39 protein-coding genes (2 of these 39 cut by a window edge) are annotated in these 57,671 nt (G+C 71.7%); 22 read left to right on the top strand and 17 right to left on the bottom strand.

Translation table 11 applies throughout. The features are described 5' to 3' along the window. The 3 genes in view from ACY34M_RS22485 to ACY34M_RS22475 are tightly spaced (at most 13 nt apart) and all read left to right on the top strand, a layout consistent with a single transcriptional unit that may run on beyond the window. Positions 1–820 carry the 3' portion of an ABC transporter permease gene (locus ACY34M_RS22485; protein WP_462719810.1) on the top strand. The gene continues 206 nt to the left of window position 1, outside the view, so only the last 820 of its 1,026 coding nucleotides appear in the window; the start codon falls outside the window, past its left edge; the stop codon is at positions 818–820. A gap of 13 nt (positions 821–833) precedes the next feature. Beyond that, the gene (locus tag ACY34M_RS22480) at positions 834–1,769 is read left to right on the top strand and encodes a carbohydrate ABC transporter permease (protein WP_462719809.1); all 936 of its coding nucleotides are present in this window, start codon (positions 834–836) and stop codon (positions 1,767–1,769) included. Positions 1,770–1,776: 7 nt separating this feature from the next. Beyond that, positions 1,777–3,996, top strand: coding sequence for a glycosyl hydrolase family 95 catalytic domain-containing protein (locus tag ACY34M_RS22475; RefSeq protein WP_462719808.1), 2,220 nt, complete (start codon positions 1,777–1,779; stop codon positions 3,994–3,996). Positions 3,997–4,057: 61 nt separating this feature from the next. On the opposite strand, the gene ACY34M_RS22470 is transcribed toward ACY34M_RS22475, so the two are convergent. Then, a complete protein-coding gene (locus ACY34M_RS22470; protein WP_462719966.1) occupies positions 4,058–4,924 on the bottom strand; it encodes an alpha/beta hydrolase in 867 nt (288 codons plus the stop codon). 44 nt (positions 4,925–4,968) lie between these two features. Then, a complete protein-coding gene (locus tag ACY34M_RS22465) occupies positions 4,969–5,985 on the bottom strand; it encodes a LacI family DNA-binding transcriptional regulator (protein ID WP_462719807.1) in 1,017 nt (338 codons plus the stop codon). A 170-nt stretch (positions 5,986–6,155) separates the two neighbouring features. Between ACY34M_RS22465 and ACY34M_RS22460 the strand changes: the two genes are divergently transcribed. The 6 genes from ACY34M_RS22460 to ACY34M_RS22435 all read left to right on the top strand — a co-directional run bounded on the left by ACY34M_RS22460 (position 6,156) and on the right by ACY34M_RS22435 (position 15,000). After that, positions 6,156–7,688 carry a carboxylesterase/lipase family protein gene (locus ACY34M_RS22460; RefSeq protein ID WP_462719806.1) on the top strand — a complete coding sequence of 511 codons (1,533 nt, stop codon included), beginning with the start codon at positions 6,156–6,158 and terminating at the stop codon, positions 7,686–7,688. A 79-nt stretch (positions 7,689–7,767) separates the two neighbouring features. Further along, positions 7,768–8,493: a YoaK family protein gene (locus ACY34M_RS22455; protein WP_462719805.1), complete on the top strand. Its 726-nt coding sequence runs from the start codon at positions 7,768–7,770 to the stop codon at positions 8,491–8,493. 283 nt (positions 8,494–8,776) lie between these two features. Continuing rightward, positions 8,777–8,998, top strand: coding sequence for a type A2 lantipeptide (locus ACY34M_RS22450; RefSeq protein ID WP_462719804.1), 222 nt, complete (start codon positions 8,777–8,779; stop codon positions 8,996–8,998). Between the two features lie 152 nt (positions 8,999–9,150). Then, positions 9,151–9,948: a DUF2118 domain-containing protein gene (locus tag ACY34M_RS22445; protein ID WP_462719803.1), complete on the top strand. Its 798-nt coding sequence runs from the start codon at positions 9,151–9,153 to the stop codon at positions 9,946–9,948. Then, entirely contained in the window at positions 9,945–12,176 is a 2,232-nt protein-coding gene (locus tag ACY34M_RS22440) for an NHLP family bacteriocin export ABC transporter peptidase/permease/ATPase subunit (RefSeq protein WP_462719802.1), read from the top strand. The genes ACY34M_RS22445 and ACY34M_RS22440 overlap by 4 nt, the downstream gene beginning before the upstream one ends. Before the next feature lies 1 nt (position 12,177). Beyond that, positions 12,178–15,000, top strand: coding sequence for an NHLP bacteriocin export ABC transporter permease/ATPase subunit (locus ACY34M_RS22435; protein ID WP_462719801.1), 2,823 nt, complete (start codon positions 12,178–12,180; stop codon positions 14,998–15,000). 31 nt (positions 15,001–15,031) lie between these two features. On the opposite strand, the gene ACY34M_RS22430 is transcribed toward ACY34M_RS22435, so the two are convergent. Beyond that, on the bottom strand, positions 15,032–15,730 hold the full coding sequence (locus ACY34M_RS22430) for a GntR family transcriptional regulator (protein WP_462719800.1): 699 nt from the start codon (positions 15,728–15,730) through the stop codon (positions 15,032–15,034). 194 nt (positions 15,731–15,924) lie between these two features. On the opposite strand from ACY34M_RS22430, the gene ACY34M_RS22425 reads away from it, so the two are divergent. The 5 genes from ACY34M_RS22425 (at position 15,925) to ACY34M_RS22405 (ending at position 22,245) form a co-directional block, all read left to right on the top strand. After that, a complete protein-coding gene (locus tag ACY34M_RS22425; RefSeq protein WP_462719799.1) occupies positions 15,925–17,259 on the top strand; it encodes an MFS transporter in 1,335 nt (444 codons plus the stop codon). Further along, positions 17,256–18,431 carry a maleate cis-trans isomerase family protein gene (locus tag ACY34M_RS22420; protein WP_462719798.1) on the top strand — a complete coding sequence of 392 codons (1,176 nt, stop codon included), beginning with the start codon at positions 17,256–17,258 and terminating at the stop codon, positions 18,429–18,431. The genes ACY34M_RS22425 and ACY34M_RS22420 overlap by 4 nt, the downstream gene beginning before the upstream one ends. 16 nt (positions 18,432–18,447) lie before the next feature. Next, positions 18,448–19,353, top strand: a complete 906-nt coding sequence (locus ACY34M_RS22415) for a polysaccharide deacetylase family protein (protein WP_462719797.1) — start codon at positions 18,448–18,450, stop codon at positions 19,351–19,353. A gap of 131 nt (positions 19,354–19,484) precedes the next feature. Continuing rightward, a complete protein-coding gene (locus ACY34M_RS22410; RefSeq protein ID WP_462719796.1) occupies positions 19,485–20,804 on the top strand; it encodes a purine-cytosine permease family protein in 1,320 nt (439 codons plus the stop codon). 1 nt (position 20,805) lies between these two features. Further along, a complete protein-coding gene (locus tag ACY34M_RS22405) occupies positions 20,806–22,245 on the top strand; it encodes an amidase (protein WP_462719795.1) in 1,440 nt (479 codons plus the stop codon). Between the two features lie 19 nt (positions 22,246–22,264). On the opposite strand, the gene ACY34M_RS22400 is transcribed toward ACY34M_RS22405, so the two are convergent. Further along, on the bottom strand, positions 22,265–23,521 hold the full coding sequence (locus tag ACY34M_RS22400; RefSeq protein WP_462719794.1) for a lipase family protein: 1,257 nt from the start codon (positions 23,519–23,521) through the stop codon (positions 22,265–22,267). A gap of 299 nt (positions 23,522–23,820) precedes the next feature. Here ACY34M_RS22400 and ACY34M_RS22395 point away from each other — a divergent pair, with 299 nt between their 5' ends. The 3 genes from ACY34M_RS22395 (at position 23,821) to ACY34M_RS22385 (ending at position 29,285) form a co-directional block, all read left to right on the top strand. Then, positions 23,821–26,691: a peroxidase family protein gene (locus ACY34M_RS22395; protein ID WP_462719793.1), complete on the top strand. Its 2,871-nt coding sequence runs from the start codon at positions 23,821–23,823 to the stop codon at positions 26,689–26,691. Further along, positions 26,684–28,072 carry a hypothetical protein gene (locus ACY34M_RS22390; protein ID WP_462719792.1) on the top strand — a complete coding sequence of 463 codons (1,389 nt, stop codon included), beginning with the start codon at positions 26,684–26,686 and terminating at the stop codon, positions 28,070–28,072. Before ACY34M_RS22395 ends, ACY34M_RS22390 begins: the two co-directional genes overlap by 8 nt. Before the next feature lie 76 nt (positions 28,073–28,148). Then, positions 28,149–29,285 carry a serine hydrolase domain-containing protein gene (locus ACY34M_RS22385; RefSeq protein ID WP_462719791.1) on the top strand — a complete coding sequence of 379 codons (1,137 nt, stop codon included), beginning with the start codon at positions 28,149–28,151 and terminating at the stop codon, positions 29,283–29,285. Between the two features lie 19 nt (positions 29,286–29,304). Here ACY34M_RS22385 and ACY34M_RS22380 read toward each other — a convergent pair whose 3' ends face one another. Then, positions 29,305–31,494, bottom strand: a complete 2,190-nt coding sequence (locus tag ACY34M_RS22380; protein ID WP_462719790.1) for an MGH1-like glycoside hydrolase domain-containing protein — start codon at positions 31,492–31,494, stop codon at positions 29,305–29,307. A gap of 137 nt (positions 31,495–31,631) precedes the next feature. On the opposite strand from ACY34M_RS22380, the gene ACY34M_RS22375 reads away from it, so the two are divergent. After that, on the top strand, positions 31,632–34,289 hold the full coding sequence (locus ACY34M_RS22375) for a glycoside hydrolase family 31 protein (protein ID WP_462719789.1): 2,658 nt from the start codon (positions 31,632–31,634) through the stop codon (positions 34,287–34,289). Between the two features lie 39 nt (positions 34,290–34,328). Here ACY34M_RS22375 and qcrB read toward each other — a convergent pair whose 3' ends face one another. Together qcrB and ACY34M_RS22365 are read right to left on the bottom strand one after the other, a co-directional pair. Next, a complete protein-coding gene (gene qcrB / locus ACY34M_RS22370) occupies positions 34,329–35,987 on the bottom strand; it encodes a cytochrome bc1 complex cytochrome b subunit (protein WP_462719788.1) in 1,659 nt (552 codons plus the stop codon). A 90-nt stretch (positions 35,988–36,077) separates the two neighbouring features. Further along, the gene (locus ACY34M_RS22365) at positions 36,078–36,773 is read right to left on the bottom strand and encodes a FadR/GntR family transcriptional regulator (RefSeq protein ID WP_462719787.1); all 696 of its coding nucleotides are present in this window, start codon (positions 36,771–36,773) and stop codon (positions 36,078–36,080) included. A 159-nt stretch (positions 36,774–36,932) separates the two neighbouring features. Between ACY34M_RS22365 and ACY34M_RS22360 the strand changes: the two genes are divergently transcribed. Continuing rightward, a complete protein-coding gene (locus ACY34M_RS22360; RefSeq protein ID WP_462719786.1) occupies positions 36,933–38,189 on the top strand; it encodes a CynX/NimT family MFS transporter in 1,257 nt (418 codons plus the stop codon). A 121-nt stretch (positions 38,190–38,310) separates the two neighbouring features. Next, positions 38,311–39,777: an MFS transporter gene (locus ACY34M_RS22355; RefSeq protein ID WP_462719785.1), complete on the top strand. Its 1,467-nt coding sequence runs from the start codon at positions 38,311–38,313 to the stop codon at positions 39,775–39,777. A 12-nt stretch (positions 39,778–39,789) separates the two neighbouring features. Here the strand turns inward: ACY34M_RS22355 and ACY34M_RS22350 are convergent, their stop codons facing one another. Then, positions 39,790–40,308, bottom strand: coding sequence for a hypothetical protein (locus tag ACY34M_RS22350; RefSeq protein WP_462719784.1), 519 nt, complete (start codon positions 40,306–40,308; stop codon positions 39,790–39,792). 192 nt (positions 40,309–40,500) lie between these two features. Between ACY34M_RS22350 and ACY34M_RS22345 the strand changes: the two genes are divergently transcribed. Both ACY34M_RS22345 and ACY34M_RS22340 read left to right on the top strand, forming a co-directional pair. Continuing rightward, positions 40,501–42,327 carry an AMP-dependent synthetase/ligase gene (locus ACY34M_RS22345; protein ID WP_462719783.1) on the top strand — a complete coding sequence of 609 codons (1,827 nt, stop codon included), beginning with the start codon at positions 40,501–40,503 and terminating at the stop codon, positions 42,325–42,327. A 136-nt stretch (positions 42,328–42,463) separates the two neighbouring features. After that, positions 42,464–44,626 carry a DEAD/DEAH box helicase gene (locus ACY34M_RS22340; RefSeq protein WP_462719782.1) on the top strand — a complete coding sequence of 721 codons (2,163 nt, stop codon included), beginning with the start codon at positions 42,464–42,466 and terminating at the stop codon, positions 44,624–44,626. A gap of 34 nt (positions 44,627–44,660) precedes the next feature. Here the strand turns inward: ACY34M_RS22340 and ACY34M_RS22335 are convergent, their stop codons facing one another. From ACY34M_RS22335 to ACY34M_RS22295, 9 genes are all read right to left on the bottom strand, one after another. Next, positions 44,661–45,731, bottom strand: a complete 1,071-nt coding sequence (locus ACY34M_RS22335) for an endo-1,4-beta-xylanase (protein ID WP_462719781.1) — start codon at positions 45,729–45,731, stop codon at positions 44,661–44,663. 45 nt (positions 45,732–45,776) lie between these two features. Continuing rightward, positions 45,777–48,014, bottom strand: coding sequence for a glycoside hydrolase family 3 N-terminal domain-containing protein (locus ACY34M_RS22330; protein WP_462719780.1), 2,238 nt, complete (start codon positions 48,012–48,014; stop codon positions 45,777–45,779). 52 nt (positions 48,015–48,066) lie between these two features. Then, positions 48,067–48,912, bottom strand: coding sequence for a carbohydrate ABC transporter permease (locus ACY34M_RS22325; protein ID WP_462719779.1), 846 nt, complete (start codon positions 48,910–48,912; stop codon positions 48,067–48,069). Continuing rightward, positions 48,909–49,898 carry a carbohydrate ABC transporter permease gene (locus tag ACY34M_RS22320; RefSeq protein WP_462719778.1) on the bottom strand — a complete coding sequence of 330 codons (990 nt, stop codon included), beginning with the start codon at positions 49,896–49,898 and terminating at the stop codon, positions 48,909–48,911. Before ACY34M_RS22320 ends, ACY34M_RS22325 begins: the two co-directional genes overlap by 4 nt. Before the next feature lie 6 nt (positions 49,899–49,904). Further along, entirely contained in the window at positions 49,905–51,236 is a 1,332-nt protein-coding gene (locus ACY34M_RS22315) for an extracellular solute-binding protein (protein WP_462719777.1), read from the bottom strand. 127 nt (positions 51,237–51,363) lie between these two features. Further along, complete coding sequence (locus ACY34M_RS22310; RefSeq protein WP_462719776.1) at positions 51,364–52,362, bottom strand: LacI family DNA-binding transcriptional regulator; 999 nt, start codon at positions 52,360–52,362, stop codon at positions 51,364–51,366. Between the two features lie 217 nt (positions 52,363–52,579). Beyond that, positions 52,580–55,714, bottom strand: a complete 3,135-nt coding sequence (locus ACY34M_RS22305) for a glycoside hydrolase family 2 TIM barrel-domain containing protein (protein WP_462719775.1) — start codon at positions 55,712–55,714, stop codon at positions 52,580–52,582. 119 nt (positions 55,715–55,833) lie between these two features. Next, the gene (locus ACY34M_RS22300) at positions 55,834–56,640 is read right to left on the bottom strand and encodes an SDR family NAD(P)-dependent oxidoreductase (protein ID WP_462719774.1); all 807 of its coding nucleotides are present in this window, start codon (positions 56,638–56,640) and stop codon (positions 55,834–55,836) included. Further along, on the bottom strand, positions 56,637–57,671 hold the 3' portion of the coding sequence (locus tag ACY34M_RS22295) for an LLM class flavin-dependent oxidoreductase (RefSeq protein ID WP_462719773.1). Its footprint extends 81 nt past the window's final position; the window shows 1,035 of its 1,116 coding nt (coding positions 82–1,116); the start codon falls outside the window, past its right edge; the stop codon is at positions 56,637–56,639. The genes ACY34M_RS22300 and ACY34M_RS22295 overlap by 4 nt, the downstream gene beginning before the upstream one ends.

Raw genomic sequence — 57,671 nt, 5'->3', positions numbered from 1 at the left:
CGTCGTCGCGTTCCAGGACTACAACCCGTACGTCTCCACCAACGGCGTCACGGCGATCCTGCACTCGCCGATGGTCGGCCTCGAACAGTTCCAGAAGATGGTCGAGGACTCCGACTTCTGGAACGCGCTGCAGAACACCCTCGTCCTCTTCGTCATCCAGCTGCTGCTGTTCTTCCCGGTGCCCATCGCGCTCGCCCTGCTCATCAACAGCGTGATCAGGCCTCGGGTGCGGGCCCTGTCGCAGGCGATCCTCTACCTGCCGCACTTCTTCTCGTGGGTGCTCGTCGTCACCGTCTTCCAGCAGATGTTCGGCGGGGCCGGGCTGATCGCGCAGCTCCTCCAGGACCACGGCGTCGACGGCTTCGACCTGATGACGGACGCCGGGATCTTCAAGTACCTGCTCACCGCGCAGATGGTCTGGAAGGACGCAGGCTGGGGCATCATCGTCTTCCTCGCCGCGCTCGCCTCCGTCAGCCCCGAGCTGTACGAGGCGGCGGCGATGGACGGCGCGAACCGGTGGCGCCGCCTGTGGCACGTCACGCTGCCCGCGCTGCGCCCGGTGATCGCGCTGCTGCTCGTGCTCCGCGTCGGCGACGCGCTCACCGTGGGCTTCGAACAGATCCTGCTCCAGCGCAAGGCGGTGGGCGCGGGCGCCTCCGAAGTGCTCGACACGTACGTGTGGAGCACCGGCATCCAGAACGGCGACTTCAGCTACGCGGCGGCCGTCGGCCTCGTGAAGGGCGTGGTCGGGATCTGCCTGGTCCTGGCGGCCAACAAGTTCGCCCATCTGCTCGGCGAGCAAGGCGTGTACAAGAAGTGAGGGTGGACAAGAAATGAGCGTCACCGTCGAACGTCCGCGCCCCCGCGCGCGCTGGCGGGCGCCCGAGCGCCCAGTGTGGGAGGAGCCCCCGACGCGGGCCGGGCTCGGCGCCAAGGCGCTGCTCCTGGCCGTGTGCTGCGTCGCCGTGCTTGGACCGCTGTGGGTGGTGGTCGTCACGAGCCTGTCGCCCCGGCACGTCATCGACTCGGCGGGCGGTCTGGTGCTGTGGCCGAAGGCCGTCACCTTCGTCAACTATCAGGAGCTGCTGAGCGGCGGCCAGGTCAGCCGGGCGATGCTGGTCTCGCTCGGGGTGACCGGGGTCGGCACGGTGTTCTCCATGGCCGTGTCGGTCCTCGCCGCGTACGGCCTGTCCCGGCCGGGCTCGTTCGCGCACCGGGCCCTGCTCATGGCGCTGATGACAACGATGTTCTTCAGCGCCGGGCTCATCCCGACGTATCTGCTGGTGCAGACGCTGGGCCTGACCGACAGCTATCTGGCGCTGATCCTGCCGAGCGCGGTGAGCGTCTTCAACATCCTGGTGCTGCGCGGCTTCTTCATGAACATCTCGCAGGAGCTGACGGACAGCGCCCGTATCGACGGGGCGGGCGACCTGAGGATCCTGTGGACGATCGTCATGCCGCTGTCCCGCGCGGTGATCGCCGTGATCTCGCTGTTCTACGCGGTGGCGTACTGGAGCGCCTGGTTCAACGCGATGATCTACATCGACGATCCGGCGAAACTGCCGCTGCAGAACGTCCTGATGCAGCTCGTGCAGAAGAACTCGGCACTGCCGACGGGGCTGAGCCAGGCGGTCAACGCCGGTGAGCTCTCCGCGCTCGGGCTTCAAATGGCGATGATGGTGCTGGCCCTCGCGCCGGTGGCGGTGGCGTCCCCGTTCGTCCAGCGCCACTTCAAGAAGGGGATGCTCATCGGGGCGGTGAAGGGGTGAGCCACCGATGATCCCCGGGCATCCGCACGGCACATGGGAGACCGCGCCCGCCGCCCGCTGGGAGGACGCCTACCTCAGTGGCAACGGCCGGCACGGCGCCCTCGTCTTCGGCGATCCGCTCGACGACCGGGTGATCGTCACCCACCACCACCTGGTCCGCCCGGACGGCGGCCCGCAGCCGGGCCCGCCCGAGCTCGCCGGGCAACTGCCACTGCTCCAAGACCAGTTGCTCGCGGGGGACGTGGCGGCGGCCGAGCGGTTCACGGACGGACGGCCGCTGCGGTGGGTGCGCGCGTTCCACCCGGCTTTCCAGGTGCGCTTCGCGCGGGACGACACGGCGGGGCGCGGCTACCGGCGCGCGGTCGACTTCGCGACGGGGGTGGCGCAGGCGCGGTGCGGCGGCTGGGGTTCGCGGGTGTTCGTGTCGCGGGCGGACGACGTGGTCGTGCAGCACGTGACCGGTGCCGGGCTCACCGGAGAGGTGTCGCTCGACCCGCGGCTGAGCGGCGCCCCCGACGGGCTCGGCGTCGGCCGCGGCGTCGTCCTCACCCCGTACGGCGCCCGGCTCACGCTGCGCTGCCGCTACCCGGAGCCGGACAACGACCAGGGCTGCACCGGGGTGACGCTCGTCCTGGTGCAGGGTGGGCGCACGTCCGTGGGCGGCACCGGCCTGCGCGTCGAGGACGCGAGCGGTCTGCTGCTGCTGACGCGGGTGCGCCGGCACGCCGGGGAGCTGGACACGGCGCGCGAGGCGGGCGCGCTGGCGGAGCTGATGGACCCGGGCCGCTCCCCCGACGCCACGTACGAGACTCTGCTCGCCCGGCACGAGGCACTGCACCGCCCCGCCTACGAACGGGTCACCTTCGACCTGGACGCCCCCCGCGGCCAACGGGGCCTGACCGGCAGCGATCTGCTTGCTCTCCCGCAGAGCCCGGCCCTTCTCGAGCGGCTGTTCGCGGCGGGCCGCTACCACCTGCTCAGCTCGTCGGGCGCGCTGCCGCCCCGGCTGACCGGGCTGTGGACCGGTGAGTGGGGCACGGCGTGGTCGGGCGCGTTCACCACGGACGCGAACCTGAACCTCCAGACGGCGTCCGCGGTCGCCTGCGCCCTGCCGGAGACGACCGACGCCCTGGCCGCGCTCGTCCGGGGCCAGTTGGACCACTGGCGGGACAACGCGCGGCTCGTCTTCGGCGCCCGCGGCATCGTCGCCCCCGCCCACACCGACGGCGAGTCCGGGCACGCGTACCACTACCAGCGGGCCTATCCGATGCACCTGTGGACGGCGGGCGCCGACTGGCTGCTCACGCCGCTGCTCGAACAGGCCGAGGCGACCGGCGAGCGGCCCGCCTGGCTGTCGGCCGCCGTCACCGAACTCGCCGTGTTCTACGAGGACTTCCTCACCCGGACCGGGCCGGACGGGCGGATCGTGATCGTGCCGTCCTACTCGCCGGAGAACCGGCCCGCGAACGCGAGCTGGGGCACGGTCAACGCCACCATGGACATCGCGGCGGCCCGGCACGCGCTGCGCACCGCCGCCGCCTGGCATCCGGGTCCGGACGGCGACCGCTGGACCGCGCTGGCCGACCGGCTCCCCGGCCACCGGGTCAACGACGACGGGGCGCTCGCCGAGTGGGCGTGGCCGGGCCTCGACGACGCCTACGACCACCGGCACCTCAGCCACCTGTATCCGGTGTGGCCGCACCACGACATCACCCCGTACGACACCCCGGAGGAGGCGAAGGCGGCGCGGCGGGCGCTCGAACTGCGCGGCGCCGAGAACGACTCGGCGCACGGGCATCTGCACCACGCCCTGATCGCGGCCCGGCTCGCCGACGCGCCGCGGGTCGCCGACTGCCTGCGGCAGGTGCTGTCCGGCGACTACTTCCACGCGTCCCTGATGAGCGCGCACTATCCGCACCGAGACGTGTACAACGCGGACGCCGCGCACACCCTGCCCGCGCTGCTCACGGAGGCTCTCCTGCAGTCCACGCCCGAGCGCCTCGTGCTGCTGCCCGCGCTCCCCGCGCACTGGCGGCGGGGAGCGGTGCGGGGGCTGCGCACGCGGTTCGGGGCACGGGTGGATCTGCGGTGGAGCGCAGGAACGTGCACGGCGCTCGTCCGGCCGGACCGGGACGCGGACATCGGCCTCAGGACCCCCGCGGGCGGCGGCGCCCGACTTCGCCTGACCGCGGGCGAGGAGCACGAACTGACCTTCCGGATCGGCTAGTTCGTCCCGCACGACGAGATCACCTCGTCGTGCGGCGGGCTCGGCTTCCGGACGGACAGCTTCAGCGGGTCGAGCGGCTGACCTCGTCCGCGACCTCCGCGAGGACACGCGCCGCCGGCGCCGGGTCGACCAGCCACTTCAGGTGGGAGCTGTCGAGGGTGCGGACGCGGAACGGGTTGTCCGGGGTCAGCGCGTCGCCCTCACGGATCAGCCGGTCCTGGAGGGCGGGCGGCAGGCTGGCGTCGCGCCCGAGACGGACGTACGTCTTCGGGATGCGGCCCCACGTGTCGGCCTGCGCGCGGTCGTCCCCGGTGCCGACGTCGAGGTTCTCGTCGGGCTGGAAGGTGTTGAGGAAGGTGCGGAACTCGTCCTCGGTGCCGTCGTCGAAGAAGGCCGACCTGAACGCGTCGAGCGCCTTGGCGTCGGCGGTGCGGAAGTTGACGCGCAGCAGCCCGAGTTCGGCCGGGTCGCCCGCCATCGCGAGCCCCAGCGCGGCGACGTCGACCGAGGCCATCTCCGGTTCGGCGTGGTAGTCGCCCACGCTGAGGTCGACCGGGCACCAGGACCCGACGTAGACGATGTGGTCGATCAGGTCGGGGCGCCGGTTCGCGGCGGCCGTGGCGGTGACGCCGCCGCGGCTGTGCGAGACGAGCACGACGGGCCCGTTCGCCTTGGCCCGCTCCAGGACGCCGATCACGTGCGCGGCGTTGTCGGCGAGGGTGATCCCTCTGATGGCGCCCGGGGTCGAGGCGAGGCCTTCCGGGTCCTGCGGGGCCTGGTACGCGGCCGGGTAGGTCGCCGCGAAACCGTGGCCCGGCAGGTCGACGGCGACGGAGCGGTGACCGAGCAGGCCGAGTTCCGCCTGGAGCGGCGCGAAGGAGAAGGAGTTGGCGAACGCTCCATGGACGAGGACGTACGTCGGGTGCACAGGCACGCTCGCTTTCTGACGCTTCGGGACCGGATACGGTGATCCTAAGCCGCTGTCGGCGCCCGTCCAGCGCTTTCTCGAAGCGTCAACTCGGGGGCGAGGAGGACGACTTCCTCGGCCGCGCCGCGGCCCTCGATCTGCGCGACGACCTGCTCCACCGCCCGCCTGCCCATCTCCTGCGCGGGCACCGCGACCGAGGTGAGCGGCACGGACGCGTGCCGGGCGACCTGGTCGGGGCAGACCGCGACGACGGAGACGTCCTCGGGGACCGCGCGGCCCGACTGGCGCAGCAGGGCGAGCAGCGGGTCGGTGGCCGCCTCGTTCTGGACGATGAACGCGCTGGTGCCGGGGCGCTCGTCGTAGATCCGCGCCAGGGTCGCCGACACGGAGGCGTAGCTGCCCTCGCAGGGGCGGTGCAGGAGCCGCAGCCCGAGTTCGGCGCTGCGCTCGCGCAGGCCCGTCAGGGTGCGCTCGGCGAAGCCGGTGCGGCGCTCGTAGACGGCGGCGGCCTCGCCGATGACCGCGATCTCGCGGTGCCCGAGCTCCGCCAGGTGCTCGGCGCAGAGGGCGCCCGCGGCGGCGAAGTCCAGGTCCACGCAGTTGAGTCCGGCGGTGTCGGCGGGCAGGCCGATGAGGACCGCGGGGCGGCTCGCGGTGCGCAGCAGCGGCAGCCGCTCGTCGTCCAGCTCGACGTCCATGACGATGACGGCGTCGGCGAGGGCGCTGCCCTCGATGCGGCGCACCGCCTCGGCGCCCTCCTCGCCGGTGAGCAGCAGGATGTCGTAGCCGTGGGTGCGGGCGGCGGTGGCGACCGCCGTGGCGATCTCCATGAGCACGGGCACGTACATGTCGGTGCGCAGCGGCACCATCAGCGCGATGATGTTGGACTTGCTGCTGGCGAGGGCGCGGGCGCCCGCGTTCGGGTGGTAGCCGAGCTGGCGGACGCTGGTCTCGACGCGCTCGCGGGTGGCCGCAGAGATGGACCGCTTGCCGCTGAGGACGTAGCTGACGGTGCTGGCGGAGACTCCGGCGTGCCTGGCGACCTCTGCGAGGGTGACCATGTCGTTCTCCTGAGCCGTGTCCGAAGGGAGGGAGCGCGCCGGCGCCGGCGGGAGCCGCCCCGTCGTTCGGCACGCCGACCCTATGATTCGCCCAGGGTGCCTGTCCAGAAGCGTGTCGAAGCGCTTCGACGCCGCGTCTGGCACCAGCCGAGCCGCCAGGGAGGACCCCCATGACCGACGCCACCCCCACCGCTCCCATACGCACCGCGGCGGGCCAGGTCCGCGGGCTCACGCAGGGGGCGTTGAGCGTCTTTCGCGGCATCCCCTACGCCAAGGCCCCGGTCGGCCCGCTGCACCTGGCGGCGCCCGAGCCCGCGCTGCCGTGGGACGGGGTGCGGGACGCGTTCGCCTTCGGGCCGCCGCCCCCGCAGTCCCTCGCCGGCGGGCTGATGGGACGCCCGGTCCCCGAGGGCGAGGACTGGCTGACCGTCAACGTGTGGTCCCCCGACCTCGGCGCGGCGGGACTGCCGGTGCTCGTCTACATATACGGAGGGGCGTACATCACCGGCTCCACGGACGGGCCGCACTACGACGGCTCCGTGCTCGCGGCCCGCGGCGCGGTCGTCGTGACCCTCAACTACCGGGTCGGCGCCGAGGGGTTCGCCCTCTTCGACGGCCTGCCCGCGAACCGGGGGCTGCTCGACCAGGTCGCGGCGCTGCGCTGGGTGCGGGAGAACATCGCGGCGTTCGGCGGCGATCCGGAGCGGGTGACCGTGTTCGGGGAGTCGGCGGGCGCGGGCTCGGTGGCGGCGCTGCTCTCGATGCCGTCGGCGGCGGGCCTGTTCCGGCGCGCGGTGGCGCAGAGCGTGCCGGGCACGTTCTTCGCGCCGGACCTCGCCCGGGACATCGGCGCGCGGATCGCCGAGCGGTTGGGGCTGCCGGGCACGGGCACCGCCGACATCGCCGGGTGCGCTCCGAAGGCGCTGCGCGACGCGACGGACGACCTCATCCGCGAGCTGCCCTCGTACGCGGACCGCTGGGGCCGCGTCGCCCACACGCTCACCCCGTTCTCCCCGGTGGTCGACGGCGAGGTGCTGCCGACCACTCCGTGGGAGGCGCTGGCGGGCGGCGCCGCGCGCGGCGTCGAACTGCTCGCCGGGCACAACCGCGACGAGTACCGCCTGTTCAGCGTCATGGCGGGCCGGTACGGGACGACGACCGACGAGGAGGCGACCGAGGCGCTGCGCCGCTTCGGCCCCGGGCCGGACGCCGAGGCCGGCTACCGGGCCGCTTACCCGTCCGCGAGCCCCACCCTGCTGCACGAACTGGTCATGTCCGACTGGCTGTTCCGGATCCCGTCACTGCGGCTCGCCGAGGCGCACGCGGCGGGCGGCGGGACCGCGTACGCGTACGAGTTGTGCTGGGAGGCGCCCGGGGCGGACGGTTCCCTCGGCGCCTGTCACGCCCTGGACGTGCCACTGGTGTTCGGCACGCTCGACACCGACTTCGGCCGCCTCTTCCTCGGCATCGAAGGCACCGAACCCCCGCCCGCGGCCGTGGCGCTGTCCGCGGAGATGGGCGCGGCGTGGACCGCGTTCGCGACGGACGGGAATCCCGGCTGGGCGCCGTTCACCGCCGCCGAGCGGGCGACCCGCGTCCTCGACTCCCCGTCGCGCACGGAGCCGTATCCGGAGGAGGCCTCCCGGCAGCTGTGGGAGGGCGTCGGCTTCGCGCCACTGGGCCTGGAGCGCGATCCGGCGTAGCGGCCCGTCAGGGGCACGCTCGCCCGACGCGCCGACGGCCAGGCGTTCGACGGCCGCCCCCGCGCCTACCGTCTCAGGCATGGAGACACGCCCACACATCTCGATCGTCCTGCTCGCCGCGGCCTCCGGGGCCGTGGACGCGCTCGCGTTCACGGCGCTCGGCCATGTCTTCGCGGGCGTGATGACCGGCAATCTGGTGCTGCTCGGCATCTCGGCGGGGCAGGGATCGGGGCACGAGGTGGCCGGTCCGCTGTACGCGCTCGCCGGGTACGCCGTGGGTGCCGCGGCAACCGCGCTCGTGTGCCGGGGCGTGCGCGCGGACCGCACCGAGCTGTGGCCGGGCCGCGTCGTCGCCTGCCTCGCCGCGCAGTGCGCGCTGCTCGGCTTCCTCGCCGTCGCGGGCGGGCTGCTCGACGGGGAGCCGGGCGGGGTGTGGCGGACCGTGCTGCTCGTCGTCGCCGCCGCGGCGATGGGCGCGCAGTCCGCGGCGATGGTGGCGGCGGGGGCCGGCGGCGCGCCCACCACCTATTTCACGGGGACGCTGACGACGCTCGTGACCGGGCTGGTGGACGGGTCGGGCCGGGGCCGGGTGCAACTGTGGGTAACCGGTCGGTTGTTGGGCGTGTTCGGCGGCGCGACCTGCGCCGTAGCGGTTCGGGAGGCTTTCGCTCCGTGGGGTTTCGCGCTACCGGTGGTCCTGGCCGCCGCGGCCGTCGCGTGCCAGAAACCTGCACACCGAATGCGCAGGGCGGTCACGGCCCTTCGCGGAAAACCATTGGCCGATACAGACACCGCGCGCCATTGATGGGCGAGTGTCCCCCTTTGCTGACACCGGACACAGCGCGTTCACATTCCACTCCGTGAAGAATGTGAAGGACATGCCAGCCGCCTGTGAACACCCCGGCACATGGCGGTAATTGACCTCGTGGATCCCCTATGAATGGACCCCGTCCGATTAGCTGTGCGGCGCGTCAACATGCTTTGATCCTCCGCATCGCATGACGGCCGCAGGGATTCGCAGCCACCGATTTCCAGCGCGCCCCGCGAATTTCGAAATACCCGGACATACCTAAGAAGGGCGGCTCATTATGAGCAAGCACATCGAGACCGTTGAGATCGCCGACGCCGACCTGGACAACGTCTCCGGCGGTCTCGTCGGTGGCCTCGTCGGCCAGGTCCAGGGCACCGTCGACGGCATCGCCCCGGTTTCGGGCACCGTCTCCTCCGTGACCAACACGGTCGAGGGCCTCACCGGCCTGAACACCGGCGCCGTGACCGGCCTCGTCGGCGGCGTGACGGCCGGCCTCTGAGTCGGATCCGATCCCTCGGGATCGCCGCGCCGCCTCCTGACGGGTGGCGCACCCCAAGCCTCGGGACCCCGTGTCCCGGGGCTTTCGGGGCGTCCGGGGTCCGGGGTTTTTCGGCCCGGCCCGGCATGGAAGCTACGTAAGGGAAAGACCCCGTGCAGTTCCGCCAACAGGCCCTGTCCAAACTGCAGTCGCCGGAGGAGCTCGATCTGCCGGTCCGTCTCGCGCGGCCGCAGGGACTGCTCGTACTCGCCGTCACCGTCGTCGTGATGGCCGCCGCCTGCGTCTGGGCCGTCACCGGTTCGGTGTCCTCGACGCTCAAGGCGGACGGCATCCTCACGTACGCGCAGGGCAGCTACGTCCTGCAGACCCCCGTCACCGGGCAGGTCACCGGCCTGTACGTGAAGGAGGGCCAGCGGGTGCGCGCGGGCGCGCCGGTCCTCAAGGTGCAGACCGCACAGGGCAACCGGGCCGTGCGGGCCATCGACGCGGGCCGGGTCACGGCGCTCGTCGCACGGATCGGCTCGGTCGTCACGACGGGCTCCGACGTGGCGACGGTGGAGAAGACCGGTTCGGCCCGTGATCCGCTGCTCGCGATGCTGTACGTGCCCGCGACCAGCTCGGGGAACGTGTCCGCGGGCTCCGACGTCGACCTGACCGTGCCGCAGGCGCAGCAGTACGGCGTGCTGCGCGGGACCGTCAAGGCGGTCGGGCGGGCCGCCGAGACGAAGCGGCAGGTCGCCGACTTCATCGGGGACGACTCGCTGGCGGGCCAGTTCACGAAGGGCGGGGCGCGGGTCCCGGTCCTGGTAAAGCTCACCAAGGCGTCGACGAAGTCCGGATACGCCTGGTCCACCGACGGCGGGCCGCCCTATCCGCTGGCCTCCATGACGCTCGCCTCCGGATCCGTGCACCTCGCCGATCAGCGCCCGATGGATTGGCTGAAGCCGTGACCCAGACCTCGCTGCCGCCCGCGGGCCACCGCCCCGACCGCCGCCGCGCACGGCCCGCTCCCCCGCCCGCCAAGCGCCGCCGCAAGGTGCGCACACCCACGGTGCTCCAGATGGAGGCCGTCGAGTGCGGCGCCGCCGCGCTCGCGATGATCCTCGCGCACCACGGCCGGCACATCCCGCTGGAGGAGCTGCGCATCGCGTGCGGCGTCTCGCGGGACGGCTCGCGCGCCTCGAACCTGCTGAAGGCGGCCCGCAGTTACGGCATGACCGCCAAGGGCATGCAGATGGAACCGGCGGCGCTCGCCGACGTGCAGGGCCCGGCGATCCTGTTCTGGGAGTTCAACCACTACGTCGTCTACGAGCGTCTGGGCCGCCGCTTCGGGCGGCGCGGCGTGCACATCAACGACCCCGACAAGGGCCGCCGTTTCGTGCCGATGGAGGACTTCGACACGAGCTTCACGGGTGTCGTCCTCGTCATGGAGCCGGGCGACGACTTCCGCACGGGCGGGCGCAAGCCGGGCGTCCTGAAGGCGATGCCCGCACGGCTTCGCGGCACCACGGGCACGATGCTCGTCGCGCTGCTCGCGAGCCTGCTGCTCGTCGGGGTGGGCGCGGCGGTGCCCGCGCTCAGCAAGACGTACATCGACCTGTTCCTCATCGGCGACCAGACCTCGCTGCTCGGCGCGCTGTTCGCGTCGATGGGCGCGATGGTGGCGCTGACCGCCGTCCTCACGTGGCTGCAGCAGGCGAACCTGCTGCGCGGGCGCATCATCTCGTCGACGCTGAGCAGCGCCCGCTTCTTCGGGCATCTGCTGCGCCTGCCCGTGACGTTCTTCGCGCAGCGCAGCCCGGCCGACCTGGTGCAGCGCCTCCAGTCGAACGACGCGGTCGCCGAGACCCTGGCCCGCGACCTGACGGCGGCAGGCGTCGACGGGGTCGTGGTGCTGCTGTACGCGGCGCTGCTCTACACGTACGACCCGCAGCTGACGGGGGTCGGCGTCGGCATCGCGCTGCTCAACGTCGTGGCGATGCGCGTCGTCGTGAAGCTGCGGGCGACGCGCACGCAGAAGCTGCGCGCGGACACGGCGCGGCTCACCAACACCTCGTACACCGGGCTCCAGCTCATCGAGACGATGAAGGCGACCGGCGGCGAGAACGGCTACTTCCGGCGGTGGGCGGGCCAGCACGCGACGACCCTGGAGGAGCAGCAGAAACTCGGGGTGCCGAGCGCGTGGCTCGGCATCGTCGCGCCCACCCTCGCGACGCTGAACAGCGCGCTGATCCTCTGGATCGGCGGCATGCGGGCCGTCGAGGGCCACCTGTCGGTGGGTCTCCTCGTCGCCTTCCAGGCACTGGTCACCCGGTTCACGGCGCCGCTGACCCGGCTGAACGGCGTCGCGGGCCGCATCCAGGACTTCGCCGCCGACGTGGCGCGTCTGAAGGACGTGGAGAACTTCCCCGTCGACCAGCTGTACGCGCGGCCCGAGCAGGTGCAGAGCACGCGCCGCCTGCGCGGTCACATCGAGCTGGACGACATCACGTTCGGCTACAGCCCGCTCGACAAGCCGCTCCTGTCCGGCTTCTCGCTGACGGTGGGCCCGGGCCAACAGGTCGCCCTCGTCGGCGGCTCCGGCAGCGGCAAGTCCACCGTCTCCCGCCTCATCTCCGGCCTGTACGCGCCGTGGGAGGGCGTCATCCGGATCGACGACCGGCGCCTCGACGACATCCCGCGCGGCGCGCTCGCGGCGTCCGTCTCCTTCGTCGACCAGGACGTGTTCCTCTTCGAGGGCACGGTCCGCGACAACGTCGCGCTGTGGGACCCGTCGATCACCGACGAGGCCGTCGAGGAGGCGCTGCGCGACGCGTGCCTGTACGACGTGGTGGCGCGGCGGCCCGGCGGCGTGCGCGGCCGGGTCGAGCAGGACGGCCGGAACTTCTCCGGCGGCCAGCGCCAGCGCCTGGAGATCGCGCGGGCCCTGGTGCGCCGACCCAGCATCCTCGTGCTCGACGAGGTGACCAGCGCGCTCGACGCGGAGACCGAGCAGACGGTCATGGACAACATCCGGCGGCGCGGCTGCGCCTGCGTCGTCATCGCGCACCGCCTCAGCACCGTGCGGGACAGCGACGAGATCGTGGTCCTCGACCACGGACAGGTCGTCGAGCGCGGCCGCCACGAGCATCTGGTGCGGGCCGGCGGGCCGTACGCAGAGCTGGTCAAGGAGCACTGACATGACCGACCTGCAAGCGGAGTTCACCTCCTCCGACCAAGTGGTGGCGGCCTTCGGCGGCCTCGGCGCCCCCGTCGACTGCACCGATCTGCGCAGCCTGCCCCTGGAGGGCCCGCACGTGCTGTGGCTCGTCGCGGGCGGCGCGCTCGACCTGTTCGCGGTCGACGTGCAGAGCCAGGGCCACTGGCACTTCCTGGGCCGCCTGGAGCCGGGCACGCTGCTGCTCGGCCCCGTCGAGGGCACCCAGCACACCCTCGTGGGACGGCCGCTCGGCGGCTGCCAGGTCCGCCGCATCCCGCTGCGCGAACTGCCGTACGCGCCGCCGACCACCTATGACGCAGACGGCTCGTACGGCTGGAGCCTGCTGGAGGAGGCCTTCGCGCTCGGTGTGGGCCGCGGGCAGCGGATCCTGTTCGAGGCGCCGCTCGACGGGCGGACCGTCGACGCGCAGGAGGACTCCCTCGTCGGCGACGACGACGTGCTGTGGCCGCAACTGGCGCCCGGAAGCGTGCAGTACGGCTCCGCCTACGCGGCGGACGCGGCGTCCGACCTGCTGGTCGACACCGGCCTGTGGCAGAGCATGGTCAACCAGCAGTGGCGGCTGCTCTCCACCCTGGACCGCTGGATCGAGCGACTGGAGAGCGCCCACGAGGACCGCGCCGCCGCCGGTATCCGCGCGGGCGAGGCCGTCCGCGAACAGGCCGACCGCACGCTGCTCGCGTCCATGGGCACCAAGCGCGGCCGGCAGCGCTCCGCCGAGGCGGGCGCCGACGCCACGTACGAGGCCTGCAAGGTGGTCGCCGACGCGGCGGGCATCCGGCTCGTCGACCCCGACCACGTCGGCGCGGTCAGCGACCGCCTCGACCCGGTGGAGCAGTTGGCGACGGCGTCCCGGCTGCGCACCCGTCCGGTGCGGCTCGCCGGCGACTGGTGGCGCCACGACGCGGGCCCGCTCGTCGGCTACCGGGCCGCGTCCGGGGCGCCGGTCGCGCTGCTGTGGCGGCGCGGGCGCTACGAGTCGGTGCACGCCGGCGGCGAGCGGCGCACGCGGATCGACGAGGACAACGCGGAGGACTTCGAGGAGCGCGCGGTCATGCTCTACCGCCCGCTCCCCGACGGCAGCCTGACCCCGCTGAAGCTGATGCGCTTCAGCCTCAAGGCGATGACCGGCGACGTGCGCAGGCTGCTCCTGGCGGGCCTGGTCACGGTGGGCCTCGGCGCCCTCGTGCCCATCGCGACGGGCCAGGTCCTCGGCACGTACGTGCCCAACGCGCAGACCAGCCTCATCGCGCAGGTCTCCCTCGCGGTGGTGGTCACCAGCGTGGTGTCGGCGGCGTTCATGCTGCTGCAGAACCTCACGGTGCTGCGCATCGAGGGCCGGGTGGAGAGCGTCCTGCAACCGGCCGTCTGGGACCGGCTGCTGCGGCTGCCGACGCGGTTCTTCGCGGCCCGCTCGACGGGCGAGCTGGCGAGCGCCGCGATGGGCATCAGCTCGATCAGACGGCTGCTGTCAGGCGTCGGACCGATCGTGGTCCAGTCGACGACGGTCGGCGCGATGAACCTGGTCATGCTCCTCCTCTACAGCGTCCCGCTGGCGATGGCGGCGCTCGGCATGCTGGCGCTCGTCGCGGGCATCTTCTTCACCCTCGGCCTCATGGAGCTGCGCTGGCAGCGCCGCCTGGTGAAGCTCGGCAACAAGCTCAACAACCAGGCTTTCCAGACGCTGCGTGGGCTGCCGAAGCTGCGGGTCGCGGGCGCGGAGAGCTTCGCGTACGCGGCGTGGGCGAAGGAGTTCGCGCGCACCCGCGAGCTGCAGCGCAGGGCGGGCCGGATCAAGAACGCGACGACGGTCCTCAACTCGGTCTATCTGCCGCTGTGCTCGCTCGTGATGTTCATGCTGCTCGCGGGCCCGGCGCGCGGCAGCATGTCGGCGGCGTCCTTCCTCACCTTCAACACGTCGGTGACGATGCTGCTCACGTCGGTGACGCAGCTGACCGGCGCGCTCATCTCTGCCGCCGCGGTGCTGCCCATGTTCGAGCAGATCAAGCCGGTGCTCGACGAGAAGCCGGAGGTCCGCGAGGCGGCGACGCAGCCCGGGGAGCTGACCGGCGCCCTGGAGGCGCGCGGCCTGTCCTTCCGGTACACGGACGACGGCCCGCTCGTCCTCGACGACGTCAACGTGTCCATCCGGCCGGGCGAGTTCGTGGCGGTGGTCGGCGAGAGCGGCTGCGGCAAGTCCACGCTGCTGCGCCTGCTGATCGGCTTCGACGCCCCGGCCTCCGGCAGCGTCCTGTACGACGGCCAGGACCTCGCGGCGCTCGACCAGGCGGCGGTGCGGCGCCAGTGCGGCGTCGTGCTGCAGAACGCGCAGCCGCTGAGCGGGTCGATCCTCGACTGCATCTGCGGCGCCGAGTCCTTCACGCAGGAGGAGGCGATGGCGGCGGCCGAGATGGCGGGCCTCGCCGAGGACATCAAGCGGATGCCGATGGGTCTGCACACGATGATCTCGGGCGGCGGCGCGGTCTCCGGCGGCCAGCGTCAGCGTCTGATGATCGCGCAGGCCCTGATCCGCCGCCCGCGCATCCTCTTCTTCGACGAGGCGACGAGCGCGCTGGACAACGAGACGCAAGCAATCGTCATCGACAGCACGAAGGCCCTGAAGGCGTCGCGGGTCGTGATCGCGCACCGTCTGTCGACGGTGATGGACGCGGACCGGGTGATCGTGATGTCGGCGGGGCGGGTCGTCCAGCAGGGATCGCCCGCCGAGTTGTTGGCGGACACCGGTGGGCGGTTGCACGAGTTGGTGCGGCGGCAGATGGCGTGACGTCTCGGGGCTCCGCCCCGGACCCCGCTGCTCAATCGCCGCAGGGGCTCTGTTTCCCCGCCCGCACCGACTCGGTGTCGTCCGTCCCGAACAGCACCCGCATCGCCACCTCGCGGTAGTGCCGTACGTGGTGCAGGGCCCGGTCGGCCGCGAGGTCCGCGTCGTGGGCCTCGATCGCCTCGTACAGGCCCCGGTGCTCCTCCCACACCGCGTGCGGGTCGTCGACCTGCTGGAACAGCCAGCGCATGCGGCCCTCCAGCGGCTGCAGGGTGCTGGCGAGGAGGGTGTTGCCCGCGATCTCCACGATGTGGTGGTGGAAGTCCGTGTTCGCGCGGGAGATACGGGCGGGGCGTCCGGTGCGGGTGGCGCGCTCGGCGCTCGTCAACAGGCGGGCCAGCGCGGCGATCTGCGGTTTCTGCGCCCGCTCGGTGGCGCGCCGCACGGCGAGCACCTCCAGCGCCTCGCGCAGGTCGAAGAGGTCGAGCACGTCCTGGAACGAGAGCTGCTTGACGACGATCTTGCGGGCGGACGCCGCCTCCAGGAAGCCCTCGCTGAGCAGCACCCGGATGGCCTCGCGGACCGGGATCCGGGACACCCCGAACTCCTCGGCGACCTCGCGCTCCAACAGCCGGTCGCCGGGCCGCAGTTGACCGGAGATGATCCGGTCCCTGATGCCCTCGCAGACCTGATCGCGCAGCCAGCCCGCCTCACCGGGTCCCGCCTGTGCCATGTTTCCTCCCCGTCAATTGATGCTCACGGTATACCAAAGCCTTGACGGGGCGCGCCCCCATCCGCATCCTTTGGTATGCCATAGCGGCGAACACACACGTCACAAGCTTCTCTCGTTGTCCGCAGGGCCGTCCCCCACGGCCCTGCGCAGCACGCCCTTTCGTAGCTCGTCCCCGGCTCAGCAAAGGGGTTGACATGTCGTCAGCCGATCTGACCCGCGCCACCGATGCGGCCCAGCCGCGCGGGAGAACCACCAAGTCCCCGCCCAGCCGCACGCGTTGGAAGGTGTTCCTGCTCCTCCTCGGCATCGTCACGCTCAACTACATCGACCGCGGCTCCGTGTCCGTGGCGCTGCCGCTCATCACCCACGACCTGCACCTGTCGAAGGAGGTCACCGGCTTCGTCCTCAGCGCGTTCTTCTGGACGTACGCGCTGATGCAGATCCCCGGCGGGTGGCTCATCGACCGGTTCGGGCCGCGCCGGATGGCGGGCGGCGCCTGCGTCGGCTGGGGTCTCGCGACCGGCGCCACCGCCGCGGCCACCGGCGTCGGCTCCCTGCTCGCGGCCCGGCTCGCGCTCGGCGCGGTCGAGGCCCCGGTGATGCCGGCCGGCGGCAAGCTCAACGCGCACTGGCTGCCCGCGAAGGAGCGCGGCCGAGGCGCCGTCCTCATGGACGGCGGAGCCCCGCTCGGCTCGGCGCTCGGCGGCATCGCCATCTCCGGGCTCATCGCCTGGACCGGCAGCTGGCGGATCAGCTTCGTCGTCGCCGGCGCGGTGACCGTGGCGGTCGGCTTCCTGGCCCTGCGCTACCTGCGCGACACCCCGCGCGAGCACAAGGGCGTGAACGAGGCCGAGGCCGCGTACATCGAGCGGGCGCACGCCGCCGAGGACGCCGCCACGCCCGGCGAGGACCGGCCCGCGAAGCTGCGCGACTACGTCAAGTACCGCTCCTTCTGGGGCATGTGCCTGGGCTGGATGGGCTTCAACGGCGTCTTCTACGGGCTGCTCACCTGGGGCCCGCTGTACCTGTCGGAGACCAAGGGCTTCGACATCAACTCCATCGGCTGGTCCACGCTCGTCATCTTCGGCGCCGGGTTCGTCGGCGAGCTGATCGGCGGCTGGCTCGCCGACCACTGGCGCTCGCGCGGCACCGCCGCCAACACCGTGCTGCGCACCCTGATGGGCATCGCGGGCGCCGCCGTGACCGCAGGACTGCTCGGCGTCGTCCTGGTGCCCGACGCCATGACGGCGGTCGCCCTGCTCTCCGTCGTGCTGTTCTTCCTGCGCTGGGCGGGCCTGTACTGGGCGCTGCCCTCGACGCTCGGCGGACGCGCCAACGCGGGCGTGGTCGGCGCCGCCATGAACCTGTCCGGCAACATCGCCGGGATCGTCACGCCCATCGCCGTCGGCTTCATCGTCGGCGGCACCGGCTCCTACACCTGGGCGCTGCTGTACTTCGTCGGCGCGGCGCTGCTGTTCACCGCCGCGTCCTTGGCCATCGACTACTCCAGGAGGCTCGTCGTCCGATGAATCATTCGTTGACCGAGAACCGTCCGCTGCGCGTCGGCATGCTCACCCCGTCCTCCAACACCTGCCTCGAACCAGTGACGTACGGGCTGCTCCAGGGCGCGCCGGGGCTCGCCACCGCGCACTTCGCGCGGGTGCCGGTCACCCGGATCGCCCTGGACACGGGCAGCGACGCCCAGTTCGCACCGGAGCCGATGCTCGCGGCGGCCCGGCAGCTGGCCGACGCCAAGGTCGACGTCCTGGTGTGGAACGGGACATCGGGCTCCTGGCTCGGCATCGAACGCGACCGGGCCCTGGCCGCCGCGCTCACCGCCGAGACCGGCATCCCGGCGACCACGTCGACGCTCGCCCTGCTCGACGCCTGCGCCGCCTACGGGGTGACCCGCCTCGGCCTCGCCCTGCCCTACACCCGCGACGTCGCCGACGCGATCGTGGCGACGTACGCGAAGGAGGGCCTTCAGTGCGTGCTCGCCGAGCCCTTCGGCGAGCACGACAACGAGGCCTTCGCCCGGATCCCGCCCGCCGACGTGGCCCGCCAGATCGAGGCGGCGGCCACCGACGGCGCACAGGCCGTCGCCGTCGTCTGCACGAACGTGTACGGCGCGTTCGAGGCCGAGCGCCTCGAACGGGCCCTGGACATACCGGTGTTCGACTCGGTGAGCGCCACGCTGTGGCGGGCCCTCGACCTCGCCGGGGCGCGCCCGACGTGGTCCGGGCACGGGCAGCTGCTGCGCGACGGCAGCCTGCGCGCCGACGTCCAGAGCACCCTGGAGCGGCTGCTGGTGGCGACCGGCGCCGACCGCACGACGTTCCGCGTCGACCTGCCGGAGCACGGGCTGCACGTCGACCTCACGGCGGGCGAGGCGCTCGGCCCCGGCGTCCGCTCCATCCGCCGGGACGCCGGACTCGACCAGCGCCAGCTGAACACGGTCGAGTGGCTGGAGGCCGAGCGCCGCCCGCTGGTGCAGCCGCATTTCCGTGAGGACCCGCAGCCGCCCGAGGCACTGAAGGACGTGTACGGCGTGCGCGCCCAGATGCTCTCCCCCGTCGAGACCGGCGGCGCGCTGACCGGCTGGATCTCGGTCCACAGCACGCGCGAGCGCGACTGGACGGACGCCGACCGGCAGGCCCTCGCGGCGGCCACCGCCGAACTCACCGCCCGCATCCCCCGCTAGCAAGGAGCAGTTCACCATGCCCAAGGACATCCGGATCGCCCTCGGTGTCGACGTCGACGCGGTCGCCGGCTGGCTCGGCTCCTACGGAGGCCAGGACTCCCCCAACGACATCCAGCGCGGCGTCTTCGCCGGCGAGATCGGCACCCCGCGCCTGCTCAAGCTCTTCGAGCGGTACTCCATCCGCACCTCGTGGTTCATCCCCGGCCACTCCATCGAGACGTTCCCCGAGCAGACCCGGATGGTCGTGGAGGCGGGCCACGAGATCGGCGCGCACGGCTACTCGCACGAGAACCCCATCGAGATGTCGCCGCAGCAGGAGGAGGACGTCCTCGCCAAGTCGGTCGAGCTGATCGAGGAGTTCACGGGCCGCGGCCCCAAGGGCTATGTCGCGCCCTGGTGGGAGATGTCGCAGTCGACGGCCGCGCTGCTCCACAAGTACGGCTTCTCCTACGACCATTCGCAGAACTACCGGGACTTCACGCCGTTCTACGCCCGCGTCGGCGACTCCTGGACGAAGATCGACTACACGGGCGCGGCCAAGGACTGGATGAAGCCGCTCGTGCACGGCCACGAGGTGGACCTCGTCGAGTTCTGCGGCAACTGGTACGTCGACGACCTGCCGCCCATGATGTTCAACAAGCACGCCCACAACAGCCACGGCTACGTCTCGCCGCGCGCCCTGGAACAGGACTGGCGCGACCAGTTCGACTGGGTGCACAGGGAGTTGGACTACGCGGTCCTGCCGATCACCCTCCACCCGGACGTCTCGGGCCGCCCCAACGTGCTGCTGATGCTGGAGCGCTTCATCGAGTACGTCTCAGGCCACGAGGGCGTGTCCTTCGTGACCCTGGAGGACGCGGCCGACGACTTCCGCCGCCGCTTCCCGTTCGAGGGCACCGAGCGCCCCGCCGACATGCGCTGATCCTTTACACGGCGGCAACCGGGGGCGCTCCAGGGGAAACGCGGAGCGCCCTCCCGCGTAACAAGCGGCTTCTACCTTCACTCGCGATTGCGGTATACCAACCGGTCCTCGGCACCCCTACGGAGGGGCACATGGCCAGTGCTGAAGAGTACGAACACGCACCAGTTCCGCCCACCGCCCGCAAGAGCCTCCCGTCGGTGGCCGCCGTGTGGTTCGGATTCCCGATGAACCTCGGCAACGCCGTCTTCGGCGGGGTGATCGTCTACAACCTCGGCCTCGTCGAAGGCCTGCTCGCGATCCTCATCGGCAACCTCGTCCTGTTCGGCTACGTCGGCGCCCTCAGCCACTGGGCGGGCCGCACCGGCGAGAACTTCGCGCTCCAGGCCGCCGGCACCTTCGGGCGCCGCGGCCGGGTCGCCGCCGCCGGTCTCCTCGCCACCGTCGTGATCGGCTGGTTCAGCTTCCAGATCGGCCTCACCGGCACGACCCTTCAGGACACCCTCGGCTGGACCCCGATGTGGGGCGCGCTGCTCGGCTGCGCGATCTACACGCTTCTCACCATCGCGGGGATCCGCGCCCTCGCTCTCGTCGGCGCCGTCGCGACGCCCCTGTTCGTCGTCCTCGCGGCGGTCGCCATCGGTTACGGCGCGGGCCACACCTCGGCCTCCGACGCCCTCACCTACCAGGGGGCCGGCAGCACCCTCGGATTCGGCGGGGCCGTCGCCATCGTCATCGCCGGGTTCGCCGACTCCGGCACCATGACGGCCGACTTCACCCGCTGGTCGAGGAGCGGGCGCAGCGCGGTCGCCGCCACGGCCTTCGCCTTCCCGTTCGCCAACTTCGTCGCCTACGCGCTCGGGGGCGTCGTCGTGGCGATCGGCGGGTCCGCCGATCCCGCGGCCGACGGGGGCGGCTTCCTGCCGCTGCTCACCGGGCACGGCCCGCTGCTCACGGCGCTCGCCGTGCTGTTCGTCTTCGTCAACCTCGGCTCCGTCGCCTCGCACTGTCTCTACAACGGCGCCGTCGGCTGGGCCGCGCTCACCCCCGCCAGGATGCGTCCGCTCGCGCTCGGGCTCGGCGTCCTCGGACTGCTCTTCGCGCTGAGCGGCGTGTGGGGCCACTTCGTGGACTGGCTGAACCTGCTGGGCGTGTTCGTGCCGCCGATCGGTGCCGTGCTCATCGCCGACCAGTACCTGCGCCGCAAGGGCCGGGCGCCCGTCGCGCGCGACTACCGGTGGGGCGCGCTCGGCGCGTGGGCGGCCGGGGCGCTGGTCGCGGGCCTCGCCCACCATCTCCTGCCCGGGTCCGTCGATCCGCTGTTCGGCATGGTCGTCGCGGCGGCCGTCCACCTGCTGGTCGAGCGCCGCACGGGCCCCGCGCCCACGGCCGGGCCCACCGCCGAAGCGCCTCGTGCCAGCACCGTCCCCACCGGAACAACGGAAAGGCCCTGACGTGAGCTCCACCGACACCGGCGAGATCTGCCGTCTGTCCGCGACCGAGACCGTCGCGCTGGTCCGCTCACGGGAGCTGTCCCCCGTCGAGATCACGGACGCGGTGCTCGACCGGATCGAGGCCGTGGACGGCGAGCTGGGAGCCTTCTGCACGCCCACGCCCGACCTCGCCAGGGCCGCCGCCCGGCGGCTCGCGGACGGCATCGCAGCGGGCCGCGACCCGGGGCCGCTGGCCGGTGTCCCCCTCGGCGTCAAGGACCTGATCTCCACCAAGGGCATCCGTACGACGTCGGGCTCGCACGCGTACGCGGACTTCGTGCCGGACGAGGACGACATCGTGGTGGAGCGGTCGGTGGCGGCGGGCGCCGTCGTCCTCGGCAAGACCAACGCCACCGAGTTCGGCTACAGCGCGACCGGGCACAACCCGCTGTTCCCGGTGACCCGCAACCCCTGGGACCCCGCCCGGACGCCGGGCGGCTCAAGTGCCGGTTCGGCGGCGGCCGTCGCGGCCGGGCTCGGTCCGGTGGCGCTCGGCAGCGACGGCGGCGGCTCGGTGCGCATACCGGCCTCGCTGTGCGGGATCTTCGGGTTCAAGGCGTCGATGGGGCGGGTCCCCGTGTATCCGGGGTGCCGCGACGAGCGCTGGCCGGGCGTCTCCGGCTGGGAGTCGATCGAGCACATCGGCCCGCTGACCCGCACCGTCGCCGACGCCGCCCTGATGCTCTCGGTGCTCACCGGGCCCGACCCGCGCGACCGGCACTCGATCCCGTGCGGGGACGTGGACTGGATGCGGCGCCGCCCGGTCGGACCACTGCGCGTCGCCTACAGCCAGGACCTGGGCCGGATCGCCGTCGACCCCGAGGTGCGCCGGGTGGCCGACGACGCGGCGCGGGTCCTCGAGAAGGACCTGGGCGCCGAGGTCGACCGGATCGACCTCGAACTCCCGGACTACAGCGAGGCGTTCGGTGCGATCGTCGCGGCGGAGACGGATCTGACGGGCATGCGGGCCATGGCCGACCGGCTCGGGCCCGCCATGTCCCCGCACCTGGCGGCGCTCGTACGCACCCCGTGGACGGCCGAGCAGTTCACCGACGCCAATCTGGTGCGCAAGGCGGTCGCGAACCGGGTCGCCCGGCTGATGGCGACGTACGACCTGATCCTCACCCCGACCACCTCCGTCGCGGCGTTCCCCGTCGGAGTGCAAGGCCCTGAGGTGATCGACGGCCGGATGGTGCCCACGGACCACTGGTCGTCGTTCACCCCGATCGCCAACCTCACGGGCCTGCCCGCCGCCTCGCTCCCCGCGGGCCGCACGCGCGAGGGGCTGCCGGTCGGCGTGCAGCTGATCGGCCGGCACCTCGCGGACGGCGCGCTCCTGGACGTGTGCGCCGCCTACGAGGAGGCCGCGCCGTGGCGGGACGCGTGGCCGGCGGCCGTGTGACCCCGGCGCCGCGGGCGCGTCAGCGGAGGTCTCCGAATTCGGTCAGCACTCCCGGTGGGGCGAGCGCGTTGACGTAGTGCGCCGGGCCGTGGTCGTCGAAGGAGTACTTGAAGGGGAGCGTTCGGGTCAGGGCCAGGCGGGCCGCGAAGAAGGCCAGGGGGGCCACCACCGCGAGGCCCGCGAGGCTGTCCATCTGGGGGTAGGGCAGGGCGGGCGCCACCCGCTCGACCCAGCCCTCCTCGCGGGCGCGGCCCGGGATCGTCGTCATGCGGCGCAGCCTGCGCAGCGGGTTGGCGCCGGTGAGGAGGTCGCCGGGGAGGGCCGCGGCCTCGGCCGCCGCGTCGGCCGCCGCGGTGAACATCTCGTCCACGGCCCGGCGCGGCCTGCGGAAGTGGAACTCGCGGCCGAACGCCGCGTAGGGGCCGACGGGGCGCGGCGGCAGCGCGGGCACCACATCGTGGTCGTAGATGTAGCGCAGGAACCGGTCGCGCAGGATGTGCGTGCCGTTGCTGTCGACCGTGTCCTCGCAGGCGCGGGCCAGGTCGGGCCCGCCGAGCATGGGCTGCCCGAACGTGTAGACGGCGCGCAGCCGGCGGGCGATGTGGGCGTAGCGGGGCTCGTGGACGAGGGTGACCGCCATCAGGGCCGCCATGGCGGCGCCGAGGCTGTGGCCCGTGATGTAGAGCGCTTCGAGTCCCGAGCCGCGGGTGCCCTTCTCGTCGGGGTCGACGGACTCGCCGCGTACGGCCCGCTCCAGTGCCTGGAGGATCAGGTAGCGGGTGGCGCGCATGTTGCGGTAGAAGCCCGCGTGCACCTGGTACGTGGTGCCGTCGAGGTCGACGGCGAGGGTCTCGGGGCGGACGTCGGCGTCGGTGAGGATGCTGATGATGTCCTCGGGCTGCGTGCCCCGGTAGCAGAGGATCGCGACCCTGCGGTCCTCGTCCTGGATCAGGTACGCGGCGGAGGCGATGTAGAGCGCGTCGACGCGCTGGTCGAAGACCTGGCACCGGTTGCGCTCCAGGCCGAGCCGGGTCGCCATCGTCGCGACGGTGCGCGGGTCGCCGCCCTGGTCGTATCCGGCGTACGCGTACGCGGACAGGGTCGCCATGGTGTGCGGGAGCACACCGTCCGGATCGGGGTGTTCCTTGTCCTCGCGCAGCAGGCCCGGCAGTTCGGGGTGGACGGGGAAGGTGGCCCTGCCCGGCTCGACGAAGGTGGCCTCCTTGAGGGGCCGCAGGTCGGCGAAGGACGGTCCGTGCACGGTCGCGTGTCGCATGACACCTCCCGGAGCGGGGGCTGTGCAGCACACCATCCCCGCCCGGCGGCGTCAAGGCGTCGTCGATCGGCCACCCGCGGGTTCGGCGGGTGGGGCCGGTGTGGGGTGGGCGGCGCGGGGTGCGCGACCGCCCCCGCACCCTGCGCGCTGACAGGCGCAAATCCCCCTGTCCGCACGGGAGTTCGCGTGTCCGTACATGGCGGGATCGGTCGCTGCGGCGGGTCCGAGCGCGCCGATAGCGTCGCTGCCTCTCCCCCTGAACGGACCTTCCCCACGTACCTTCGACAGGGACGGCAATGATGGCCGAGAACGCACGTCAGCCACAGTACGAGCGGTACGAGGGCGGCAGTCCCGAGGCCGAGCGCCTCGTGTTCGAACGACTCGCCCGCGAGATCATGCAGGTTCAGGTCGCGAACCGGCGGGCCAGTGGCGCCCCGGGCTTCGAGCGCGCCTTCCACGCGAAGGCCGCGCTCGGCGTGGAGAACGCCCGTCTGCGGTTCAACGACGACCTTCCGGCCGCGCTGCGCGCCGGTTTCGCACAGCCGGGCGCCGAGTATCAGGCGACGGTGCGGCTGTCCAACGCGAGCGGGATTCCCGGCCCCGACGGGGCGCCGGACCTGCACGGGATCGCGGTACGGGTACGGACCACGTCCGGGCAGAGCCACGATCTGCTGGCGACCGGTTTCCCCGTGTCGCACGCCCGTGACGCCCGCGAGTTCGTGGCGTTCGCCAAGGCGATGGCCGGGGCCCGCAATCCCTTGCAGAAGGCGTTCGGCCTGTTCGTGAAGTTGCCGCTGGCCGTGGGGCTCGGCACCGCGAACCGGATGCGCCGCAACGTCCAGGCGGCGACCCGGCACACCGTCAACAGCCTGGCCAGGGAGACGTACTGGAGCCGCGGCGCGATGCTGTGGGGCGAGGCGGGTCCGGTCCGGTTCCTGCTGCGGCCCGCCGTGGGCGGCGGCCCCGAGCCGCGCCCCGACCGCCGTGACCCGAACTTCCTGCACCGGGAGCTGGCCCGCCGGCTCGGCCGCGGCGACGTCGCCTTCGACCTGTGCGTGCAGCGCTACGTCGACGAGCGCCGCACGCCCGTCGAGAACGGCGCCGTGGAGTGGAAGGAGGCGATCACGCCGCCGATCCCCGTGGCCCGCCTCACCGTGCCGAGCCAGGACATCACGACGGCCGAGGCCCGCTCGGCGGCCCGGCGGATCGAGGACCTGTCCTTCAACCCCTGGTACACGACCGATGAGTTCCGCCCGCTGGGCAATCTCAACCGGGCCCGCAAGGCCGCCTACCAGGCAAGCAGCGCGCAGCGGCACGGCACCCGCTTCACCCCGCACGAACCGCTCAGGAACCGGATCCTCGGCGTGCCCGTCGGCCTCGCCTTCCGGATCCTGAACCGGTATGTGCCTTGGCACCGGCTGCCGTTGGACCTGAGCCTGCTCAACCTGGTGTTCCTGCGGAAGGTGCTGCGCCGCCTGAACCTGATCGACACCGATGTGCAGGAGGCCCCGCCGACGGCCGAGCCGGTGCCGGTCCCGATCGACGAGCGGCTGCGCACCGAGCGCTCGTACGACGGCACGTACAACGATCTGTCGGCGCCGAAGATGGGCGCGGTGGGCGCGGCGTTCGGCCGCAACCTCAAGCCCGTGTACCGGCCCGACCTCTTCGACACCCCGAACCCGGTGACGGTCAGCCGCAGCCTGCTGGCCCGCGAGAGCTTCGTGCCCGCGACGTCGCTGAACATCCTGGCGGCGGCCTGGATCCAGTTCCAGGTGCACGACTGGGTCAACCACCGCCGCTACAAGCCGGGTGACCGGGCGGTCGAGGTGGAGCTGCCGCCGGGCGGCGGGACCTGGATGAACACGCCGGGCGGGCCCCGGGAGAACGTGATGCGGTTCGCCGACAACGAGGGCATCGAGCTGCCCGGCGACAAACCGCCGATCCTGTTCGGGAACACCGCCTCGCACTGGTGGGACGGCTCCGAGGTGTACGGCGGCGACGAGCAGACGGCGAAGCAGCTGCGCGAACCCGAGGGCGGGGCGCGTCTGTTGCTGGACGGCGGGCACATCCCCATCGACCGGACCGGCATCCCGATCACCGGATTCAAGGACAACTGGTGGATGGGGCTCAGCTCGATGCACACCCTGTTCGCCCGCGAGCACAACGCGGTGTGCGACGCGCTGCGCGCCGAGTACCCCTCGATGAACGAGGAGCGGATCTACCACACGGCGCGGCTCGTGGTCTCCGCGCTGATCGCGAAGATCCACACGGTGGAGTGGACGCCGGCGATCCTCGCGACGAAGACCATCGACATCGGCCTGCACACGAACTGGTCCGGCCCGCCCAAGAACTGGCTGAACCAGCTGGGCCTGTGGCTGCTGGAGGCGCACGCCCTGACCGGCATCCCGAAGACGATGCCGGACCACCACGGCGTCCCGTACTCGCTGACCGAGGACTTCGTCACGGTCTACCGGATGCATCCGCTGATCCCCGACGACTACGACCTGCGCGAGCACCGCTTCGGGCAGCGCCTCGAAACCATCGGCTTCAACGACATCCAGGGCGCGGCCGCCGAGAGCCAGATCCGCAAGACGGGGCTTGCGGACACCCTGTACTCGTTCGGCATCGCGCACCCGGGTGCGATCACGCTGCACAACTACCCGAAGTCGCTGACCCACTTCCAGCGCGAGGGCGAGATCATCGACCTGTCGGTGGTCGATCTGGTGCGCACCCGCAGGCGCGGCGTGCCCCGCTACAACGACTTCCGCGCGGGTCTGCACAAGGAGCGCATCCGCCGCTTCGAGGACCTCACGCAGGAGCCGGAGACGCTGGCCCGCCTCAAGGAGGTGTACCGGGACGTCGACGAGATCGACACGGTCGTCGGTCTGTTCGCGGAGAACCCGCCGACCGGCTTCGGCTTCTCCGACACCGCGTTCCGGATCTTCATCCTGATGGCGACGCGGCGGCTGCAGAGCGACCGCTTCCTCACGGTCGACTACCGGCCGGAGATCTACACGCCGCTCGGCATGGACTGGGTGGAGCAGGGCGGCATGAAGTCCGTGATCCTGCGGCACTGCCCGGACCTCGCGAGCCTGCTGCCGCGCGACGCGAGCGCGTTCGCGCCCTGGCGTCCGGTGGAGCCGGCCGAGAACGGTGGCGAGCATGGCTGACGGCACCTCCGGTCACCAGGGTCTCGACGACCTGCTCGTGCGCCCGCTGCTGAAGACGGTCTGGCACCGCCGCACCCACCGCGTCTCGCGCGGCGCGTCGGTGCCGGCCGGGTCGATGAGCTACCGCTCGAAGCACGAGCCGCGGCCGCTGAGCGAGTTGGAGGAGGCGCTGCTGATCGCCGTCACCGGCTCGACGGGCCTGACGATGCCGGACCGCCCCTTCGAGGACCCGCGCGACGGCAAGCCGATCATGTCCAAGCCGAACCTGACGATGACGGGCCGCACGGCCGGCAGCCCCGACAACGCGCAGGGCACGTACTTCTTCCTGATCAACGACAGCGGTACGTACTTCCTGCGCAGGCTGCCGCCGGCGCCGCACGAGCCGTTCACCGCGGCGGCCCTGGTGGAGCGGGCGCGGCAGGCGAAGGTGAAGGTCCTCGACCACCGTCTGGACGTCGCCGAGGGGCTGCGCGACTTCCCGGCGTACCTGGACTCGAACCGCTTTCTGTCGAATCTGCCGGGGACGACCGTCCTGTTCCCGGTCGTGGACCTGTCGCACCAGTACATCAACGCCCTGATGTATCTGCTCACGCAGCCGGACGGGGCGCGCCCGACGCTCGTCGACGACCGCAATCTGTACCGCCCCGCGGGTGTGAAGAAGTGGCTCGCCAACGGGTTCCTCAACAAGGACCTGAAGCTGCCGCTGGGCGCGCTCGGCCCGATGCGCACCCAGATCGAGGCGGATCTGCTGCTGCAGACGGTGATGCTGACGGCGGAGGCGATGGGGCTCGGCGCCTGGATCCATGCGTCGATCAACCCGTCGATCGCCCTGGGCGACCCGAAGTTCTCCAAGAAGTACGGGCGGATGCTCGGTTTCACGTTCGTCACGCCGCGCTGGCGGCTCGCCGACCTGTGGCGCTGGCACGTCCCGCTGCCGAAGTACGCGAACCTGCGCTCGCACCCGGTGGGTCTGGCCGACCCGGCGACGGGCGAGCCGCTGATCGCCGCGGCCTGCCCGCCCGCGCACGCCTCGATGTCGGACGCGGTCGACGGAGTCGTCGACGCGAAGTTCGGCACCGGCGGCACCTACAGCGACAAGGACGTCTTCGCCCGGATCTACAAGGAGGACTACGGCCAGCGCTATCTCGCCGAGGCCAGCGAGTACGACGAGCGCGTCATCGACTGCGCCCGTGACATCTGCACGTACGTCCTGGCGACGCACCGCCGTTTCCCCGCGCACACGGACGCCATCCATGTGCCGGGGGTCTGGTTGCAGGCGCACCATGTGGAGGGTGCGTACTACGAGCGCTTCTTCAACGGCGGCCTGACCGACGTACACCGCGCGCACGACACGCTCTGGGACGGGGAGCCGATGAGTTGAGCCGGTCCGGGCGGTCTTCCTCTGTACGCTCACGCGGACGACGGCACCGCACCCGTACGCATTGGAGGATCGCCCGATGACCGAGAGCACCGGCCTGACCGAGGTCCTGACCCCGCACGTGTCGAAGGGCCCCGTTCCGGGAGCCGTGGGGCTCGTGGCCCGCGGCGACCGGGTCGAGGTGGCGGTGGTCGGCCACGCCGACGCCGAGGGCACGGCGCCGCTGGACCGCGACTCGATCTTCCGGATCGCGTCCATCAGCAAACCGATCGTGGCGGCGGCCCTGATGACGCTCGTCGAGGAGCGCCGCATCGCACTGGACTCGCCGATCTCGCACTGGCTGCCCGAGCTCGCCGCGCCGAACGTGGTGCGCGATCCGGCGGGTCCGCTCGAGGACGTGATCCCGGCGGCCCGGCCGATCACCGTGGAGGACCTGCTGACGTTCCGGGCGGGCTGGGGCTTCCCCTCGGACTTCTCGCTGCCCGCCGTGCAGCCGGTGCTCGCGCTGACGGATCCGCACCACCCGCAGCGGGTGCCCGAGCCGGACACCTGGCTGGCCTCGCTCGCCGGGGTGCCGCTGCTGCACCAGCCCGGCGACGTGTGGCTCTACAACACGTGCTCGGACATCCAGGGCGTGCTGATCTCCCGGATGACCGGGACGGCGCTGCCGGACGTCCTGGCGGAGCGGATCTTCGAGCCGCTCGGCATGGCGGACACCGGCTTCGAGGTCCCCGCCGCCAAGCGCGACCGCTTCACGAGCCTGTACGCGCCGACGGCCGAGGGCGGCGCCGAGCTCGTCGACGTCCCGGACGGCGACTGGAGTTCCCTGCCCCCGTTCCCCTCCGGCGCGGGCGGGCTCGTCTCCACGGCGGACGACTGGGCCGCGTTCGCCCGCATGCTGCTGGCGGACGGCGGGTCCGTCCTGTCGGCCGACTCGGTGCGGCTGATGACGACGGACCATCTGACGGCGGAGCAGCGCGCGGCGAGCGGCCTGTTCACGGAGGGCGAGGGCTGGGGCTTCGGCGGTTCCGTCGACGTCACGCGCACCCACCCGTACAACGTGCCGGGACGCTACGGCTGGGTGGGCGGCTTCGGCACGGCCGCGCACCTCACGCCGGCGACCGGGACGGTGTCGGTGCTCATGACCCAGTTCGGGATGAGCGGGCCGACACCGCCGCAGATCATGCGGGACTTCTGGACGTACGCGGCGTCCTGAGCGGCCGGGCCCGCGCCCGCTACTTCTCCCCGGACAGGATCGGCAGCAGCAGCGAAGCCGACCAGCTGAAGTTCGGCGAGTTGAGCGGGGCGCCGGTCAGCGGGTCGTAGTTCTCCTGGATCGGGCGGTCGCCGGTGAGTCCCTTGGCGCCCGCGAGGAGCTTGCCGGTGAGCTCGTCGGCGTCCTTGGTGTACCCGTAGCGGCGCAGCCCGCTCAGCGCGACGTAGGCGTGGTCGAACCAGACGGGGCCGCGCCAGTAGGCCGTCGAGTCGAAGTACGGGGACGCCTTCGACACGGTCGGGAACGGCACGCGGGTGGCGAACTCGCCCGGATCGACGAGCCGCCCGCGCACCCGCGCGGCCTGCTCCTTGGTCGCGGCGCCGGTCCACAGCGGGACGGCGCCCTCGATGCCGCGACCCCGGTCGGTGAGCGGGGCGCCGTCCTTCAGGGCGATGTCGTGGAACCAGCCGTCGGCCGGGTCGTAGAACTTCGCGCGCACGGCGTCGTTCGTGGCCTCGGACTTCTTCTTCCACTCGGCGGCCTCGCCGGGGCGGCCGAGCGCGTCGGCGATGCGCGCCAAGTAGGCCTGGTCCTGCGCGAGATACGCGTTGAGGTCGACGGACTCCTGGTCGAGGGAGTAGCCGAGCAGGGTGCCGTCGGCGGCGCGGTTGGCGACGACGGAGGTGCCGAGCTTGGCGTCGAAGCGCGGCGCGTTGTCGAGGCCGCTCTCCCAGGCGGCGGCGAGGCGGCGCTGTTCGGTCGAGTCGTTGGCGGGGTCGACGGTGGCGCCGTACTCGGCGAGGCCGTCGTGGTCGTGGTCCCGGTTGCGGTACCACCAGGCCTGGTAGGCGGCGAGCTTCGGGTACAGCTCGCGCAGGAACGAGCGGTCACCGTTCCTCTGGTACACCTCCCACACGGCCCAAGCGGCCATCGGGGGCTTGGAGTTGCGCTCGTTCCAGTTCTCGCCGCCCTGTGCGGGGTCGTTGTAGAAGACGGCGTCGGGGACCATCCCGGCGTCCTGCGGGCGGGTCCTGGAGTCGGCGGTGATCTGCCAGTCGAACATGGACCGGATCTGCGACTCGGCGAGCTCCGCGTCGAAGCGGGCGGTGCCCACGGCCTGCTTCCAGCTGTCCCAGGCCCACAGCCCGCCGGTGAACCACTTGTACGAGAGGGAGGGCGTCACTCCGTCGTGCTTGATCCGCCCGGCCGCCGAGCGCCAGTTGGTGACGAGGGTCTCCAGGGACTTCACGGCGGTGCGGCGCCGCTCGGCGGGCACCCCGCGCGTGACCCCGGCGACGTAGCCGCGCCAGCGGGCGTCGCCCGCGGTGGCGTACGCCTGCGGGGCGGCGAGCACCGCGCGCGCCCGCCGGGCCTCGCGGGTGCGCTCGGCGGCGGTGAACGTGTAGGACTCGGTCCAGTCGAAGTGGTGCGCGGCGCCGGGTGCGAGCCGCACCGGGGCGGTGGTCTCGGTGCGGTAGGAGTCGCCGTCGACCTTGGTGCGCACCGGGTCCTTGTGGGTGACCTCGAAGCGTTCGGTGCCGTCGGTGAGGTAGTCCGACGCCTCGCGCACCTTGGCGAAGTCGACGCCGACGCCGTGCCCGGTGGACTTCAGGGAGGGCGCGTCGCGCATGGGTGCCTTCTCGGGCCGCAGCAGGCTGCCGGTCCAGTCGGCGCCGAGCGTACGGGCGCCGGATCCGGTGTTGCGGACCTCGGCGCGCACCAGGGCCGTGCGGTTGGTGGCGAACCGCAGCTCAAGGGTGAGAGTGAGGCCGCGCCCGAGGTCGTAGGACTGGAGCAGGCGGCCCGGCTGCGAGGTGAAGCGGGGCGTGCCGCCTGCGGCGAGGTCGAGGGTGCGGCCGCCCTCGGTGAGCCGGATCCGGCTGAAGCTCTTGCTCAGCCACCACGGGTACTCCTGCGCGATGTAGAGCGGCCCGCTGAACCCGCCGTACGCGGCGCGGTCCCCCGCCTTCGGCAGGGCGTAGGCGTGCCAGGCGCCGCGGTCCGCGAAGGTGCTGATGGGGTTGTTGTCCTCGGCGTCGCCGGGCAGCGCGGTCTTCGGGGTGCCGTGCAGGTCGAGGACGTCGGCGTAGTCGGGCGCGGGGCGCGGGGCGGCCGTGGCGGGCGGCGCGGCGAGGCCCGCGGCGCCGACGAGCAACAGGGCGGCGAGGACGGCGCGGGTGGGGCGGTGTGCGGGCTGCTGGGCGGTCACGGGCGGCGTCTCCTGTTGACATGAACCTGTGCGAGCGGGATCTTCAACCCTGAACTCTCTGCGCAATTCTGCACGCGCGCAAGGAGTTTCACGCACAACTAAACAACAGTCGGTCGTTCTGAGCGGAGATGCACCTCATGCGAAGACTGCACCAAAGGCAAGCCCGTCGAGGGGTTCAGCGAAGAGCCCGCGCCCTGGCCGCATGGACCACCGCGGCCCTCGCTGCGGCGCTCCTGGCCGCCCCCGCGCACCAGGCGGGCGCGGCCACTCCGGGCAGCGGCGTGCTCGACGCCGAGCACAAGAGCGTCACCTGGCAGAGCCCGACCTACCCGGCCGGCACGGTCGACGACCCGAAGAAGTGCCCGCCGGCCGCCGACGATCCGGACGGCAGGACCTGCGACCGCTTCGACCTGAAGGTGTCGGTGCCCGACGGATACTGGAGCGACAATCCCGAGGGCGGCGTCCCGGTCTCCATCGAGTGGGCGAAACAGCCCAAGGACGACTTCGACATGTACGTCTACGACGACGCGGGCAAGCAGGTGGCGTCGAGCGCGGGCGCCGCCGACCCCGAGGCGACCGTCATCCCGAAGGCCGACGGCACGTACCACGTGGTGGTCGTCCCGTACGACGTGCACGACAACTCCTTCGTCGGCAAGGCCTATCTGCCGGAGACGACGGACGCCGGGAACCTCACCTCCTTCAAGGGTGACGACGGCGGCTACGCGATCGCCGCGGGGGACCTGAAGGCCCGGGCCGACTTCCTGAAGGGCGGCGGGCTCCGCCTCCAGGCCGACCCGTCCGGCGAGTTCAGCGACCCGGCGGCCGGGCAGATCGTGCGCAAGCAGCCCGCCGTCGACCCGCACACGACATCGTTCGACGCCGGCTCCTACTACGGCATCCGGTCCGCAGACGCCGTCCTGCGCGTCTACAAGAAGCCCCTGCGCTTCGGCCTCTACAAGCCGGACGACAGGACGCGGATCTGGCAGGAGGACAAGCCGCTGCGCTGGTCCACCGGCGGGATGCGGCAGAGCCTGGAGCGCGGAACCGACGAGCAGTTCTTCGGCGGCGGCGAACAGAACGGCAGCTTCTCCCACCGCGACAGGACGGTCCACGTCGCCAACAACACGAACTGGGACGAGGGCGGCTACCCCAACTCGCAGCCCTTCTACCTGTCCTCGGCCGGCTACGGCGTCTACCGGAACACCTTCGCGCCCGGCGTCTACGACTTCGGCCCCTCGGTCCACACGGGCCAGCAGGAACGCCGCCTGGACGCGTACTACTTCCTCGGCGACGCCAAGCAGGTCATCGGCGAGTACACCGCGCTGGTCGGCAAGCCGTTCATGCCGCCGGTCTACGGCCTCGAACCCGGCGACGCCGACTGTTACCTGCACAACGCCAACCAGGGCGAGCGCCACACCCTCGACTCGCTGAAGGTCGCCGACAAGTACGTCGAGAACCAGATGCCGCTCGGCTGGATGCTCGTCAACGACGGCTACGGCTGCGGCTACGAGAACCTCGCCGAGACCGCCAAGGGCCTCCAGGACCACAACGCCCAGCTGGGCCTGTGGACGCAGGACGGCATCGACAAGCTCGCCGACCAGGTGAAGGCGGGCCAGCGCGTCGCCAAGCTGGACGTCGCCTGGGTCGGCAACGGCTACGGCATGGCCCTCGACGCCTGCGACAAGGCCAAGGCCGGCATCGAGGACAACAGCGACGCCCGCGGCTTCGTCTGGATGCCGGTGTCCTGGGCGGGCGCCCAGCGCTGCGCGGTGCTCTGGTCGGGCGACCAGAAGCTGTCCTGGGACTTCATCCGCTGGCAGATCCCGACGTACGCGGGCGCGACGATGTCCGGCATCGCCTACAACACCGGTGACATCGGCTCGATCTACTCGCACGACGCGAAGATGTACGCGCGCGATCTGCAGGCCAAGACGTTCCTGCCGGCCGTCATGACGATGGACGGCTGGGCCCGCGACCTCACCACCGGCGAGAAGATCAACCAGCAGCCGTGGGTGGACGGCGAGCCGTACACCTCCATCAACCGGAAGTATCTGCAGCTGCGCGAGCGCCTGATGCCGTACCTCTACACGCTGGCCAAGCAGGCATCGGACACCGGCGTCGGCGGCGTGCGGCCGCTGTGGCTCGAGTACCCGAAGGACGCCAGGACGCTGGGCGCGGAGGCCAAGTACGAGTACCTGGCGGGTGACGACTTCCTCGTCGCGCCGGTCTACAAGGACTCGGACACCCGCGACGGCATCTACCTGCCCAAGGGCACGTGGACGGACTACTGGACGGGCAAGCAGTACAAGGGCCCGACCACGATCGACGGCTACCACGCCCCGATCGACACGCTCCCGCTCTTCGTGAAGTCCGGGGCGATCGTGCCGATGTGGCCCAAGGGCACCACGTCCTGGAAGAGCCGCGACAAGGACCGACTGGGGTACGACGTCTACGCGTCGGAGCCCGGCCACAGCACGTACACCCTGTACGAGGACGACGGCGTGACCCGCAAGTTCACGGACGGCGCGGCGGCGACGCAGCGCGTGGGCGTCGACACCGGCAAGCACGGTTCGGTCATCGACGTCGGCGCCAGCAGGGGCAGTTACGCGGGCAAGCCCGGCGCGCGGGCGTACACCTTCACGGTGCACGGCGACGGCCCGCCGGACCGTGTGTCCGTGAACGGCCGTCCGCTGCCCGGCAGTTCCTGGTCGTACGACGACAAGACGCACGTGACGACGGTGCGCACGGCGAAGCTGCCGACGGACGAGGCGTTCACGGTGCGGCTGCACGGCTGACGGATGCGGGGCCGGCTCCCATGGGCGCCGGCCCCGCGTTCAGTCCACCCGCTCCGACTCGTGCCAGCCCGAGTGCAGCGCCCGGTACTCCTCGGGCGTCGCCTTCGGCACGTACGTGCCGGGGCCGAACATCGCCTTGGCGAGGCGGGCCCGCATCCGCTGCCGGACGGTGAACTTCCGCTCCACCCCGTTCTCGTCGAAGCGCGGCCCCAACTCGTACGCCGCGGGCTGCTCGTGGGCGTTCAGGGTGTACAGCTCGGCGCGCGTCAGCGGCTCGTGGACCTCGATGAACTCGCCGTGCGGGAGCCGCTTGATCTGCCCGGACTCGCGCCCGTGCAGCGCCTTCTCGCGGTCGCGGCGCTGCAGTCCGTTGCAGATCCGCTTGGTGACGACGAACGCGAGGACGGGCATCAGGAAGAAGCTGATGCGCACGAACCACGTGATGGCGTTGATCGACAGGTGCAGCTTCGTCGCGACGATGTCGTTGCCGCCGCCGATCAGCAGCACCGCGTACAGGGACAGCCAGGCCACGCCGACGCCGGTCCTGACCGGCTTGTTGCGCGGGCGGTCGGCCGTGTGGTGCTCCCGCTTGCCCCCCGTGATCCAGGCCTCCAGGAACGGGTACACCGCCATGAAGGACAGGATGAGCGGGAACAGCGTGAACGGGATGAAGACGCCCAACTCCAGTGTGTGGCCCCAGGCGTTGATCTCCCACGCGGGCATCACGCGGATCAGCCCCTCGGAGAAGCCGAGGTACCAGTCGGGCTGCGCGCCCGTCGTGACGAGGTCGGGACGGTAGGGCCCGAAGGCCCACACCGGGTTGATGGTGGCCACCGCCCCCATCATCGCGAGCACCCCGAAGACGAGGAAGAAGAAGCCGCCCGCCTTCGCCACGTAGTTGGGCAGGAGGGGCGCTCCCACCACGTTCTTCTCGGTGCGTCCCGGCCCGGCGAACTGGGTGTGCTTGTGGTAGAAGACCAGGATCAGATGGAGCGCCACCAGGCCCAGCATGATGCCCGGCAGCAGCAGGATGTGGATCGGATAGAGCCGTGCGATGAAGTCGTCGCCCGGGAACTGCCCGCCGAACAGGAACATCGCCAGGTACGTGCCCACGATCGGCACCGAAAGGACGGCGCCCTGCGCGAACTTGAGGCCCGTGCCGGACAGCAGGTCGTCGGGGAGCGAGTAGCCGGTCAGGCCCGTGATGATGCCGAGGAACAGCAGCGTCCAGCCGAAGACCCAGTTCAGCTCGCGCGGCTTGCGGAACGCGCCCGTGAAGAAGACGCGCATCATGTGGACGGTCATCCCGGCGACGAACACCAGCGCCGCCCAGTGGTGGATCTGCCGGATCAGCAGCCCGCCGCGCACCTCGAAGCTGATGTCGAGCGTCGACCGGTACGCCTCGGTCATCTGGATGCCCTTGAGGGGCACGTACGAGCCGTTGTAGACGACTTCCTGGGTGCTCGGGTTGAAGAAGAAGGTCAGATAGACGCCGGTGAGGATGAGGATGATGAAGCTGTAGAGACAGACCTCACCGAGCATGAAGGACCAGTGGTCGGGAAAGACCTTGCGCATCTGGGACTTGGCGAGTCCGTAGAGCCCGAGCCGGCCGTCCGCCCAGTCCGCGAGGCGTTCACCGGAACCCGGGGGATCGGGGCGACCTCCGTCGCCTCGCGTGTGCCCGTTGTCATCGCTCATGCGACTCCCCCTCAAGGCCGTTGAGGCTGAAGTCAGCGTAGAGCGCGCGAGGGTGACACCGACAGGGGGCGAAGGGCGGTCAATGAGCCGTCATTCGTCGTCCGGCATCCGCGCCATCGCCGCTTCCACGGTCTCCGTGTGCGCGCGGGCCGCCCTGGTCGCCGCCTCCGGGTCGCGGCGCGCGATGGCGTCGGCCAGGTCGTCGTGGGAACTCGCGCCGAGCGGCTCCGGCGTCCAGCTCGGGAGCAGCGAGGCGACACTGTCGCGGACCGATTCGACGATGCTCTCGTACAGCTCCGTCATCAGCGGATTCCCGCTCGCCGCGACGACGGCCCGGTGGAACTCCACGTCCTTCTCGACGTACGCGGCCGGGTCCCCGCTCTCCTCCGCGCGGCGCCGGGCCAGCAGGGCGGACAGGATGCGGGCGAGGTCGCCCTCGCCGCGGTGGGTCGCGGCGGCGGTCGCCGCCTCCCGCTCGATGGCCAGGCGGACCTGGAGGACGTGCTTCAGCTCGGCCCGGCGCAGACGGCGTTGGAGCGCCGCGTTGAGGTCGCTCGCGGCGCGCACGTACGTGCCGTCGCCGCGCCGCGCCTCCAGCAGTCCGGTGTGCGACAGGGCGCGGACGGCCTCACGCACCGTGTTCCGCCCCACGCCCAGCTCCTCCACGAGGCGGCCCTCCGGCGGGATCCGGTCGCCGACGGCCCACCGGCCGCTCTCGATGGCCCGCTCGATCCGCCCGATGGTCCGCTGGACCAGGGTGGCACCGGACTGCACTGCTTCGGGCACGGGGACGACCTCTCTCGCCGCGGGGGCTTCATTGGCTGCGCGGCCAAAAATATCCCATGTATGCGACGGCATGCCAGCCCGGTTCATGCCGTATCACACCGAAATCGTCACACTTCTCGCGCTCTCCGGGGCAAAACATGGGATGTTACGTTGGCTCGCATGCCGCATACCGCCCCCACATCCACCTCCGCCGCCTCCTCCACCACCCCCACCGCCTCCGACGCGACCCGTCCGGCCGCGGTCGCCCCCGCCGCCGGCGGGCTCCTCGCCGCGGGCGTCCTCCTCATCGCCATGAACCTGCGCCCCGGCGTCGTGTCCGTGTCGCCGGAGCTCGACACGATCCGCGACTCCACGGGGCTCAGCGGCTCGCTCGCGGGGCTGCTCACCACGCTGCCGATCCTCTGCTTCGGCCTCCTCGCCCCGTTCGCGGCGAAGCTCTCGCGGCGCATCGGCATGACGCGGGCGCTCGGCGCGATGATGGCGCTGCTCACGGCGGGCATCGCGCTGCGCCTGGCGCCCGGACTGCCCGCGCTGTTCGCGGGGACCGTCCTCATCGGCGCGGCGATATCCCTCTCGAACGTCCTCGTCCCGAGCGTCATCAAGCGCAACTTCGAGCGGCGCACGGGACTGATGATGGGTCTGTACTCGGTCGCCCTGTTCTGCGGCGCCGCGCTCGCGGCCGGGGTGACCGTGCCGCTCGGGGACGCGCTCGGACTCGGCTGGCGCGGGGCGATCGGCGTGTGGGCGGTGCTCTCCGCGCTCGCGTTCCTGCTCTGGCTGCCCCAGCTGCGCCGCTCGGACTCGCCGCCCGCGGTGGCGGCACACGACACCGACCCCCGTACGCCGCTGCGCCGTTCACCGCTCGCCTGGAAGATCACGCTCCTCATGGGCCTGCAGTCGCTGCAGTACTACGCGTGCGCCGCATGGATCCCGGCGATGCTCACCAGCCAGGGCATGGACGGTACGCAGGCGGGGTGGATGCTGTCGGTGATGAGCCTCGCGGGCATCGCGGGTTCGCTCGCCTTCACGGCACTCGTCGGCCGGTCCTCGAACCAGGTCGCCCTCGGCCTCACCGGCACGGTGCTCGTCCTCGGCTCCGTGCTCGGCCTGCTGGTGGCGCCGGTCGGCGGTGCGTACGCGTGGATGCTGATGCAGGGCTTCGGCTGCGGACTGCTGATCAGCACGGCGCTCGCCGTCATCGTGCTGCGCTCCCCCGACGCGGCCCGCGCGGCGGAGATGTCCGGCATGGCGCAGAGCGTGGGCTATCTGCTCGCCGCCGCGGGCCCGTTCCTGCTCGGTGCGCTGCACGACGCGACGGGCGGCTGGACGGTGCCGCTGGTGATGCTCGCGGCGCTGTGCGTGCCGATGGGGCTCGCGGGCGTGGGCGCGTGCCGCAACCGGCAGCTCAGCGCTTGAGCAACAGCGTTTCTTAAGCAACTGGGCGGCAAAAGTCAACCGTTGACCTGGCCCCCTCGCGCTGCCATTTTGACAAGCGCTTTCTACGGCCTGTTCGAGTCGCCGGCGTCCAGGGGGACCCATGTCGGAATCCGCCGCTCCACCCCGCACCACCACCGAGGCCAGGGGCCGCGCGCTCTTCTCGGGACACCACACCCACCTGTGGGGCTTCCTGCTCGCGGGCTGGCTGATCAGCTACGCGGACCGCACGGTCACCGGGCCCGTGGTCGCCTGGATGATCGAGAACAAGGCGGGGTTCATCGGCGACGCCTCGAACCCCGCCACGCTCGGCGGCCTCATCGGCTCGATGTTCTTCACCGGCTACATGCTCACACAGTACGCGGGCGGCCGGCTCGGTGACCGCTACGGCCACCGCGAGATGCTCGTTGTTTCCCTGCTGTGGGCGGGACTGCTCACCCTCGTGTCGGGCCTGACCGGCGGGCTCATCGGCTTCGTCGTCGCCCGCGTGCTCACCGGGCTCGGCGAGGGCGTCTTCTACTCCAACGACCGTGTCCTGGTCATCAACCACACGCCCGCGGCCCGTCGCACCATCGGCCTCGGCGTCGTCCTGTCCGGCCTCTCCATCGGCCTGACCGTCGGCATCGTCGCCACCCCGCACCTCATCGACTGGGGCGGCACGCTCGGCATGGGCGGCCGGGCCTGGAGCATGCCGCTGTACGTGTTCGGCGTGGTGTCGCTGATCGTCGCGGTCTCGACGTGGGCGTTCTTCCGGGGGCGCGGGGACCGGCCGCTGCGGCTCGGGCCGCCCGCGCTGCGCCTGATCGGCTACTCGATCCCCGCGGCGGTCGCGATCCTCGCCCTGTTCCTGCTCGCCGACGAGTTCAGCTGGCCGGAGTGGCTGACGGCGGTCGGCTCCGGGGTGCTGTTCCTCGTCATGGTGACGATCGTGATCCGCGGCATCGTCCGCACCGGACGCGGCTCCGGGCTCCTCAACCGGAACGTGTGGCTCATCTACATCGGCTTCATCGCCGTGATGTGGAACCTGTGGTTCTTCTCGTTCTGGTCGGTGCAGATCGTCGCGGAGGCCGCGCACAGCAGCCTCGGCGCGGCGGCGCTCACCGCCGCGTTCAACGCGGGCGCGGGCATCATCGGCTTCCCGGTCGGCGGCTGGATCGCGGACCGGCGGGTGCGCGCGGGCAAGGGCCGCAAGCCGCTCGCCGTGATCTGCGCGGCGGTGCACACGGTGCTCGCCGTGGCGTTCGGCGCGAGCGTCCTGGACGGCGACCCGTCGCTGCTGCTGCTCGGCCTGATCCTGTTCTGCTCGGGCCTGTTCTTCAACGCGCTCCAGCCGATCGTGCACAGTCTGCTGGGCGATCTGGCCGAGGAGAAGGACCGCGGTTCGCTGTTCGGCCTGTTCAACCTGGTCGCGGAGATCGGCGCGGTGGCCAGTCCCGTCGTGAGCGGTGTGCTGCGCGACGCGACCGGCAGCTGGGCGGCCGGTGTGTTCACCGCGGCCGGGGTGATGGCCGTGGCGGTCGTCCTCTACGCGCTGGTGAAGGAGCGCATCCCGGAGGTCGCCGCCACGTGACCGGGCCGGGGCTCAGCAGCCCTCGCGCAGCGGCTGGATGGTGACCTTCGCCCGGTCCTCGTCCCCCTGCACCCGGCCGTAGGTCGTGGAGTTGACGCGGTACCAGCGGTCGTCGGCGGTGCGCTTGCCGTTCACGTCGTCGAGGCGGACGCACCAGCGCTCGGCCCGCAGGACCCGCGTGTACCGCTCGGTGCCCCGGCGCTCCTTGTGGCAGTCGCGGACCTTCTTCGTCGTGTAGTAGGTCCGCTTGCGGCCGTTGCTGCGCTTGGTGTGCCGGACCTTGCGGGTCTCGGTGTCGCACTTCTTCACCAGGTGCGGCCGGGTGGCGCGGGTCGTGCGGCGGGTGACGTGCCGGACGCCGTCGCGCACCCCGCTCACCTTCTCGTCCTGCTGCACGACGGTGCCGCTGCCCGTGTCCTTCCCACCGCCCTGTGCCGAGGACGTGTTGTCCGCACCGCCGCCGCAGGCCGCGAGCGCGGCCACCAGCACCATCGTCAGTCCGGCCAGGGTCGGACGCCGCTTCAAGGTCATCGCTCCTCAAGGTGTACATGCCATTGGAAAACGGCAGCGTAGCGGATCGCCCGCCTCCGCCCGTCGGGCGCGGGTGGCGTCCGATTCGTTATTCAACTGCGGGGCGAGCGATTCACCTTGGGGGTACCTTGCCGTTTCGGCGGATTCATGTTGGGCCGTCACACCCTGCGACGGAAGGCGATGATCAGACACATGCGGCAACTCTCGTCGCCCCGCCTCGCAGCGCCGTTGGTCTCGGGCGGACTCGCCGACTCCGTCTTCGCCGCCGCGCTGACGGATCCGCGGCACGTCCAGTTCTCGCTGCTCCGTGACGGCGAACCGCCGCTGGAGATCAGCACGTCACGGTTCCGCGACGAGGTGACGGCCGTCGCCCGCGGCTTCCTCGCGAGCGGCGTCGGCGCGGGCGACCGGGTGATCGTGATGTCGCGCACCCGCTACGAGTGGACGCTGATCGCGTACGCGCTGTGGACCGTGGGCGCCGAGGTCGTGCCGGTGTATCCGACCTCCTCCGCCGAGCAGGTGCGGTGGATCCTGTACGACACGGACGCCGTGGGTGTCGTCGTCGAGAACGAGCACAACGCGATGACGGTCGCCGCCGCCTACGGCGCCCGTACGGATCTGACCCGTCTGTGGGAGCTGGACTCGGGCGGCCTCGACCTGCTCGTCGAGGCGGGCGCGGCGGTGCACGACGAGGACGTGCACCGGCTGCGGGCCGCGGTCAAACCGCGGGACACCGCCGTCATCTGCTACACGTCCGGCACGACGGGCCGCCCCAAGGGCTGCGTCATCACGCACAGCAACCTGGCGTCGGAGGCGGACAATCTCCTCGTCGGCTGGGGCAGCCTGCTCGCCGCGCCCGGCGAACGCCCGTCCCTCCTGGCCTTCCTGCCGCTGGCGCACTGCTACGGCCTGATGGTGGTGGTGAGTTCGGTGCGCGGCGGCGTCAACATCGCGCACCAGCCGGACCTCTCCCCCGCCGCACTGCTGCCCGCGCTCGCCGCGTTCCGGCCGACGTTCCTGTACGCGGTCCCGTACATCTTCGAACGCCTCGTCAGCAAGGCCCGGATCAACGCCCAGGACAGCGGCCACACCGCCCTGTTCGAGCGGGCCGTGCGCACGGCCGTCCGGTACGCGGCGTCGGTGCAGCGGCACGCGGCGGGCGAGGGCGCGGGGCCAGGCCCCCGCCTGCGGCTCAGACACAAGGTGTACGACCGCCTGGTGTACGCGAAGGTGCGCGCGGTGCTCGGTGGCCGGGTGCGCAACGCGGTGTCGGGCGGCTCGCCGCTCTCCCGCGAGCTCGGCCTGTTCCTCCAGGGCTGCGGCATCACCGTGTACGACGGCTACGGCCTGACCGAGACGACCGCCGCGGTCACCGCGCAGCCGGTCGGCGCGGTGCGGCACGGCACCGTGGGCAAACCGCTGCCCGGCAACGCCGTGCACATCGCGGACGACGGCGAGATCTGGGTGGCGGGCGACGTCGTCTTCGCCGGGTACCTCAACAACCGGAAGGCCAACGAGGCGGCGCTGCGCGACGGCTGGTTCGCCACCGGCGACCTCGGCCGGCTCGACGACGACGGGTATGTGGTGATCACCGGCCGCAAGAAGGACATCATCATCACCAGCGCCGGCAAGAGCGTCTCCCCGCAGACACTGGAGGAGGAGCTGCGCGCCCACCCGCTGATCTCCGAATGCCTGGTGATCGGCGACAACCGCCCCTACGTCACGGCCCTGATCACCCTCGACCCGCAGGCCCTGGCGAGCTGGCAGGTGCTCAAGGGCCGCACCCTCAGCGCCCCCGCGGAGGCGGCCCTGGACGAGGAGCTGCACGGCCACATCCAGCGCGCGGTGTCACGTGCCAACTCCCGTGTCTCACGCGCCGAGTCGATCCGCGCCTTCCGCATCCTGCCGAAGGAGTTCGGCGCCACCGGGGGCCTGCTCACGCCCTCCCTGAAGGTACGCAGGGCCGCGGTCCTGGAGGCGTACGCGCAGGACGTCGAGGAGTTGTACGCGACGCGCTGAGCCGCGCCGGGTGGCAGCGGACGGAGTGCCGGTGCCGTGAGGGGTGCGGAAGGTTGGCGGGGTCCGTTGTCGGTGCCTGGTGGGAGGATGCCGGAACCGGCGGGAGCGGCGGGCGGGACGAGAGGGGCAGGCCCTGATGGGACGCAGTGAGCGGGAGGCCGTCGCCGACGGCGCGCGCCTCCATGCGGCCGTGCGGGCGCTGCTCGGTGACCACGAGCGGGCCGTGGGCGCGGTGCGGGACGCGCTGGCGCCGCTGCTCGACGAGTCGGTGGCGCAGGTCCTCGACACCATGCCGGTGGCGCGGCTCCAGGAGGCCACGGACGGGCGGGTCCGTGTCGGCCTGGTGGAGCGGGACGGGCTGCGCACGGTCCGGCAGGTCCTCGACGCGGGTCCTGGACGCCTGCACCAGATCCACGGGGTGGGCCCGCAGACCGCCAACCAGCTGCTGGCCGCAGCGGGCCGGCTCGCCGAGCGGGTGCGGCAGACGGCGGCGGTGCCCCTGGACGTGGACGAGCCGGAGCCCCGGACCACCGCCCTGGTCACGGCGCTGCACGTGCTGGTGGAGGCGGGCCCCGACGCCCGGCACGCCGTCGACGCGGCGACCGGCATCGACCGTCGGCTCGGGCCGCTCCTCGACGAGGCGCGGCCCGCGGCGGGGCGGCTGCGGATGCTGTTCGCGGGCCGGGCCCGCCGGGCCCGCGCCCTGGAGGCGGCCGAGCAGGTGCGGGCCGTCGTCGCGGAGGCCGAGCGGGCGGGCACGCGTGCGCTGCTCGCCCAGGCCTCGGTCGACCTGCTGCGCGGGCCCGCGACCGACGTGGCGGCCTGGGTCGACTTCGAGGTGCGCTCCGCCGAGTACTACAGCGTGCTCGGCGAGATCTCCGGGCAGTCTCCCGACACGGCCGCCGCCGAGGGCTTCCTGCCCGCCGAGATCGCCGAGCAGGTGCGGGCGCAGCAGCTCGACGAGTCGCGGCTGAGGGTGTCGCTGCGCGGATACCAGGCGTTCGGCGCCCGGTTCGCCCTCGCGCGGCGCCGGGCGCTGCTCGGCGACGAGATGGGGCTCGGCAAGACGGTCCAGGCGATCGCCGCGCTGACCCACCTCGCGGCCGAGGGCCAGAGCCACTTCATGGTCGTGTGCCCGGCGAGCGTCCTCGTGAACTGGACGCGGGAGATCGAGGCCCGCAGCGCACTGCGGGTCGTTCCGGTGCACGGTCCCGACCGGGGCGAGTCGTTCGCCGACTGGAAGGGCCGGGGCGGTGTCGCCGTCACGACGTACGACGCGCTGCGCTCCCTGCCCGCGCCCGGCGGCGGCGAGGTCGGGATGCTCGTCGTCGACGAGGCGCACTCGGTGAAGAACCCGGAGACGCTGCGCTCGCGGGCCGTCGCCGAGTGGGCGGAGCGCTGCGGGCGCGTGCTGTTCATGACCGGCACTCCGATGGAGAACCGGGTCGGCGAGTTCCGCAACCTCGTGCGCGTCCTGGATCCCGGGCTCGCGCACCGGCTCGACGAGGAGGACGGCATGGCCGGTTCCGTCGCGTTCCGCACGGCGGTGGCGCCGGTGTATCTGCGGCGCAACCAGGACGACGTGCTCGCCGAGCTGCCCAGCCTCCAGCACACGGACGAGTGGGAGGAGTTGAGCGCCGAGGACGCGGACGCCTACCGGGAGGCCGTCGCGTCCGGCAACTTCATGGCGATGCGCCGGGCGGCGTACGCGCGCCCGGCCGGGTCCGCGAAGCTGGAGCGGCTGCGCGAGCTGGTCCGGGAGGCGGCCGAGGCCGGACTGAAGGTCGTCGTGTTCTCGAACTTCCGCGACGTGCTCGGCACGGTCCGCGACGCCCTGAACAGCGAACCGCATGTCGAGGGCCGGGTGTTCGGCCCGCTCACCGGCAGCGTGCCGCCCGCTCGCAGACAGCTCCTCGTCGACGAGTTCGCGGACACGGCCGGGCCCGCCGTCCTCGTGTCCCAGATCCAGGCCGGCGGCGTCGGGCTCAACATCCAGGCGGCCTCGGTCGTGATCCTGTGCGAGCCGCAGATCAAGCCGACCCTGGAGCATCAGGCCGTGGCGCGGGCGCACCGCATGGGCCAGGTCAGGTCGGTGCGGGTGCACCGTCTGCTGGCCACCGGCGGCGTCGACGAGCGCCTGGTGCGGATACTCGCCAACAAGTCCCGCCTGTTCGACGCGTACGCCCGGCGCAGCTCGACGGCCGAGGCGACGCCGGACGCCGTCGACGTGTCCGACGCGGAGCTCGCGCGCCGGATCGTCGAAGAGGAGCAGGCTCGCCTCGGCGTGACGGAAGACTGACCCGTCGGTGTCAAGGCCTTGCGCGACTGATCCGTCAGTCGGTCAAGGCCTTGCGGATCGCGTCGTACGCCGGCTTGTGCGCGAGGTTCTCGTCCCAGGGCAGGGCGGCGCCCTCGCCCTCGAAGAAGTCGGGGATCCACGAGTGGCGGTCGGAGTAGCCCCACAGCGTGATGCCGACGCAGCGCTTCACGGCGAGGCAGGCGTCGGTCACCTGCCCGTACCAGTCGGCCTGTTGGGCGAGCTTGGCCTGGTCGGCGGGGAGGACCATGCGAATGTCCAGCTCGGTGATCGCGACGTCGACGCCGAGGCCGGCGAAGCGCTGGATGTTCTGCCGCATCTGGGACGGGAAGCCGTACTGGAGGGCGAGGTGGGCCTGCATGCCGAAGCCGTCGATGGGCACGCGGTCCGCCTTGAGCCGCTTGATGAGCGTGTAGTACGCGTCGGACTTCGCACCCGTGCCCTCGACGTTGTAGTCGTTGAGGTACAGCTTCACCTTGGGGTCGGCGGCGCGGGCCCAGCGCAGGGCGTCGGCGATGTACCCCGGGCCGAGCGTCTTGTAGAAGATGTTCTCCCGGTACGTGCCGTCCTCGTTCATGATCTCGTTGGCGACGTCCCAGGCGAAGACCTTGCCGCGGTAGTGCTTGACCACCTTGGTGATGTGGTTCCTGAGGATCGAGCGGAGTTCGTCGGCGCTCCAGGTGCCCGAGGTCAGCCAGTCGGGCAGCTGGCTGTGCCACAGGAGGGTGTGGCCGCGGACCTTCAGGCCGTTGGCGCGTGCGTAGTCGACGATCTCGTCGCCCGCCGTGAAGTCGAAGACGCCGCGCTCAGGTTCGGTGGCGTACCACTTCATGCCGTTGCCGGGGGTCGTCTGGCCGAACTCGGTGCCGAGGAGGTCGGCGTAAGGGGTGTCGGCGAGTTCGGGGTTGTCGACGGCGGAGCCGAAGTAGCGGCCCTGTGCGCGGGCGAGGTCGTGGAGGGTGGCAGTGGCTCCGGGCTTCTTGCCGCTGTCGGGGGCGGCGGTCGCGGCGGGGGCTGCGGCGAGGCCGCAGATGAGCAAGGCCGTCGCGGCGGCGAGGGCGGCGGATCTGGTGCGGGTCGTACGCATGGCGTGTCCTCTCAACTGGTCATCGTGCACGGATGGTTGAATACGTCACTTGACTCGGAGCTCGCAGCGCATCCGGCGGTCGTGGCCCACCTCTCGCACCGCCCCCGTCAGGGTGAGCGGCACGGTGTGGTGGACGTGTTCGCTGGAGGCGGCGACGCGGAGTTCGAGGGCGCCGGGTTCGACGACGCGGCGGCCGTCGGCCCCTGTGTACGCGGCGAGGTCGGCCGGGAACGTGGCGTGGACCTCGGCCGAGGCGCCGGGGTCGAGCGGGACGCGGGCATAGCCGACGAGCCGGGCCTCGGGGCGGGCGACGGTGCCGACGGGGTCGTGGAGGTAGAGCTGGACGACCTCGGTGCCGGGGCGCTCGCCCGTGTTGCGCACGGTGAGCCTGAGCGCCACCTCGCCGTCGGTAGCGAATTCGGGGGCCTCGCACTGCGGGGCGTCCCAGGCGAACGTGGTGTACGAGAGGCCGTGCCCGAACGGGTAGAGCGCGGTCGGGTCGACATTGCTGGGCCCGCCGTGCCGGCCGAGCGGCGGGGCGAGGTAGGGGGCGGGCTGGCCGCCGGGGGTGCGGGGCACGCCGACGGGGAGGCGGCCTGAGGGTTCGACGCGCCCGGACAGCACGCCCGCGACGGCCGCGCCGCCCTCCTGGCCGGGGAAGAAGGCCTGCACGACGGCGGCGGCCCGGTCCGCCCAGCGGCCGAGCGCGTACGGGCGTCCACTGAGGACGACGATGACGGTCGGCACCCCGGAAGCCAGCGTCTCGTCCAGCAACGCACCCTGCCCGTACGGCAGTTCAAGATCCTCCGCGTCGCAGCCCTCGCCCGACGAGCCGCGCCCGAACAGGCCGGACCGGTCCCCCACCACGGCCAGGCAGACGTCGGCGCGCGCGGGGTCGTCCACGAACTCGGCGCCCGGCAGCTCGGCGCGCAGCGCCTGCGCGAAGGTCGGGATGTCGACGCCGGTGGGCAGTTCGGGGTGGTTGACGCCGACGTGGCGCGGGAACGTGTAGCAGCCGAGCATCGCCGCCTGTTCGTCGGCGAGGGGGCCGACGAGGGCGATACGCAGGCCGCTCGTCTCCGGGAGCGGCAGCAGGCCCGCGTCGTTGGCGAGGAGGACCACGGACTCCTGCGCGACCTTGGCCGCCAACTCCCGCATGTGGGACGGGTTCAGGTCGACCGGCTCTGCCGAGGGCTCCGGTGCGTCCTGCGGATCGAGCAGCCCCAGTTCGCACTTCTGCGTGAGGACGCGCAGCGCCGCCCGGTCGAGCAGGTCCTCCGGGAGGCTCTCGCCCGTCGCGAAGCAGTGGGCGGCCGGGAGTTCGACGTCCACGCCCGCCGCGAGCGCGGCCCTGCCCGCCTCCCCCTCGGACGCGGCGACCCGGTGGGCGGACTCCAGGAACGCGATGCCGAAATAGTCGGAGACGACCGTGCCGGTGAACCGCCAGTCGTCCCTGAGGAGTTGGGTGAGCAGGCCGGCGTGCGCGTGGGCGGGCAGGCCGTCGATGTCGTTGTACGCGGCCATCACGGAGCGGGCCCCGCCCTCGCGCAGCGCCATCTCGAACGGCGGCAGGATCACGTCCGCCAGCTCGCGCGGCCCGAGCGGGGCGGGCGCGTGGTTGCGGGCTGCGCGCGAGGCCGAGTAGCCGGCGAAGTGCTTGAGCGTGGCGACGATCCCGGCGGCTTCGAGGCCGCGTACGTAGGCGGTGCCGATGGTGCCGACGAGGTAGGGGTCCTCGCCGATCGACTCCTCGGTGCGTCCCCAGCGTGCGTCGCGTACGACGTCGAGGACCGGGGCGAGGCCCTGGTGGATGCCGACGGCGCTCATGGAGCCGCCGATGGCCCGAGCCATCTCCGTGATCAGCGCGGGGTCGAAGGTGGCGCCCCAGGCGAGCGGGGTCGGGAACACGGTGGCCTGCCAGGCCACGAAGCCGGTCAGGCACTCCTCGTGGGCGAGCGCGGGCAGCCCGAAGCGGTTGCCCGCGCGGATGCGGCGTTGCAGGGCGGCGAGGCGGGCGGCACCTTCGGCCGGGTCGACGGGGACCGTGCCGAACGGGCGGGTGAGGTGGCCGAGGCCGTACGGGAGGAGGGCGTCGAGGTCCGCGCTCTCGGCGGCGTACTCGTGCTGTCCGGGCGCGACGGCGGCCTCGGAGTCGGAGCCGATGGAGGCGCCCAGCCACACGCTGGACAACTGCGCCGTCTTCTCCTCGGCGGTCATCCGGGCGAGCAGGTCCGCCGCCCGGACGTGGGCGGGAAGGGTGGTGTCCTGCCAGGGCTGAGCCATGGATCTCCTCAAGTGCGGTGCAACTGACTGGGGTTGGCGCGGGCCGCGGGCGTCAGCCCTTCGTCGCGCCCATCGTGATGCCGCCGATGAGCTGGCGTTCGGCGACCGCGTAGAAGGCGAGCGCGGGCACCATGGCGAGGATGAGGTACGCGAAGACGCGGGCGATGTCGGTGGCGTACTGGCCCTGGAACTGCTGGACGCCGACGGGGATCGTCCACCAGGTGGGCTGGGTGAACACGAGCAGCGGGAGCAGGAAGTTGTTCCAGCTCGTGACGATGGCGAGGACGGAGACGGTGCCGAGCGCGGGGCGCGCCATCGGCAGCAGGATCCGCCAGAAGAAGCCGAGCGGGGAGCAGCCGTCGAGGGTGGCGGCCTCCTCCAGTTCGCCGGGGATCTCCCGGAAGAAGCCGCGCAGGATGACGATGGTCATCGGCAGGCCGAACGCGGCCTGCGGCAGGATCACGCCCCACGGGTTGTCGAGCAGCCCGAAGGTGCGCAGCAGGATGAACAGCGGCAGGATCGCCACGGCGAACGGGAACATCAGGCCGACGGTGAAGAGAGTGAACATCAACTCCCTTCCCTTGAAGGCGAACCGGGCGAGCGCGAAGGCGGCGAGCGCGGCGGTGCCGACGGTCAGGACGGTGGTGCCGACGGCGACGAGCGTCGAGGAGCCGAGCATCCGCCAGAACGAGCCGTCGGCCAGGATGTCCGTGTAGTTGGACACGACCCAGGGCGACGGAAGCCCGAAGGAGTTCTGGGACAGCTGGTCGGTGGACTTGAACCCGGACACCAGCGCGTACAGGAGCGGGGTGACCATGACGATGCCGACGAGCCATACGACGACGTACAGCGGCGTGGAGCGCAGGCGTCGGCGCGCGGTGTGACTGAGGGCGCTCATCGGGTGGCTCGCATGTTGGTGAGGGCTCCTTCGGTGTCCCGGCGCAGCACGTACCTCTGGTAGGCGATGGCGAAGACGAGGCTGATGAGGAACATCGCGATGCTGATCGCGCTGGCGTAACCGATCTGGTAGCGCTTGAAGCCGAACTGGAAGAGGGTGACCGCCATCGTCTCGGAGTGGTGGTCGGGGCCGCCCTGCGTGGTGACCCACACCAGGTCGAAGAGCTGGATGGCGCCGATCACGGACAGGAAGGCGCTGATGCGGATCGTCGGCCCGAGCAGCGGCAGCGTCACGTTGCGAAAGCGCTGCCAGGCGTTCGCCCCGTCGATCCGCGCGGCCTCGTGCAGCTCGGCGGGGATGCCCTGCAGGCCGGCCAGGTACAGCATCATGTGGAAGCCGAAGTACTTCCACATCATGACGAGGAACAGGGTCGGCAGCACCCAGTCCTGGTCGGCGAACCAGAGTCCGCCGAGGCTGTCGAGGCCGATGGAGCCGAGCACCTTGTCGGCGAGCCCCTCGTCCGGCGCGAAGATCATGGAGAACAGGACGCCGGTGATGACTTCGGAGAGCACGTACGGGGCGAAGAACAGCATCCGGTAGACGGCGCGGCCTCGCAGCTTCTGGTTGAGCAGCACGGCCATGGCGAGCGCGAACGGGAGCTGGAGTCCGACGGAGAACACCACCAGGAGCAGTCCGCGCCACAGGTCGCCGAGGAAGACCGGGTCGTCGAAGAGCCGGGTGTAGTTGTCGGTGCCGGCGAAGTCCGAAGGCGCCCCGAATCCGCCCCAGTTGAAGAAGCTGACGTACAGGGCGTAGAGGATCGGCGTGAGGACGAACAGGAGGAAGAGGACGAGGGCGGGCACGGTGAACGAGAAGGCGGTGAGCCAGTCCCGGGCCCGGCGCGCCAGCGGGCGCCTGTTCGGTGCCGGGGCGGCCTGATCCTTGACGGGAGCGGGCCGCGCGTCGTTGATCTGGGTCGAAGTCATGGTGGCTTACTGGCTCTTGGCGACCTGGGTGATGGAACGGGAGACCTGCTCGGGCGACTTGGCGCCCGCGATGAGGGCGGCGACCGAGTCGTTGATCTCCTGGCCGAGGGCGGGCGGGTAGGCCTGGTCGAGGTAGAGCTGGAATCCGGACGCCTTGTCCAGGGCGGCGGAGACGAGCTTGAGGTTGGGATCGGTGAGGGAGCCGATGGCGTCCTTGAGGGTCGGCATCAGGTCGGCCTTCTCCACCAGGATCTTGTCGGACTCGGACGACATGAAGAACTTGAGGAAGTCGACGGCCGCCTTGGGGGCGCCCTTGCGTACGGCGTAGGCGTTGCCTCCGCCGAAGATGTCGGTGCCCGCGCCCTTGCCGCCCTCGACCGACGGGAACGTGAAGAAGCCGAGGTCCTTGCCGAGGCCCTTGCCCGCATCCGCCTGTGTGGGAGGTGCCCACTGACCCATCAGCTCCATCGCGGCCTTGCCGTTGCCCATGGTGGCGGCCTGGCCGCCCGGCGTGGAGTACGCGGCGCCGAGGAAGCCCTTCTGGAACGGCTTCAGGGCGACGAGTTCCTTCAGGCGCTCCCCGGCCTTGACGAAGTCGTCGCCGGTGAAGTCCTTGGCGTCGGCGGCCTTCTGCATGCCGTCGACGCCGGCGATGCGCATCGCCAGGTAGGCCCAGTAGTACATGCCGGGCCACTTCTCCTTGCCCGCGAGGGCGATGGGCGCGATCCCGGCGCTCTTCAGCTTCTTGACGGCGTCGAGGTAGTCGCTCCAGGTGGTGGGCGTACTCGTGATGCCGGCCTTCTTGAAGTGCGCCTTGTTGTACCAGAAGCCGACGCCGCCCACCTCTATGGGCATGGCGTACATCTTGCCGTCGAACTTGTAGGCATCGGGGGCCACGCCCACGAACTTGTCGGACAGCGGCTCGGTGGCTTCGGTGAGATCCTCGACGAGACCGGCGTCGATCTGCTGCTTGAGGACCCCGCCGCCCCAGGTGTGGTAGATGTCCGGCAGCTTTCCGGAGCTGGTCAGCGCGGTCATCTTCGACTTGAACGCGTCGTTCTCCAGCGTGACGAGCTTGATGTGCACATCGGGGTGCTCGGCCTCGAACGCCTTGGCCCGCTCGGGCCAGACGGTCTTCGACGGCTCCGTGGTCTGGATGTTCCACCACTCGACGACCGTGCGGCCCTTGCTGTCGGTGGCGCCGGAGTCGGAGTCCGAACAGGCGGAGAGCCCGGCGGCCCCGAGCCCCACTGCGGAAGCGGCCCCCAGGAACCGCCGGCGGGACAGGGCCGCGGCGACGGCGGACGGGGACACAGCGACTCGATCGAACACTGACATGGCGCACCTTCCGGAAGGAATCCGAAAACTATCGGGAGATGGCCTGGAAAGTTACGGGCATACGACAGGGGCGTCAACGCCCCTAACAAAAAAGGCTGTTGACGCCCCTGTGACTGCTGTTGCGGAGTTACGCGTTCCGCGGCGCCGCCGTGCTGGCCCTGACCACGAGTTCCGTCGCCAGGTCGACGCGCGGAGCCGCGGGTTCCACGGAACGGGCCAGGTCGAGCGCGGTGCGCGCGGCCAACTTGCCCATGTCGGACAGCGGTTGGCGCACGGTGGTGAGCGGCGGCGCCGACCAGCGCACTTCCGGAAGGTCGTCGAATCCGACGACGCTCAGATCCTCGGGCACCCGCAGCCCGCGCCGCCGCAGCGCCTCGATCGCGCCGAGCGCCATCTGGTCGCTGGACGCGAAGATCGCGGTGGGCGGTTCGTCGAGGTCCAGCAGCCGGTCACAGCCGGCGAATCCGGACGCGTGATAGAAGTCGCCGGGCACGATCAGCTCGTCCTCGACCGGCACGCCCGCGACGTCGAGCGCGGCCCGGTACCCGTCGAGCCGGGCCCGGGAGCACAGCAGCCGCGGCGGGCCCTGGATGAAGCCGATGCGCCGGTGCCCGAGCTCCAGCAGATGCTCGGTGGCGGCCATCCCGCCGGCCCAGTTGGTGGCGCCGATGGTCGGCGCGTCCGTCACGGGTGATCCCGCCGGGTCGATCACCACCAACGGAACACCCAGGCGCTGCAGTTCGTCCCGCAGGCCGGAATCGAGCACCGACGTCACGAGGATCACGCCGTCGGACGCGCGGGCCCGCAGATTGGTCATCCACTCCCGCGCGTCGCCCGCCCGGTCGTGGATGGCGGAGACGACCGTGCCCACCCCGGACTCGTGCGCCACCTCCTCCACACCCCGGATGATCTCCACGGCCCACGGGCTGTCCAGGTCGTTGAAGACCAGGTCGAGCAGGGCCGCCCGGTCTCCCGGCGCGGGCGCCCGTCGCTGGTACCCGTGGCGGTGCAGCAGGTCCTCGACGCGGGCCCGGGTGCCGGGCGAGACGTCGGAACGTCCGTTGACGACTCGCGAGACGGTCGGCACGGACACCCCGGCCTCCCGCGCGATCTCGGTGATCGTCACCTTGGCCGGCCCCTCAGGGCTCCGCGTGGCTGCCTTGCGCTGAGCGCCATCCCCGGCCACGTTCCCCACCTCCGTCGACATGTCCGTCCGGAGCCGGATCCGATAATTCTCCGAACGTCTTCCGGAAACCGTAGAACATGCCGACGGCCGTGTGTCGGTCAAGCAGTGGTTACCTGCGGCCCATTGATCGCATATGGGGCGGGCGCCCGGCCCGGGGTCACGACTCTGCCACGTCCAGGGCGCTGATGCCGATGCCTCCGCCGACCTCCCCGGGTTTGCGACTGCGCATTCTCAGGCGCAGCGACCGCCCGCGTACCGCGTCGAAGGTGACGACGGTGGGTTCGCCGGAGCCCGTGGCCCAGGCGATGTCGGTGCCGTCGACGGACTTGTACGTATCGCCGTCGCCGACCGCCACCTCGATGGCAGCGGGCAGGGAGTGGGTGGCGTCGACCGTGAAGGCGAGCTCGACGCGGCCCACCTCTCGCTCCTCCGCCCACTCCACCGAGACCCAGTCCTCGGGGCGGGCCCCGTTGAAGGCGGGGAGCAGGGCGGTGGCGGCCTTGTTGAACGCGTTGGACCACTGGGTGGCCGGGTCGCCGTCGAGCATCGCGGCGGGCAGGGTCTTCGTGCCGCCCGAGTAACTGGCGTCGGCGTGCGGGTACGTGGGGGCGCCCTGGCCCGGGTCGGGGGCGAAGGGTTCGGCCGGGGTGACCGGGGTGCCCGCCGGGCCCGTGACGCGCAGCGTCGCCCTGCCCCGGCGCAGTCCGTCGGCGCGCGCCGTCACGGTGAGGCTGCCGGGCTCGGTCCCGGCGCGCACGATCGCGAGTGCGAGCCCGCGGAACGTGGTGCGGGTGCTGGCCTGGTAGCGCTCGGCGGACTCCTGCTGCCCGTTGTCGACGCCCGCCAAGTGGCCTCCCTTGACGTCGAATTCGAGGAGCTGCGCGGCATCGGGGACGACGGTCCCCTTCGCGTCGACGACCTCCGCCGTGACGAAGGCGAGCGCCCTCCCGTCCGCCGCGACGGACTTCCGGTCGGCCGTCAGACGGACGGCGTGCGGGGCCCCGGCCGTGCGCAGCACGTCGGTCGCGACCGTCCGGCCGCCGCGCCGCGCGACGGCCTTCAGCTCACCGGCCGCGTACGGCACCTTCCACGTCAGGTGCAGCTTGCCCGCGCTGCCGTTGGGGCTGGTGTAGCTGCCGGGGTAGGGGCCGGAGGTGACGGTCTTGTCGTCGTGGGTGGCCTCCGTGGTCTCCAGGTACGTACGCCCGTCGACAGTCTTCTTCTCGTCGAAGGAACGCACGCCGAGGGAGCGCCCGTTGAGGTACAGCTCGACCTCGGCGACGTTCGCGTACGCCCATACCTCCACCTCCGCCCCGTCCTCGTGCGTCGTCCAGTCCATGGGCAGCAGATGCACCATCGGCTCGTCGACCCACTGGCTGCGGAAGAGGTGGTACATGTCCTTCGGGAACCCGGCCGTGTCGACCGCGCCGAAGAACGACGCCTTCACCGGGAACACGTCGTACGGGGTGGGTTCGCCGATGTAGTCGATGCCCGACCAGAGGAACTCGCCGGTGAAGAAGCGCCGGTCGCGGTCCTTCTTCAGGCCGTACTCGCCGCTCATGGTCCAGGAGGCGAGGTTGTTGTCGTACGAGGAGGTCGCGCGCCTGCCCGGTGTGTGGTTCTCGCCGGTGTTGAGGTGTTGCGGCTCCTGATAGGTGCCCCGGCTCGATGTCTCGGAGGAGGACTCGGACTCGAAGAGGAACAGATGCGGGTAGCGCTTGTGGAGCGCGTCGACGGAGGCCGCGGTGTTGTAGTTGAGGCCGAGGCCGTCCAGCTTGCCGAGGATCTGGTCGGCGGGCGATCCGACGGCGGGCAGCGAGCGGTACTTGTCGGAGCCGATGACGATCGGCCGTGTGGGGTCGACCTCCTTGACGTCGGCGATCAGGCGCTCCGCGATCGTGACGCCCGCCGCGCTCGTCGAGTCGGGGATCTCGTTGCCGATGGACCACATGAGGACGGCCGGGGAGTTGCGGGCGGCGCGCACCATCTCGGCGATGTCGGCGTCGGAGTGCTCGTCGAAGAACCGGCCGTAGTCGTAGGTGTTCTTGCCGGTGCGCCAGCAGTCGAAGGCCTCGACGAGCATGATCAGACCGAGCTCCTCGCAGGCCTCGATCACCTCGGGTGCGGGCGGGTTGTGCGAGGTGCGCAGCGCGTTGACGCCCATGGACTTCATGATGGTCAACTGGCGGCGGACGGCGTCGGGTTGAACGGCTGCGCCGAGCGCGCCGAGGTCGTGGTGGAGGTCGACGCCCTTGATCTTGGTGTGCCTGCCGTTGAGCGAGAGGCCGTCGTCGGGGTCGAAGGTGGCGTGCCGGACACCGAAGCGGGTGCGGTACGTGTCGACGGTGCGGCCGTCGACACGCAGGTCGGTGACGAGCGTGTAGCGGTTCTCCGGGGTCTCGACGGACCACAACTCCGGCTTGGGGAGGCGGAGTTGTACGTGGCCCGTCTTCCCGTCCCTGCCGACGCCCGCGAGGGTCGACTCGGCGCTCGCCACGCGGCGGCCCTTGGCGTCCCGGACCGTGGCGAGGACCTTCACGTCACGTGCGGTGTCCGAGGCGTTGTCGACGGTGGTGCGCACGTCGACGGTGGCGTACCCCTTCTTCAGGGTCTGCGCGAGGTCGGGTGTGGTGACGAACGTGCCCCAGCGCCGGACGTGCACCGGTTCGGTGACCACGAGGCGGGCCCTGCGGTAGATGCCGCTGCCGGAGTACCAGCGGCTGCTGGGCAGCCGGTTGCGGACCTCGACGGCGAGGACGTTGGCGGTGTCGCCGTCGAGGTGCAGCAGGTCGGTGACGTCGTGGGCGAATCCGGTGTAGCCGTAGGGGTGGTGGGTGACGAGCTTGCCGTTCACGTACACGTTGGCGTCCATGTAGACGCCGTCGAACTCGACGGAGATCCGCTTGCCCGCGTACGCCTTCGGCACCGTGAACGTCTTGCGGTACCAGCCGAGTCCGCCGGGCAGGAAGCCGGTGCCGCTCGTCGTGTTGTGCTCGGCGGTCGGCGTCTGCTCGATGGACCAGTCGTGCGGGACCGCGACGGTCCGCCACTTCCCGTCGTCGTACTCGGGGCGCTCGGCGTCGGCGTACGCCCCGGTCGGGTCGGTGATGCCGTCGGGGCTGACGAGCGCGAAGCGCCAGCCGTCGGCGAGGTCGACGGTGCGGCGGCCGACGCCGCCGGTACGCCCTTCGGCGGCGCGGGCCGCGGGCGCGGCGAGCGCTCCCACGACGGGGGCGGCCGCACTCGCGGCCAACACGGATCTACGGCTGACGGATCTACGACTGGCAGACATGCGGAAGTCCCCTCGAAGCCAACATGAATCGTCACAAGCGAACGTGAGCCAACAGATTCTTGTGGCTTCGTGTGGGGATTAGTCAAGGGCCTTGCAGAATGAGCTGCCTTTGGCGCGATCTACGTGTCGCCGATCGTGGGGTACGGGAACTTCACCCCGGCGCCGCCGTCCACGACGAGGGTCTGGCCGGTGACGTACGAGGAGAGCGGCGAGGCCAGGAAGAGGAGGGCGGCGGCGATGTCCGCGGGCTCGGCGACGCGGCCGAGCGGGGCGTTCGCGGCGTTGACGGCGCGGCCCTCCTCGCCGAGCAGCCCCGCGACGCGCGGCGTCCACACCACTCCGGGCGCCACCGCGTTGACCCGCACCCCGCGCGGCCCGTACTCGACGGCGGCCGTGCGCACCAGGGACATCAGGCCCGCCTTGGCCGCTCCGTACGCTCCGTGCAGCGGGGCCGCCGTGAGCCCGGACACCGACGCGACGAACACCAGCGGTCCGCCGCCCGCCGCCGCCACCGCCGCTCCCCCGTACTGAACGGCGAGCCAGGCGTGCCTGAGCACCAGGTCGAAGTGCCACTGCCACGCGTCGTCGTCGAGGTCGCGGAGGGCTTCGTAGCGGGCCATGCCGACGATGTCGACGACGCCGCCGACCGGCCCCAACTCCCCTTTCGCGTAGGCGAAGAGCGCCTCCATGTCCTGCCGGCGCGTCACGTCCGCGACGTACGGCACCCCGCCGGTCTGCGCCGCGACCGCCTCCGCCCGCCCCTTGTCGACGTCCACGCACAGCACGCGCGCGCCCGCCGCGGTGAGCGCGTGGGCGGTCTGCCGGCCGATGCCGTTCCCGGCGCCGAGCAGGACGAAGGTGCGGCCGTCGACGCGGTGCAGGTCGGCGTAGGCGGGGACCGGGGTGTCGTCGAGCGGCTCGCTCACGAGGCGGCCGGCTTCGGCCGGTACGCGGCCAGCTCCGGGATGACTTCCTTGCCGAGGATCTCGATGGTGCGCAGGATCTCCTGGTGCTCCAGGTAGCCCCACTGGACGTAGCAGATGAGCTGGTCGATGCCGAGGTCCGCGTACCGCTTGGCCTTGCGGACGATGGTCTCCGCGTCACCGATGAGGATCATGTCGCCCGCGTCGAACTCGGAGACGGGCACGTCCCCCTCGATGATCGGGCCCAGCAGCGGAAAGGTCTCGTCGCGCTCCTCCGGGGAAAGGTGCGGCAGTTCCCAGTCGAGGGTGAACTGGGCGAGGTTGCGGTACCACCAGGCGACCGAGTCCCAGACGCGCCGCGAGGGGCGGTCGGCGGCGTGCACGAGGGTGTAGGCGGCGACCTTGTTCGTGGTGACGCCGGTGATCGCCTCCGGGGCGCGGGCGGCCTCCCGGTACGCGGCGACCTGCCGGCCCATCGCCTCCAGCGGCTGCATGATCGAGAAGGAGAGCAGCCCGAGGCCCGCCGCGCCCGCGACCTCGGCGGAACCGGCCGACGTGGCCGCCATCCAGCACGGTGGATGCGGGTCCTGCACGGGCTTCGGGGTGACCATGCGGCGCGGGAAGCTGTACCGCTCGGACTCGTACTGGAAGAACTCCTCGCGCCACATGCCGGTGACGATCTCGATGGCCTCGCGCCAGTCGGCCCGCGACTGCTCCCGGTCGACGCCGAACGCGGTCTGCTCCATGGGCGTGGAGCGGCCGGTGCCCCACTCGACGCGGCCGTCGGAGAGCAGATCGACGGTCGCCACCTTCTCGGCGAGCCGGGGCGGCGGCGTGAAGCCGAACGGGGTGAGGGTGACGCCGAAGCCGAGGCGGATCCGCTCGGTCAGGCCCGCCAGGTGGCCGAGCAGCACCTCGGGCGCCGGACAGTGCGAGCGCCCCTCCCTGAAGTGGTGCTCCACCGCCCACACCGTGCGGAAGCCCATCCGGTCCGCGAGCCGGATCTGCTCGACGGCCTCCCGGTAGGCGCGCTG

This window comes from Streptomyces sp. EDA2-14 (genome assembly GCF_054963755.1).
The sequence above is the reverse complement of the archived record's forward strand: the minus strand, read 5'-3'. Positions and strand labels throughout refer to the sequence as shown.

Excerpts from the sequence above, each read along its gene's own strand:
- ACY34M_RS22480 (WP_462719809.1), top strand. The coding sequence starts at position 834 with ATGAGCGTCACCGTCGAACGTCCGCGCCCCCGCGCGCGCTGGCGGGCG.
- ACY34M_RS22475 (WP_462719808.1), top strand. The coding sequence starts at position 1,777 with ATGATCCCCGGGCATCCGCACGGCACATGGGAGACCGCGCCCGCCGCC.
- ACY34M_RS22465 (WP_462719807.1), bottom strand. The coding sequence starts at position 5,985 with ATGGTCACCCTCGCAGAGGTCGCCAGGCACGCCGGAGTCTCCGCCAGC.
- ACY34M_RS22460 (WP_462719806.1), top strand. The coding sequence starts at position 6,156 with ATGACCGACGCCACCCCCACCGCTCCCATACGCACCGCGGCGGGCCAG.
- ACY34M_RS22455 (WP_462719805.1), top strand. The coding sequence starts at position 7,768 with ATGGAGACACGCCCACACATCTCGATCGTCCTGCTCGCCGCGGCCTCC.
- ACY34M_RS22450 (WP_462719804.1), top strand. The coding sequence starts at position 8,777 with ATGAGCAAGCACATCGAGACCGTTGAGATCGCCGACGCCGACCTGGAC.
- ACY34M_RS22435 (WP_462719801.1), top strand. The coding sequence starts at position 12,178 with ATGACCGACCTGCAAGCGGAGTTCACCTCCTCCGACCAAGTGGTGGCG.
- ACY34M_RS22430 (WP_462719800.1), bottom strand. The coding sequence starts at position 15,730 with ATGGCACAGGCGGGACCCGGTGAGGCGGGCTGGCTGCGCGATCAGGTC.
- ACY34M_RS22425 (WP_462719799.1), top strand. The coding sequence starts at position 15,925 with ATGTCGTCAGCCGATCTGACCCGCGCCACCGATGCGGCCCAGCCGCGC.
- ACY34M_RS22420 (WP_462719798.1), top strand. The coding sequence starts at position 17,256 with ATGAATCATTCGTTGACCGAGAACCGTCCGCTGCGCGTCGGCATGCTC.
- ACY34M_RS22415 (WP_462719797.1), top strand. The coding sequence starts at position 18,448 with ATGCCCAAGGACATCCGGATCGCCCTCGGTGTCGACGTCGACGCGGTC.
- ACY34M_RS22410 (WP_462719796.1), top strand. The coding sequence starts at position 19,485 with ATGGCCAGTGCTGAAGAGTACGAACACGCACCAGTTCCGCCCACCGCC.
- ACY34M_RS22400 (WP_462719794.1), bottom strand. The coding sequence starts at position 23,521 with ATGCGACACGCGACCGTGCACGGACCGTCCTTCGCCGACCTGCGGCCC.
- ACY34M_RS22395 (WP_462719793.1), top strand. The coding sequence starts at position 23,821 with ATGGCCGAGAACGCACGTCAGCCACAGTACGAGCGGTACGAGGGCGGC.
- ACY34M_RS22390 (WP_462719792.1), top strand. The coding sequence starts at position 26,684 with ATGGCTGACGGCACCTCCGGTCACCAGGGTCTCGACGACCTGCTCGTG.
- ACY34M_RS22385 (WP_462719791.1), top strand. The coding sequence starts at position 28,149 with ATGACCGAGAGCACCGGCCTGACCGAGGTCCTGACCCCGCACGTGTCG.
- ACY34M_RS22375 (WP_462719789.1), top strand. The coding sequence starts at position 31,632 with ATGCGAAGACTGCACCAAAGGCAAGCCCGTCGAGGGGTTCAGCGAAGA.
- qcrB (WP_462719788.1), bottom strand. The coding sequence starts at position 35,987 with ATGAGCGATGACAACGGGCACACGCGAGGCGACGGAGGTCGCCCCGAT.
- ACY34M_RS22360 (WP_462719786.1), top strand. The coding sequence starts at position 36,933 with ATGCCGCATACCGCCCCCACATCCACCTCCGCCGCCTCCTCCACCACC.
- ACY34M_RS22355 (WP_462719785.1), top strand. The coding sequence starts at position 38,311 with ATGTCGGAATCCGCCGCTCCACCCCGCACCACCACCGAGGCCAGGGGC.
- ACY34M_RS22350 (WP_462719784.1), bottom strand. The coding sequence starts at position 40,308 with ATGACCTTGAAGCGGCGTCCGACCCTGGCCGGACTGACGATGGTGCTG.
- ACY34M_RS22345 (WP_462719783.1), top strand. The coding sequence starts at position 40,501 with ATGCGGCAACTCTCGTCGCCCCGCCTCGCAGCGCCGTTGGTCTCGGGC.
- ACY34M_RS22340 (WP_462719782.1), top strand. The coding sequence starts at position 42,464 with ATGGGACGCAGTGAGCGGGAGGCCGTCGCCGACGGCGCGCGCCTCCAT.
- ACY34M_RS22335 (WP_462719781.1), bottom strand. The coding sequence starts at position 45,731 with ATGCGTACGACCCGCACCAGATCCGCCGCCCTCGCCGCCGCGACGGCC.
- ACY34M_RS22330 (WP_462719780.1), bottom strand. The coding sequence starts at position 48,014 with ATGGCTCAGCCCTGGCAGGACACCACCCTTCCCGCCCACGTCCGGGCG.
- ACY34M_RS22325 (WP_462719779.1), bottom strand. The coding sequence starts at position 48,912 with ATGAGCGCCCTCAGTCACACCGCGCGCCGACGCCTGCGCTCCACGCCG.
- ACY34M_RS22320 (WP_462719778.1), bottom strand. The coding sequence starts at position 49,898 with ATGACTTCGACCCAGATCAACGACGCGCGGCCCGCTCCCGTCAAGGAT.
- ACY34M_RS22315 (WP_462719777.1), bottom strand. The coding sequence starts at position 51,236 with ATGTCAGTGTTCGATCGAGTCGCTGTGTCCCCGTCCGCCGTCGCCGCG.
- ACY34M_RS22305 (WP_462719775.1), bottom strand. The coding sequence starts at position 55,714 with ATGTCTGCCAGTCGTAGATCCGTCAGCCGTAGATCCGTGTTGGCCGCG.